Annotated in this window: 50 protein-coding genes and 4 tRNA genes; 43 read left to right on the top strand and 11 right to left on the bottom strand. The window is 71.9% G+C overall.

Features of this window, described 5'->3' with window-relative positions; genetic code table 11:
- Nucleotides 1-58 precede the first annotated feature (58 nt).
- From ACFWIC_RS12300 to ACFWIC_RS12275, 6 genes are all read left to right on the top strand, one after another.
- Nucleotides 59-131, top strand: a tRNA-Thr gene (locus ACFWIC_RS12300).
- Between the two features lie 43 nt (nt 132-174).
- Nucleotides 175-247, top strand: a tRNA-Met gene (locus tag ACFWIC_RS12295).
- Nucleotides 248-334: 87 nt separating this feature from the next.
- The gene (rpmG, locus tag ACFWIC_RS12290) at nt 335-499 is read left to right on the top strand and encodes a 50S ribosomal protein L33 (RefSeq protein WP_006604855.1); all 165 of its coding nucleotides are present in this window, start codon (nt 335-337) and stop codon (nt 497-499) included.
- A 116-nt stretch (nt 500-615) separates the two neighbouring features.
- Nucleotides 616-1,077, top strand: a complete 462-nt coding sequence (locus tag ACFWIC_RS12285; RefSeq protein WP_329885431.1) for a MaoC family dehydratase N-terminal domain-containing protein — start codon at nt 616-618, stop codon at nt 1,075-1,077.
- A gap of 5 nt (nt 1,078-1,082) precedes the next feature.
- Complete coding sequence (locus ACFWIC_RS12280) at nt 1,083-1,505, top strand: MaoC family dehydratase (RefSeq protein ID WP_329885430.1); 423 nt, start codon at nt 1,083-1,085, stop codon at nt 1,503-1,505.
- 73 nt (nt 1,506-1,578) lie between these two features.
- Nucleotides 1,579-2,622 carry a UDP-N-acetylmuramate dehydrogenase gene (locus ACFWIC_RS12275; protein ID WP_380518214.1) on the top strand — a complete coding sequence of 348 codons (1,044 nt, stop codon included), beginning with the start codon at nt 1,579-1,581 and terminating at the stop codon, nt 2,620-2,622.
- Nucleotides 2,623-2,722: 100 nt separating this feature from the next.
- Here ACFWIC_RS12275 and ACFWIC_RS12270 read toward each other — a convergent pair whose 3' ends face one another.
- Entirely contained in the window at nt 2,723-3,751 is a 1,029-nt protein-coding gene (locus ACFWIC_RS12270) for an adenosine deaminase (protein ID WP_329885429.1), read from the bottom strand.
- Between the two features lie 94 nt (nt 3,752-3,845).
- A complete protein-coding gene (locus ACFWIC_RS12265; protein ID WP_380518076.1) occupies nt 3,846-5,093 on the bottom strand; it encodes a pyridoxal phosphate-dependent aminotransferase in 1,248 nt (415 codons plus the stop codon).
- Between the two features lie 226 nt (nt 5,094-5,319).
- On the opposite strand from ACFWIC_RS12265, the gene ACFWIC_RS12260 reads away from it, so the two are divergent.
- The 25 genes from ACFWIC_RS12260 to ACFWIC_RS12140 all read left to right on the top strand — a co-directional run bounded on the left by ACFWIC_RS12260 (nt 5,320) and on the right by ACFWIC_RS12140 (nt 33,891).
- Nucleotides 5,320-5,392 (top strand) — tRNA-Trp (locus ACFWIC_RS12260).
- A gap of 150 nt (nt 5,393-5,542) precedes the next feature.
- Nucleotides 5,543-5,875: a preprotein translocase subunit SecE gene (gene secE, locus ACFWIC_RS12255; protein WP_329885427.1), complete on the top strand. Its 333-nt coding sequence runs from the start codon at nt 5,543-5,545 to the stop codon at nt 5,873-5,875.
- Between the two features lie 211 nt (nt 5,876-6,086).
- A complete protein-coding gene (nusG, locus tag ACFWIC_RS12250) occupies nt 6,087-6,992 on the top strand; it encodes a transcription termination/antitermination protein NusG (protein ID WP_380518073.1) in 906 nt (301 codons plus the stop codon).
- A 166-nt stretch (nt 6,993-7,158) separates the two neighbouring features.
- Nucleotides 7,159-7,593 carry a 50S ribosomal protein L11 gene (gene rplK, locus ACFWIC_RS12245; RefSeq protein ID WP_148644356.1) on the top strand — a complete coding sequence of 145 codons (435 nt, stop codon included), beginning with the start codon at nt 7,159-7,161 and terminating at the stop codon, nt 7,591-7,593.
- 76 nt (nt 7,594-7,669) lie between these two features.
- Complete coding sequence (gene rplA, locus ACFWIC_RS12240) at nt 7,670-8,392, top strand: 50S ribosomal protein L1 (RefSeq protein WP_329885426.1); 723 nt, start codon at nt 7,670-7,672, stop codon at nt 8,390-8,392.
- Nucleotides 8,393-8,570: 178 nt separating this feature from the next.
- Nucleotides 8,571-9,458 carry a hypothetical protein gene (locus ACFWIC_RS12235; protein ID WP_380518070.1) on the top strand — a complete coding sequence of 296 codons (888 nt, stop codon included), beginning with the start codon at nt 8,571-8,573 and terminating at the stop codon, nt 9,456-9,458.
- Nucleotides 9,459-9,575: 117 nt separating this feature from the next.
- Complete coding sequence (locus ACFWIC_RS12230; protein ID WP_380518067.1) at nt 9,576-10,448, top strand: hypothetical protein; 873 nt, start codon at nt 9,576-9,578, stop codon at nt 10,446-10,448.
- A 444-nt stretch (nt 10,449-10,892) separates the two neighbouring features.
- Nucleotides 10,893-11,456, top strand: coding sequence for a 50S ribosomal protein L10 (gene rplJ / locus ACFWIC_RS12225; RefSeq protein WP_329885423.1), 564 nt, complete (start codon nt 10,893-10,895; stop codon nt 11,454-11,456).
- A gap of 87 nt (nt 11,457-11,543) precedes the next feature.
- The gene (gene rplL / locus ACFWIC_RS12220; RefSeq protein WP_329885736.1) at nt 11,544-11,927 is read left to right on the top strand and encodes a 50S ribosomal protein L7/L12; all 384 of its coding nucleotides are present in this window, start codon (nt 11,544-11,546) and stop codon (nt 11,925-11,927) included.
- A gap of 723 nt (nt 11,928-12,650) precedes the next feature.
- Nucleotides 12,651-16,127, top strand: a complete 3,477-nt coding sequence (gene rpoB, locus ACFWIC_RS12215; RefSeq protein ID WP_329885422.1) for a DNA-directed RNA polymerase subunit beta — start codon at nt 12,651-12,653, stop codon at nt 16,125-16,127.
- Nucleotides 16,128-16,225: 98 nt separating this feature from the next.
- Nucleotides 16,226-20,119, top strand: a complete 3,894-nt coding sequence (locus tag ACFWIC_RS12210; protein WP_329885421.1) for a DNA-directed RNA polymerase subunit beta' — start codon at nt 16,226-16,228, stop codon at nt 20,117-20,119.
- 242 nt (nt 20,120-20,361) lie between these two features.
- Nucleotides 20,362-20,435 (top strand) — tRNA-Met (locus tag ACFWIC_RS12205).
- Between the two features lie 177 nt (nt 20,436-20,612).
- On the top strand, nt 20,613-21,284 hold the full coding sequence (locus tag ACFWIC_RS12200; RefSeq protein ID WP_380359715.1) for a hypothetical protein: 672 nt from the start codon (nt 20,613-20,615) through the stop codon (nt 21,282-21,284).
- Complete coding sequence (locus ACFWIC_RS12195) at nt 21,277-22,602, top strand: sensor histidine kinase (protein WP_380359717.1); 1,326 nt, start codon at nt 21,277-21,279, stop codon at nt 22,600-22,602. The genes ACFWIC_RS12200 and ACFWIC_RS12195 overlap by 8 nt, the downstream gene beginning before the upstream one ends.
- On the top strand, nt 22,599-23,279 hold the full coding sequence (locus tag ACFWIC_RS12190; protein WP_329950370.1) for a response regulator transcription factor: 681 nt from the start codon (nt 22,599-22,601) through the stop codon (nt 23,277-23,279). Before ACFWIC_RS12195 ends, ACFWIC_RS12190 begins: the two co-directional genes overlap by 4 nt.
- Before the next feature lie 120 nt (nt 23,280-23,399).
- Nucleotides 23,400-24,014: a hypothetical protein gene (locus tag ACFWIC_RS12185; protein WP_380359719.1), complete on the top strand. Its 615-nt coding sequence runs from the start codon at nt 23,400-23,402 to the stop codon at nt 24,012-24,014.
- A gap of 150 nt (nt 24,015-24,164) precedes the next feature.
- Nucleotides 24,165-24,905 (top strand): Sir2 family NAD-dependent protein deacetylase, encoded by a 741-nt coding sequence (locus tag ACFWIC_RS12180; RefSeq protein ID WP_329950372.1) that lies wholly within the window; start codon nt 24,165-24,167, stop codon nt 24,903-24,905.
- 227 nt (nt 24,906-25,132) lie between these two features.
- Nucleotides 25,133-26,542 carry a methyl-accepting chemotaxis protein gene (locus ACFWIC_RS12175; RefSeq protein ID WP_380518061.1) on the top strand — a complete coding sequence of 470 codons (1,410 nt, stop codon included), beginning with the start codon at nt 25,133-25,135 and terminating at the stop codon, nt 26,540-26,542.
- The gene (locus ACFWIC_RS12170) at nt 26,539-27,069 is read left to right on the top strand and encodes a hypothetical protein (RefSeq protein ID WP_380518058.1); all 531 of its coding nucleotides are present in this window, start codon (nt 26,539-26,541) and stop codon (nt 27,067-27,069) included. Before ACFWIC_RS12175 ends, ACFWIC_RS12170 begins: the two co-directional genes overlap by 4 nt.
- Nucleotides 27,070-27,153: 84 nt before the next feature.
- Nucleotides 27,154-27,813: a VWA domain-containing protein gene (locus ACFWIC_RS12165; RefSeq protein ID WP_329950375.1), complete on the top strand. Its 660-nt coding sequence runs from the start codon at nt 27,154-27,156 to the stop codon at nt 27,811-27,813.
- A 13-nt stretch (nt 27,814-27,826) separates the two neighbouring features.
- Nucleotides 27,827-29,041, top strand: a complete 1,215-nt coding sequence (locus tag ACFWIC_RS12160) for a PP2C family serine/threonine-protein phosphatase (protein WP_380518055.1) — start codon at nt 27,827-27,829, stop codon at nt 29,039-29,041.
- Nucleotides 29,038-30,018 carry a hypothetical protein gene (locus tag ACFWIC_RS12155; protein WP_380359728.1) on the top strand — a complete coding sequence of 327 codons (981 nt, stop codon included), beginning with the start codon at nt 29,038-29,040 and terminating at the stop codon, nt 30,016-30,018. Before ACFWIC_RS12160 ends, ACFWIC_RS12155 begins: the two co-directional genes overlap by 4 nt.
- 198 nt (nt 30,019-30,216) lie before the next feature.
- Complete coding sequence (locus ACFWIC_RS12150) at nt 30,217-31,431, top strand: cytochrome P450 (protein ID WP_380359729.1); 1,215 nt, start codon at nt 30,217-30,219, stop codon at nt 31,429-31,431.
- Between the two features lie 36 nt (nt 31,432-31,467).
- On the top strand, nt 31,468-32,472 hold the full coding sequence (locus ACFWIC_RS12145) for an ADP-ribosylglycohydrolase family protein (protein WP_380518052.1): 1,005 nt from the start codon (nt 31,468-31,470) through the stop codon (nt 32,470-32,472).
- 114 nt (nt 32,473-32,586) lie between these two features.
- Complete coding sequence (locus tag ACFWIC_RS12140; protein WP_380518049.1) at nt 32,587-33,891, top strand: serpin family protein; 1,305 nt, start codon at nt 32,587-32,589, stop codon at nt 33,889-33,891.
- A 43-nt stretch (nt 33,892-33,934) separates the two neighbouring features.
- Here ACFWIC_RS12140 and ACFWIC_RS12135 read toward each other — a convergent pair whose 3' ends face one another.
- From ACFWIC_RS12135 to ACFWIC_RS12120, 4 genes are all read right to left on the bottom strand, one after another.
- Entirely contained in the window at nt 33,935-35,038 is a 1,104-nt protein-coding gene (locus tag ACFWIC_RS12135) for an ADP-ribosylglycohydrolase family protein (protein ID WP_329885407.1), read from the bottom strand.
- 130 nt (nt 35,039-35,168) lie between these two features.
- The gene (locus tag ACFWIC_RS12130; protein ID WP_380359735.1) at nt 35,169-36,476 is read right to left on the bottom strand and encodes a DUF2786 domain-containing protein; all 1,308 of its coding nucleotides are present in this window, start codon (nt 36,474-36,476) and stop codon (nt 35,169-35,171) included.
- A gap of 157 nt (nt 36,477-36,633) precedes the next feature.
- Nucleotides 36,634-38,304 carry a transporter gene (locus tag ACFWIC_RS12125; RefSeq protein ID WP_380518046.1) on the bottom strand — a complete coding sequence of 557 codons (1,671 nt, stop codon included), beginning with the start codon at nt 38,302-38,304 and terminating at the stop codon, nt 36,634-36,636.
- On the bottom strand, nt 38,301-39,122 hold the full coding sequence (locus ACFWIC_RS12120) for an ABC transporter ATP-binding protein (protein ID WP_329885735.1): 822 nt from the start codon (nt 39,120-39,122) through the stop codon (nt 38,301-38,303). Before ACFWIC_RS12120 ends, ACFWIC_RS12125 begins: the two co-directional genes overlap by 4 nt.
- 282 nt (nt 39,123-39,404) lie before the next feature.
- On the opposite strand from ACFWIC_RS12120, the gene ACFWIC_RS12115 reads away from it, so the two are divergent.
- The 8 genes from ACFWIC_RS12115 to ACFWIC_RS12080 all read left to right on the top strand — a co-directional run bounded on the left by ACFWIC_RS12115 (nt 39,405) and on the right by ACFWIC_RS12080 (nt 48,916).
- Entirely contained in the window at nt 39,405-39,953 is a 549-nt protein-coding gene (locus ACFWIC_RS12115) for a DUF1707 and DUF4190 domain-containing protein (protein ID WP_329950384.1), read from the top strand.
- A gap of 422 nt (nt 39,954-40,375) precedes the next feature.
- Nucleotides 40,376-40,747 (top strand): 30S ribosomal protein S12, encoded by a 372-nt coding sequence (gene rpsL / locus ACFWIC_RS12110; protein ID WP_014144289.1) that lies wholly within the window; start codon nt 40,376-40,378, stop codon nt 40,745-40,747.
- A 2-nt stretch (nt 40,748-40,749) separates the two neighbouring features.
- On the top strand, nt 40,750-41,220 hold the full coding sequence (gene rpsG, locus ACFWIC_RS12105; RefSeq protein ID WP_148644378.1) for a 30S ribosomal protein S7: 471 nt from the start codon (nt 40,750-40,752) through the stop codon (nt 41,218-41,220).
- A 39-nt stretch (nt 41,221-41,259) separates the two neighbouring features.
- Complete coding sequence (fusA, locus tag ACFWIC_RS12100; RefSeq protein WP_329885401.1) at nt 41,260-43,365, top strand: elongation factor G; 2,106 nt, start codon at nt 41,260-41,262, stop codon at nt 43,363-43,365.
- Nucleotides 43,366-43,598: 233 nt separating this feature from the next.
- Nucleotides 43,599-44,792 carry an elongation factor Tu gene (gene tuf / locus ACFWIC_RS12095; RefSeq protein WP_329885400.1) on the top strand — a complete coding sequence of 398 codons (1,194 nt, stop codon included), beginning with the start codon at nt 43,599-43,601 and terminating at the stop codon, nt 44,790-44,792.
- Between the two features lie 175 nt (nt 44,793-44,967).
- Nucleotides 44,968-45,927, top strand: a complete 960-nt coding sequence (locus ACFWIC_RS12090) for a glycosyltransferase family 2 protein (RefSeq protein ID WP_329885399.1) — start codon at nt 44,968-44,970, stop codon at nt 45,925-45,927.
- A 91-nt stretch (nt 45,928-46,018) separates the two neighbouring features.
- Nucleotides 46,019-48,427, top strand: coding sequence for a hypothetical protein (locus ACFWIC_RS12085; protein WP_380518041.1), 2,409 nt, complete (start codon nt 46,019-46,021; stop codon nt 48,425-48,427).
- Between the two features lie 15 nt (nt 48,428-48,442).
- Complete coding sequence (locus ACFWIC_RS12080; protein WP_329950386.1) at nt 48,443-48,916, top strand: GtrA family protein; 474 nt, start codon at nt 48,443-48,445, stop codon at nt 48,914-48,916.
- 51 nt (nt 48,917-48,967) lie between these two features.
- Here ACFWIC_RS12080 and ACFWIC_RS12075 read toward each other — a convergent pair whose 3' ends face one another.
- From ACFWIC_RS12075 to rfbA, 5 genes are all read right to left on the bottom strand, one after another.
- Nucleotides 48,968-50,077: an acyltransferase family protein gene (locus ACFWIC_RS12075; RefSeq protein ID WP_329885395.1), complete on the bottom strand. Its 1,110-nt coding sequence runs from the start codon at nt 50,075-50,077 to the stop codon at nt 48,968-48,970.
- A gap of 206 nt (nt 50,078-50,283) precedes the next feature.
- Complete coding sequence (locus tag ACFWIC_RS12070; protein ID WP_329885393.1) at nt 50,284-51,237, bottom strand: NAD(P)-dependent oxidoreductase; 954 nt, start codon at nt 51,235-51,237, stop codon at nt 50,284-50,286.
- Nucleotides 51,238-51,273: 36 nt separating this feature from the next.
- Nucleotides 51,274-52,176 carry a glycosyltransferase gene (locus tag ACFWIC_RS12065; RefSeq protein ID WP_329885392.1) on the bottom strand — a complete coding sequence of 301 codons (903 nt, stop codon included), beginning with the start codon at nt 52,174-52,176 and terminating at the stop codon, nt 51,274-51,276.
- 200 nt (nt 52,177-52,376) lie between these two features.
- Nucleotides 52,377-52,976, bottom strand: a complete 600-nt coding sequence (gene rfbC, locus ACFWIC_RS12060) for a dTDP-4-dehydrorhamnose 3,5-epimerase (protein WP_329950388.1) — start codon at nt 52,974-52,976, stop codon at nt 52,377-52,379.
- The gene (rfbA, locus tag ACFWIC_RS12055; protein WP_329885390.1) at nt 52,973-53,848 is read right to left on the bottom strand and encodes a glucose-1-phosphate thymidylyltransferase RfbA; all 876 of its coding nucleotides are present in this window, start codon (nt 53,846-53,848) and stop codon (nt 52,973-52,975) included. Before rfbA ends, rfbC begins: the two co-directional genes overlap by 4 nt.
- Nucleotides 53,849-53,929: 81 nt before the next feature.
- Here rfbA and rfbB point away from each other — a divergent pair, with 81 nt between their 5' ends.
- From rfbB to ACFWIC_RS12035, 4 genes are all read left to right on the top strand, one after another.
- Nucleotides 53,930-54,904: a dTDP-glucose 4,6-dehydratase gene (rfbB, locus tag ACFWIC_RS12050; RefSeq protein ID WP_329950389.1), complete on the top strand. Its 975-nt coding sequence runs from the start codon at nt 53,930-53,932 to the stop codon at nt 54,902-54,904.
- A complete protein-coding gene (locus tag ACFWIC_RS12045; protein ID WP_329885388.1) occupies nt 54,901-56,217 on the top strand; it encodes a hypothetical protein in 1,317 nt (438 codons plus the stop codon). The genes rfbB and ACFWIC_RS12045 overlap by 4 nt, the downstream gene beginning before the upstream one ends.
- 109 nt (nt 56,218-56,326) lie before the next feature.
- On the top strand, nt 56,327-56,728 hold the full coding sequence (locus tag ACFWIC_RS12040; protein WP_329885387.1) for a DUF2304 domain-containing protein: 402 nt from the start codon (nt 56,327-56,329) through the stop codon (nt 56,726-56,728).
- On the top strand, nt 56,725-57,501 hold the full coding sequence (locus ACFWIC_RS12035; protein ID WP_329885386.1) for a glycosyltransferase family 2 protein: 777 nt from the start codon (nt 56,725-56,727) through the stop codon (nt 57,499-57,501). The genes ACFWIC_RS12040 and ACFWIC_RS12035 overlap by 4 nt, the downstream gene beginning before the upstream one ends.
- The last annotated feature ends 170 nt before the right edge of the window (nt 57,502-57,671 follow it).

Raw genomic sequence — 57,671 nt, 5'->3', positions numbered from 1 at the left:
TCGCGGCGGGATACGGATTTCACCTCTGGGCGCGGAACGTGTAATCTCTTCCTCGTTCGCCCCTATAGCTCAGTCGGTAGAGCGTCTCCATGGTAAGGAGAAGGTCTGCGGTTCGATTCCGCATGGGGGCTCTGGTGAGAGAGGACCGGCTTCGGCCGTGTTCAGGATCACCGTGGCGGTGTAGCTCAGTTGGTAGAGCAAGCGGCTCATAATCGCTGTGTCACCGGTTCAAGTCCGGTCACCGCTACTCCGCGTAGTCGGTCGGGAGATCGCACTCCCGGTCGGCTACTCTTGTCTTTGTTCTCATTCATTGTTGTACAAGGAAGGCACTCCCGTGGCTGCCACCGATGTCCGCCCGAAGATCACGCTGGCCTGCGTGGAGTGCAAGGAGCGGAACTACATCACCAAGAAGAACCGGCGTAACGACCCGGACCGTCTTGAGATGAAGAAGCACTGCCCCCGCTGCAACTCGCACACCGCGCACCGCGAGACCCGTTGACCCTGTTGCAGGGCACCGGGCCTGTGTGAACCAGGTCTACGACTCCGGGCCGCAATCCTCATTGGGTTGCGGTCCGGAGTTTTTTTGTCATCCAACGCGCTTCCGAGGAGTTGCCCGTGGCACTCGACCCCTCCTTCATCGGGCGGACGTACCCGCCCACCGAGCCGTACGAGGTCGGCCGGGAGAAGATCCGCGAGTTCGCCGCCGCCGTGGGCGACGCCAACCCGGCGTACACCGACCAGGAGGCGGCCAAGGCGTTCGGTCACCCGGACGTGATCGCCCCGCCGACCTTCCCGTTCATGCTCACCTTCCGGGCCGCCGCCCAGGTGGTCCAGGACCCCGAGCTGGGCCTGGACTACAGCCGGGTCGTGCACGGGGACCAGAAGTTCGTCTACACCCGCCCGGTCCGGGCCGGTGACCGGCTGACCGTCGAGGTCGCCATCGACAACATCAAGTCACTGGCGGGCAACGACGTCCTCACCGTGCGTGGCGAGGTGTCGGACGAGACCGGCGAGCACGTGGTGACGTCGGTCATGACGCTGGTGGCCCGGGCCGCCGACGAGAAGACGGGGGAGTGAGCCCGATGGCGATCAGCTACGACGAGGTCGAGGCCGGCACCGAGCTGCCCGCGCAGTCCTTCCCGGTGACCCGCGCCACACTGGTGCAGTACGCCGGAGCCTCGGGCGACTTCAACCCGATCCACTGGAACGAGAAGTTCGCCCTGGAGGTCGGCCTGCCCGACGTCATCGCGCACGGCATGTTCACCATGGCCGAGGCGATCCGGGTGGTCACCGACTGGGTCGGCGACCCGGCCGCGGTGGTCGAGTACGGCGTCCGCTTCACCCGTCCGGTGCCGGTGCCCAACGACGGGGTCGGCTCCGTGATCGAGGTCACCGGCAAGGTGGCCAAGCTGCTGGACGACCGCAGGGTCCAGGTCGACCTGGTGGCGACCTACGGCGGCCAGAAGGTGCTGGGCATGTCCCGGGCCGTCGTCCGGCTGGCCTGATCCTCCGGCCGGCCCGACCCTCCGGCCCGAACGGGCGGGGTGCGTACGGGGGCCCCGTACGCTGGGGGGCGTGCTGGAAGAACTCGACGCCCCCCTCGCCCCGCTGACCACCCTCCGGCTCGGCGGCCCGGCCCGCCGCCTGGTGACCGCGCACACCGACGACGAGGTGGTCTCGGCCGTCCGCGCGGCCGACGCGGAGGGCGAGCCGCTGCTGGTCCTCGGCGGCGGCTCCAACCTGGTGATCGGCGACGCCGGCTTCGCCGGCACGGTGCTGCGGATCGCCACCACCGGCTTCGCGCTGGACGGCACCGCACTGGAGCTGGCCGCCGGTGAGGTCTGGGCCGACGCGGTGGCCCGGACGGTCGACCACGGGCTGGCCGGCGTCGAGTTCCTGGCCGGCATCCCCGGCTCGGCCGGGGCCACCCCGGTGCAGAACGTCGGGGCCTACGGCCAGGAGGTGGCCCAGACGATCACCGAGGTGGTCGCGTACGACCGCCGGTCCGGCGAGGTGCTCGCCCTCACCGGCGCCGAGTGCGGCTTCTCCTACCGGCACAGCCGCTTCAAGGCCGAGCCCGACCGCTACGTGGTGCTGCGGGTCCGCTTCGCGCTGGAGGACGCCGGCGGGCGGTCCACCCCCGTCCGCTACGCCGAGGTCGCCAAGCACTTCGGGGTGGCCCAGGACGAGCGGGTCGGACTGCGCGAGGCGTACGAGGCGGTGCTGGGCCTGCGCTCCGGCAAGGGCATGGTGCTGGACCCGGCGGACCACGACACCTGGTCGGCGGGCTCCTTCTTCACCAACCCGGTGCTGGACCCCGAGCAGTACGCCGTGTTCCTGGCACTGGCCGCCGAGCGCGAGCTGACCGCCCCCGCCTACCCGGCGCCGGACGGCCGCACCAAGACCTCGGCGGCCTGGCTGATCGACAGGGCCGGGTTCGGCAAGGGCTACGGCAGCGGCCCGGCGACCCTCTCCACCAAACACACCCTGGCGCTCACCAACCGGGGGGCCGCCACCACCGAGGACCTGCTGGTGCTGGCCCGGGAGATCCGGGACGGCGTGCGCGCCGCCTTCGGGGTGGAGCTGGTGAACGAGCCGGTGATGGTCGGCGTCACCCTCTGAGGCCCCTCCCCGGGGGATCGCGGGGTGAATCCCGGAGAGGCTCCGGGGCGACTCCCGAGGAGCTCCGGGATGACTCCCCGGGACGACTCCCCGGGCTGACTCAGCCCGCCAGCCAGGCGTCGACGTCCGCGAGCAGTTCCTTCCGCACGCTCTCCGGCGCGCACGAACCGCGCACCGACTGGCGCGCCAGTTCGGCCAGTTCGGCGTCGGAGAAGCCCAGGACGTCGCGGGCCAGGCCGTACTGGTCGGCCAGCCGGCTGCCGAACAGCAGCGGGTCGTCGGCGCCGAGCGCCAGCGGCACCCCGGCGTCGAACAGCCGTCGCAGCGGGACGTCCTCGGGCCGCTCGTAGACGCCGAGCGAGACGTTGGAGGACGGGCAGACCTCGCAGGTGACCTGGCGGTCCGCCAGCCGTTGCATCAGCCGGTCGTCCTCGGCGGCCCGGACCCCGTGGCCGATCCGGCCGGCGCCCAGGTCGTCCAGGCAGTCGCGGACCGACTCCGGTCCGGCGAGTTCGCCGCCGTGCGGGGCCGCGAGCAGCCCGCCCTTGCGGGCGATGTCGAAGGCCCGGTCGAAGTCGCGGGCCAGGCCGCGCCGCTCGTCGTTGGAGAGGCCGAAGCCGACCACGCCCCGGTCGGCGTACCGGACGGCGAGCCGGGCCAGGGTCCGGGCGTCCATCGGGGACTTCATCCGGTTGGCCGCGACCAGGACCCGGATACCGACCCCGGTGGCCGCGGCGGCCTGCTCGACGGCGTCCAGGATCAGCTCCAGGGCGGGGATCAGCCCGCCGAGCCGGGGCGCGTACGAGGTCGGGTCGACCTGGATCTCCAGCCAGCGCGAGCCGTCCCGCCGCTCGTCCTCGGCGGTCTCCCGGACCAGGCGGCGGATGTCGTCCTCGTCACGGAGCACCGAGCGGGCGGTGTCGTAGAGGCGCTGGAAGCGGAACCAGCCGCGTTCGTCGGTGGCCCGCAGGCTCGGCGGCTGGTCGGAGCTGAGCGCCTCCGGCAGCCGGACGCCGTGCCTGTCGGCCAGTTCCAGCAGGGTGGCCGGGCGCATCGAGCCGGTGAAGTGCAGGTGCAGGTGGGCCTTGGGCAGGTCCCTGACGTCTCGCGGGTTCAGCAGGCGTTCCATTCACGAATCCTGCCGTACGGAGGGCCCGGACGGGAACCGCCCCCTTCACATCCCCCGAAGGGGTGAAAAGGGGGCGGGCCGGGAGCCGGTGCCGTCAGTCGTGGGCCTCGGCGAGCAGCTTCTGGATCCGGCCGACGCCCTCGGCCAGGTCGGCGTCGCCCAGCGCGTAGGAGAGGCGCAGGTAGCCCGGGGTGCCGAAGGCCTCGCCGGGGACGACCGCGACCTCGGCCTCGTCGAGGATCAGGGCGGCCAGCTCGCCGGAGGTCTGCGGGCGCTTGCCGCGGATCTCCTTGCCCAGCAGGCCCTTGACGGACGGGTAGACGTAGAAGGCGCCCTCGGGCTCGGGGCAGACCACGCCGTCGATCTCGTTGAGCAGCCGCACGATGGTCCGGCGGCGGCGGTCGAAGGCGGTGCGCATCTCGTGCACGGCCGAGAGGTCGCCGGAGACGGCGGCGAGCGCGGCCCGCTGGGCGACGTTGGAGACGTTCGAGGTGGCGTGCGACTGCAGGTTGGTCGCGGCCTTGACGACGTCCTTGGGGCCGATCACCCAGCCCACCCGCCAGCCGGTCATGGCGTAGGTCTTGGCGACACCGTTGACCACGACGGTCTTGTCGGCGAGCTCCGGCAGCAGGGCCGGCAGCGAGGTGAACTCCGCGTCGCCGTAGACCAGGTGCTCGTAGATCTCGTCGGTGAGCACCCAGAGGCCGTGCTCCAGCGCCCAGCGGCCGATCGCCTCGGCCTCGGCCCGGGTGTACACCGCGCCGGTCGGGTTGGACGGGGAGACGAAGAGCACCACCTTGGTGTTCTCGGTGCGCGCGGCCTCCAGCTGCTCGACCGAGACCTTGTAGCCGGTGGTCTCGTCGGTCACGACCTCCACCGGCACGCCGCCGGCCAGCTGGATCGACTCCGGGTAGGTGGTCCAGTACGGGGCCGGGACGATGACCTCGTCGCCCGGGTCGAGGATCGCCGCGAACGCCTCGTAGATCGCCTGCTTGCCGCCGTTGGTGACCAGCACCTGGGAGGCGTCCACCTGGTAGCCCGAGTCACGGAGCGTCTTGGCGGCGATCGCCTCCTTCAGCTCCGGCAGTCCGCCGGCCGGGGTGTAGCGGTGGTTCTTCGGGTCACGGCAGGCCTCGACGGCCGTCTCGACGATGTAGTCCGGGGTCGGGAAGTCCGGCTCGCCGGCGCCGAAGCCGATGACCGGACGGCCGGCCGCCTTCAGGGCCTTGGCCTTGGCGTCGACGGCGAGCGTGGCGGACTCGGCGATCGCGCCGATCCGGGCGGAGACGCGCCGGTCGGCGGGGCGGACGGAACTGTCGGGCTGCGGGGTGGAAGCGCTCATGCCTGCATGGTCGCAGACGGCACACGGCCCGGGCATGGCGGTTTCACGATATGTACGGGGCCGTCCACATGGCGGCCCGGAAAGAAGAGGTTCGACCAAACACCCCCCGACCACGTACACTCACTGCTCGACGGACACCGAGCCGACCGGAACGCTCGCCACCTGTACCTGGGGCGGCGGGAGATGCGGTAGGTTGGTGGTCGCTACTGGAGCCGAAAAGCTCCGTAGGGCAATAGCTCAATTGGTAGAGCACCGGTCTCCAAAACCGGCGGTTGGGGGTTCAAGTCCCTCTTGCCCTGCTGCTTGATCCGTACTCAGCCCGTTCGCTCCAAAGAGCGAGCGGGCTTGATGCGGAGAGGGCACCGAACAGCACCGCTTTAGCCGGCCGCTCGTGCCCTACCCGGGTACGCAGGTGATGCTCGGCAGGACCCGGATTCAGGTGAGGACGAGTGACGGAGACCACGGGCTCCACCGCAACGCCTGAGAGCGGCAACCCCGAGGGGGCCGACGGCGCTGCCGAGACCACGCCTGCGGAGGGCGAGTCCCGCCGCAAGCGCTCTGGCGAGAAGAAGTCGGGCAAGCGCGGCAAGAAGGGCCCCTTCGCCCGGCTCGCGCTGTTCTACCGGCAGATCATCGCCGAGCTGCGCAAGGTCGTCTGGCCGACCCGCAGCCAGCTGGTGAACTACACCACGGTCGTGGTCGTGTTCGTCGTGATCGTGATGGCGTTCGTCTCCGGTCTCGACTACGGCTTCTCCAAGCTGGCCCTCTGGATCTTCGGCTGACGGAACCGCCACACCTTTGAAACAGCTTCCCGACCCGGGCCGGTCCTCGGCCCGGGTCGAGCTGTCTGCGTCGGAGGTACGGGGCCGCTACCGTTGACTCGGTACTGTTGAAGTCTCCGAGGCGAACTTCCGGCGCCCGCGAGAGCGGACCGGCACCGGGAACGCCACGGAGCGCGCCACCTTCACCATCTCCAGGAAAGAAGCAGCCACCGTGTCTGACTCCCCCCTGTACGACGCCGACGAGACCGTCCGCGAGGCGGATGTCGCCGCCGAGCTGGACGCGGCCGAGCTGGCTGACGACGTCGAGGCCGCCGAGCAGATCGTGGACGCCGCGGACGGCGACGAGGACGAGGCCGAGGCGCACGACGAGGTCGAGGCCGGCGAGCCGGCCGAGGAGGCCGCGCTGCACGAGGAGTCCGACGAGGAGCTCGCCGAGGAGACCGAGGCCGCAGCCGAGGCCGGGACCGAGGACGAGACCGAGGCCGAGGACGAGGCCGAGGAGGCCGTCGAGGTCGACCCGGTCGCCAAGTTCCGCGAGGACCTGCGGTTCATGCCGGGCGAGTGGTACGTGATCCACACCTACGCCGGCTACGAGAACCGGGTGAAGCAGAACCTGGAGCAGCGCGCCGTCTCGCTCAACGTCGAGGAGTACATCTTCCAGGCCGAGGTGCCGCAGGAGGAGGTCGTCCAGATCAAGAACGGCGACCGCAAGACCATCCGCCAGAACAAGCTCCCCGGCTACGTCCTGGTGCGCATGGACCTCACCCCGGAGTCCTGGGGCGTCGTGCGCAACACCCCCGGCGTCACCGGCTTCGTCGGCAACGCCTACGACCCGTACCCGCTGACGCTGGACGAGGTCGTCAAGATGCTCGCCCCGGACGTCGAGCGCCAGGCGGCCAAGGAGGCCGGCAAGCCCTCCCCGGTCAAGCCCAGCGAGATCCAGGTCCTCGACTTCGAGGTCGGCGACTCGGTCACCGTCACCGACGGTCCGTTCGCCACCCTGCAGGCGACCATCAACGAGATCAACCCCGACTCGAAGAAGGTCAAGGGTCTGGTGGAGATCTTCGGCCGGGAGACCCCGGTCGAGCTCTCCTTCGACCAGATCCAGAAGAACTAGTCCCAACCGTCCGCGGATTCGGGGCAGGGCCGACGGCCCTGCCCCGAATCCGTTTTGGTCCAGCGACGCCGAGGCGTTAGCCTGGTCCGATGTGTGTGCTGGCGACTGGGTGTCGCCCCGGTTCCGCACACACCAGCAATCACCTCTCGGAAGGACCCGGAGAGACATGCCTCCCAAGAAGAAGAAGGTCACGGGGCTTATCAAGCTCCAGATCAACGCCGGTGCGGCCAACCCGGCGCCGCCGGTCGGCCCCGCGCTGGGCCAGCACGGCGTCAACATCATGGAGTTCTGCAAGGCCTACAACGCTGCGACCGAGTCGCAGCGCGGCATGATCGTGCCGGTGGAGATCACGGTCTACGACGACCGTTCCTTCACCTTCATCACGAAGACGCCGCCGGCCGCGCGCCTCATCCTGAAGGCTGCGGGTGTCGACAAGGGCTCTGCCGAGCCGCACAAGACCAAGGTCGCCAAGCTCACGGCCGCCCAGGTCCGCGAGATCGCCACGGTCAAGCTCCCCGACCTGAACGCCAACGACCTGGACGCCGCGTCGAAGATCATCGCCGGCACCGCCCGGTCGATGGGCATCACGGTCGAGGGCTGATCACCCTTCTCGTCCATGTGGTAGGGCCTGCGCGGCCCGCACATACCACGACTCCATTCCCCATTCAGGAGCAGCAGTGAAGCGCAGCAAGGCTCTGAAGGCCGCGGACGCTCAGGTCGACCGCGACCGCCTTTACGCCCCCCTCGAGGCCATCCGCCTCGCCAAGGCGACCAGCACCACCAAGTTCGACGGCACCGTCGAGGTCGCCATGCGTCTGGGCGTCGACCCGCGCAAGGCGGACCAGATGGTCCGCAGCACCGTGATCCTCCCGCACGGCACCGGTAAGACCGCTCGGGTCCTGGTCTTCGCGACCGGCGAGCGTGCCGAGGCCGCGCGTGCTGCGGGCGCCGACATCGTCGGTTCCGACGAGCTCATCGACGAGGTCGCCAAGGGCCGCCTCGACTTCGACGCCGTCGTCGCCACCCCGGACCTCATGGGCAAGGTCGGCCGCCTCGGCCGCGTGCTCGGTCCCCGTGGCCTGATGCCGAACCCGAAGACCGGCACCGTGACCCCGGACGTGGCCAAGGCCGTGAACGAGATCAAGGGCGGCAAGATCGAGTTCCGCGTCGACAAGCACTCGAACCTGCACTTCATCATCGGTAAGGTCTCCTTCACCGACGAGCAGCTGGTCGAGAACTACGCCGCCGCGCTGGACGAGGTGCTCCGCGCCAAGCCGTCCGCCGCCAAGGGCCGGTACATCAAGAAGACCGCGCTCTCCACCACGATCGGCCCCGGCATCCTCGTGGACCCGAACCGCACCCGGAACCTCCTCGTCGAGGAGGACCCGGCCGCGCTCTGATCGCAGCCGTAGTCCGTACGGCGGGCCCGCACCCCTTCGCCGGGGGTGCGGGCCCGCCGTCGTTTCCCGATCGAGATCCCGCCAGTGGGGAACTGTTGCGCGGTCCGTCGTACGCTCGGCCGGACCGATCACGCGCCCCGACCGGGGCCGCATCCCAGCCCGACCGCCGGAGTGTGCCGTGCCGTCCGCCCCCCGCCCCGCCGTCAAGGGCGCGGCCCTCCTCCTGCTCGCCGCCGGTCTCACCGCGTGCAGTGTGCTGGCCGTCTCCGGGGAACGCACTCCGGACAGCGGCCGACCCACCGTCCGGCCGCCCCGGGAGGTGCTGCTGTCGGCCGCCCAGCGGCTGGACGACGTCGGCGGCGCGCGGGTCCAGCTGGTCGAGGAGGGACCGGCCGGGCGGCGGAGCGCGAGCGGGACGGTCTCCTGGGGCGCCCACGACGCGGCCGACCTGACCGTGACCGACGAGCTGGGCACCGGCCGGCTGAGCGGCCGGGACGGCGTCCTGGACCTCGGGTACCCGGGCGCGGCGCCGAAGCGCGCCGAGCGGGCCGACGCCGAGTCGCTGGACTCCCGCGCGAGCGCCGCCGGCCGGGGCGGCTGGGCCGGCGGGTGGATGACCGGCCTGGTCTCCAACCCCGGCGGGCAGATGCACTCGATGGCGCTGGCGGGCAAGCTCAGCTCCCTCGGCGGCGAACAGCTGAACGGCGGGACCGTCGCCCACTACCGGGGCACCGCGTCGGTCGAGGACTTCTTCGCCGCCGACGAGGGGCTGGGCCCCGAGCGGCTGGCCGCGGTGGTCGGGTACCACCGGCAGCGCGGGGTCACCGGCGTCGGCTACGACTTCTGGGTGGCTCCGGGGGACCGGCTGCTCCGGGTGCGGTCCACCTTCCAGGGCACCGCCGGGGCGGTGGTGACCACGACGGAGGTCGCCGAGCCGGTCGAGCCGGGCGCGGAGTCGGGCTCCGCCGAGCCGGGGGCGGGGCCGTCGGCCGTGCAGCCGTCGGGTCCGGAACCGGTTCCGGGGCCTGCTCCGGGCTCCGCTCCGGCGGCCGTCCCGGTCGGCTGACGCCGCGTCGCAGGGGGGCGCCGCCGGGCGCGCGGGCGCCGGGTGGCAAGGTGGCGGGGAGAGGGCGGCCAGGGAGCGCGGCCGCCGGGGCGGGAACGGTACGAAGGGGAGACGGGGATGGCGGTGCGGCAGCGGCTGGCGGCGGCGGTGGCCGTCGCGGTGCTGGCGGGCGGCCTGACCGGTTGCAGCGGGTCCGGCGGCCCGGCGCCGGGTCCGTCCGCTTCCGGCGCCGCGACCCCGACCCCGAGCAGTGCCTCGCCGACCTGGCCGGCCAAGCCGACCGACCGCTCGCCGCACGGCGTGCTGCTCTCCGCCCAGCTGGCCATGCAGACCGCCCGCCGGGCCAAGGTGAGCTACCGCCTGGGGGCGGACGCCGGCTCGGGCCCGCTGTTCTGGCAGCCGAAGACCGCGCTCCAGGTCAAGCGGTCCACCCCGGCCGAGGCCGAGCAGCTGATCGTCGTGGACACCGTCGCCTACCAGGGCGGGGACGCGGCCACCGCGGCCCGGCAGGGCGGGCGGCACTGGGAGCGGTTCGCCGTGGCGCCCGGCCCGGACGGGCACCGGGAGGTCCCGTACGCGGGGCTGATCGACCTGCTCAACCCGGTGGTGGCGCTGGCCGCCGCGACCGCCGACGGCGTCACCGTGCAGTACGTCGGCGAGGAGAAGTTCGAGGACTCCACGGTCGAGCACTACCGGGCCGTCACCGACGCCGCGCGCTACGCGGCGGCCCAGACCCAGCTCGGCCAGGCCCGCCGGGACGGCCTCCGGGCCGCGCTGGCGCCCGGTGGCTCGGCCTCGCTCACCCTGGACCTCTGGCTGAACGACAAGGACCAGCTGGTCCGGCTGCAGCGGACCGGCGCCGGGGAGAGCGGCCGGGTGGACGACTCGGTGCTCTACACCGATCCGGGCGGGGCGCTCTCGGTGCAGGCGCCGGCGGAGGCGGACACGGTGGACGTGGGCATCCGGAGCATCTCGCCGTTGAGCCGTTGAGCCGTTGAGCCGTTGAGCCGTTGAGCCGTTGAGCCGTTGAGCCGAAGGGCCTTGGGCCGAGGGCTTTCGCGCCGCGGGACCGCCGGCCCCGGGCCGGCCTGCGGCTTCGGGCAGATGGGCGATTTGCCCCGGGCGGCGGCGTCCCGCTACTGTGGCGGAAGCCAAAGACCGCTGGTTGTCGCCGTGGGCCCGCGAGGGACCGCGCGACCGAAGGATCTGCGCTTCACGCGCAGGCAGCCCGCGCAGGATTGTTTGGAGCTTGGACTTCCGGCCCGTGCGCCTCGTGCACACGTCCGTCGAGGTCGTACTGAGCCCCGTGCGCCTGCGCACCGGGGCTCTTCTGCATTTTCCGCAGGGGGATCCCTTCCGTCCAGTGGTCCACGGCTGAATGGTCGACTTTCGCGGTCGGCCGGACTTCGACATCACGGAAGGAGGCGTAAGCCTATGGCTAGGCCCGACAAGGCTGCTGCCGTCGCCGAGATCACGGAGCTTTTCCGTGGCTCGAACGCGGCGGTGCTGACCGAGTACCGCGGTCTCACGGTGAAGCAGGTTAAGACCCTGCGTCGCTCGCTGGGCGAGAACGCCCAGTACGCCGTGGTGAAGAACACGCTGACCAAGATCGCGGCCAACGAGGTCGGGATCACGGAGCTCGACGACCTGTTCGCCGGTCCGACGGCTGTCGCCTTCGTCACCGGTGACCCGGTGGAGTCGGCGAAGGCTCTGCGTGACTTCGCCAAGGACAACCCCGCTCTCGTCATCAAGGGCGGTGTCCTTGACGGTAAGGCGCTGACCGCCGACGAGATCAAGAAGCTCGCGGACCTCGAGTCCCGCGAGGTGCTGCTCGCCAAGCTGGCGGGTGCCCTGAAGGCCAAGCAGTCCCAGGCTGCCGCGCTCTTCCAGGCCCTGCCGTCGAAGCTCGTCCGCACGGTGGACGCGCTGCGCGACAAGGTCGAGCAGGGCGGTGCCGGTACGCCGGCTCCCGCCGCCGAGGACGAGGCCGCCGAGTAGTTCGGCAGGCTCACGCCTCGCTGCGGGCCCGTACGCCCGCCAACCCGTACATCCGGCACCACCTGCCGATTTAGTGGAAGGACGCCAATCATGGCGAAGCTGTCCCAGGACGAGCTGCTCGCGCAGTTCGAGAACCTGACCCTCATCGAGCTGGCCGAGTTCGTCAAGGCGTTCGAGGCGAAGTTCGACGTCACCGCCGCCGCCCCGGTCGCCGTCGGCATCGCCGGCCCGGCCGTCCCGGCCGAGGTCGTCGAGGAGCAGGACGAGTTCGACGTCATCCTCGAGGGTGCCGGCGACAAGAAGATCCAGGTCATCAAGGAGGTGCGCACCCTGACCTCCCTCGGCCTGAAGGAGGCCAAGGACCTCGTTGACACCGCTGGTGCCAAGGTCCTGGAGAAGGTTGCCAAGGACGTTGCCGAGAAGGCCAAGGCCGCCCTTGAGGGTGCCGGCGCCAAGGTCACCGTCAAGTGATCTCGCGCCCCCTCCTCTGAGGGGGCCTGAGGCCGGGCCGATCACCCTTACGGGTGGTCGGCCCGGCCTTTTCGCGTTCCCGGCCCAGGACGGGCCCACAGGCCCGCGGAGGGCCGGCCGGACGGGTCGTACACCGGAGTGGCCGAACGTCCACTCGGCACTGTCGGTGCGGGCGGGTATGGTGATCGCTGTCATCGCCTGACGCTCCCACCACGGCTTCTGTAACGCCGGGGGGCCCACGGCCGATGGACGGGTCGAGGTCCGCAGCCGGAGGCGGGCCCTTGACGAACCGGACGGGTCGCGCGATTCTCAAGGCGCGAGTCCGACCCGGTTGGTCCGCCGCTGGATGCATAACCAGTGGCTCCGGCGGGAAGTGACTCCACGTGAGTCCTGGGCCCGGCAAGTCCGGGCCGATGCAGTACCCGTCGGGCGTTCGCGTCCGACGGCAACCGGGAGGAGTCTCCGATTCGGTCTCCGAATCAGAGCTGGACAGCAGTGTCGCCATTGGCTACACTGTCCCTTTGCGCTGCCTGTTAGCTGCTCCGTGACTCGTCGCCCGGAGTATGCGTTGCCCTGAAGGGGTCTGGCATCGCCTCCGCAAAGCGGCTCTGACCTGGGATTCACTCCCGGGCGGAGGCCGGCGGCGAGGAGGCGGGACCAAGCCCAGCCAGGCCCGGCTGGTACGCGCGTAGTGAGCTCCGAGCCCTCGGAAGGACCCCCCTCTTGGCCGCGCCGCGCAACGCCTCGAACAATTCCGCCGCATCCACCGCCCCGCTCCGCGTCTCGTTCGCGAAGATCAAGGAGCCCCTCGAGGTACCTAACCTCCTCGCCCTGCAGACCGAGAGCTTTGACTGGCTGCTCGGCAATGCGGCCTGGAAGTCCCGGGTCGAGGCGGCGTTGGAGAGTGGTCAGGACGTCCCCACGAAGTCCGGTCTGGAGGAGATCTTCGAGGAGATCTCCCCGATCGAGGACTTCAGCGGGTCGATGTCGCTGACCTTCCGCGACCACCGTTTCGAGCCGCCCAAGAACTCGATTGACGAGTGCAAGGACCGCGACTTCACGTTCGCGGCCCCGCTCTTCGTCACGGCCGAGTTCACCAACAACGAGACCGGTGAGATCAAGTCTCAGACGGTCTTCATGGGCGACTTCCCGCTCATGACCCACAAGGGCACGTTCGTGATCAACGGCACCGAGCGTGTCGTCGTGTCGCAGCTGGTCCGCTCCCCGGGCGTGTACTTCGACTCCACCCTGGACAAGGTGTCCGACAAGGACATCTACTCCTGCAAGGTCATCCCCTCGCGTGGTGCCTGGCTGGAGATGGAGATCGACAAGCGCGACATGGTCGGTGTCCGCATCGACCGCAAGCGCAAGCAGTCCGTCACCGTGCTGCTCAAGGCGCTCGGCTGGACCAACGAGATGATTCTCGAGGAGTTCGGCGAGTACGAGTCGATGCGCGCCACCCTGGAGAAGGACCACACCCAGGGCCAGGACGACGCGCTGCTGGACATCTACCGCAAGCTGCGTCCGGGCGAGCCGCCGACCCGCGAGGCCGCGCAGACGCTTCTGGAGAACCTCTACTTCAACCCGAAGCGCTACGACCTCGCCAAGGTCGGCCGGTACAAGGTCAACCGGAAGCTGGGCAACGCCGAGTCGCTGGACTCCGGCGTGCTCACCGAGCCCGACATCATCGGTGCGATCAAGTACCTGGTGAAGCTGCACGCCGGCGAGGTCGAGTGGAGTGACGAGACCGGCCGCGACATCGTGGTCGAGGTCGACGACATCGACCACTTCGGCAACCGCCGCCTGCGCAACGTGGGCGAGCTCATCCAGAACCAGGTCCGTACGGGTCTCGCCCGTATGGAGCGCGTCGTGCGTGAGCGCATGACCACCCAGGACGTCGAGGCGATCACGCCGCAGACCCTGATCAACATCCGGCCGGTCGTCGCCTCCATCAAGGAGTTCTTCGGCACCAGCCAGCTGTCGCAGTTCATGGACCAGACGAACCCGCTGTCGGGCCTGACCCACAAGCGCCGTCTGTCCGCCCTCGGCCCCGGTGGTCTCTCCCGTGAGCGCGCCGGCTTCGAGGTCCGTGACGTGCACCCCTCGCACTACGGCCGCATGTGTCCGATCGAGACCCCGGAAGGCCCGAACATCGGTCTGATCGGGTCGCTGGCCTCGTACGGCCGGGTCAACGCGTTCGGTTTCATCGAGACCCCGTACCGCAAGGTCATCGAGGGTGTCGTCACCGAGCAGGTCGACTACCTCACGGCCGACGAGGAGGACCGCTACGTCATCGCGCAGGCCAACGCCCCGCTGACGGCGGAGCTGACCTTCGCCGAGCCGCGTGTCCTGGTCCGCCGCCGTGGCGGCGAGATCGACTACATCCCGGGCACCGAGATCGACTACATGGACGTCTCGCCGCGCCAGATGGTGTCGGTCGCGACCGCCATGATCCCGTTCCTCGAGCACGACGACGCCAACCGCGCGCTCATGGGCTCGAACATGATGCGCCAGGCGGTGCCGCTGCTGAAGAGCGAGGCCCCGCTGGTCGGCACCGGCATGGAGTACCGCTGCGCCGTCGACGCCGCGGACGTCATCACGGCCGAGAAGCCGGGTGTCGTCCAGGAGGTCTCGGCCGACTACGTCACCGTGGCCAACGACGACGGCACGTACACCACGTACCGCGCCGCCAAGTTCACCCGCTCCAACCAGGGCACCGCCTTCAACCAGAAGGTGCTCGTGGACGAGGGCGCCCGGGTCGAGGCCAACCAGGTGCTGGCCGACGGCCCGTGCACCGACGAGGGCGAGATGGCCCTCGGCAAGAACCTGCTCGTGGCGTTCATGTCGTGGGAGGGTCACAACTACGAGGACGCGATCATCCTGTCGCAGCGCCTCGTGCAGGACGACGTCCTCTCCTCGATCCACATCGAGGAGCACGAGGTCGACGCCCGTGACACCAAGCTCGGCCCCGAGGAGATCACCCGGGACATCCCGAACGTCTCCGAGGAGGTCCTCGCCGACCTCGACGAGCGCGGCATCATCCGCATCGGCGCCGACGTCGTCACCGGCGACATCCTGGTCGGCAAGGTCACCCCGAAGGGTGAGACCGAGCTGACCCCGGAGGAGCGCCTGCTCCGCGCGATCTTCGGTGAGAAGGCCCGTGAGGTCCGCGACACCTCGCTGAAGGTGCCGCACGGTGAGTCCGGCAAGGTCATCGGCGTCCGCGTCTTCGACCGCGAAGAGGGCGACGAGCTGCCCCCGGGCGTCAACCAGCTGGTCCGCGTCTACGTGGCCCAGAAGCGCAAGATCACCAACGGTGACAAGCTCGCCGGCCGTCACGGCAACAAGGGCGTCATCTCGAAGATCCTGCCGGTCGAGGACATGCCGTTCCTGGAGGACGGCACCCCGGTCGACATCATCCTCAACCCGCTGGGTGTCCCGTCCCGAATGAACCCGGGACAGGTCCTGGAGATCCACCTCGGGTGGCTCGCCAAGCAGGGCTGGGACGTCTCCGGCCTCGCCGACGAGTGGGCCCAGCGCCTGCAGGCGATCGGCGCCGACACCGTCGAGGGCGGCACCAACCTCGCCACCCCGGTCTTCGACGGCGCCCGCGAGGACGAGATCACCGGCCTGCTGGACAACACCACCCTCACCCGTGACGGTGAGCGCCTGGTGAACTCCACCGGCAAGGCCCGGCTGTTCGACGGCCGCTCCGGCGAGCCGTTCCCGATGCCGGTCTCGGTCGGCTACATGTACATCCTCAAGCTGCACCACCTGGTCGACGACAAGCTCCACGCCCGCTCGACCGGCCCGTACTCGATGATCACCCAGCAGCCGCTCGGTGGTAAGGCGCAGTTCGGTGGTCAGCGCTTCGGTGAGATGGAGGTGTGGGCCCTTGAGGCATACGGCGCGGCCTACGCGCTGCAGGAGCTCCTCACCATCAAGTCCGACGACGTTCTCGGCCGTGTGAAGGTCTACGAGGCCATCGTCAAGGGCGAGAACATCCCCGAGCCCGGCATTCCCGAGTCCTTCAAGGTGCTCATCAAGGAAATGCAGTCGCTCTGCCTCAACGTGGAGGTGCTGTCCTCGGACGGCCAGTCCATCGAGATGCGGGACTCCGACGAGGACGTGTTCCGCGCCGCCGAGGAGCTCGGCATCGACCTGTCCCGGCGCGAGCCGAGCAGCGTCGAAGAGGTCTGACGGAGGCTGGGCCGGCCCGGTGACGGGCCGGCCCGCCCCCAGGCCCCCCTCAGACCACATGAACGACTCTCGACTTACGAAAGAGGGCTTGACGACCAGTGCTTGACGTCAACTTCTTCGACGAGCTCCGCATCGGCCTGGCCACCGCCGACGACATCCGCCAGTGGTCCCACGGCGAGGTCAAGAAGCCGGAGACCATCAACTACCGCACCCTGAAGCCCGAAAAGGACGGACTCTTCTGCGAGAAGATCTTCGGCCCCACCCGGGACTGGGAGTGCTACTGCGGCAAGTACAAGCGCGTCCGCTTCAAGGGCATCATCTGTGAGCGCTGCGGCGTCGAGGTGACCCGCGCCAAGGTGCGCCGTGAGCGGATGGGCCACATCGAGCTGGCCGCCCCGGTCACGCACATCTGGTACTTCAAGGGTGTGCCGTCCCGCCTCGGCTACCTGCTCGACCTGGCGCCGAAGGACCTCGAGAAGGTCATCTACTTCGCCGCCTACATGATCACCTGGGTCGACGACGAGCGCCGCCAGCGCGACCTGCCGTCCCTGGAGGCGCACGTCTCGGTCGAGCGTCAGCAGATCGAGAACCGTCGCGACTCCGACCTCGAAGCCCGCGCCAAGAAGGCCGAGACCGACCTGGCCGAGCTGGAGGCCGAGGGCGCCAAGGCCGACGTGCGCCGCAAGGTGCGCGAGGGCGCCGAGCGCGAGATGAAGCAGCTGCGCGACCGCGCGCAGCGCGAGCTCGACCGTCTCGACGAGGTGTGGGCGCGCTTCAAGAACCTCAAGGTCCAGGACCTGGAGGGCGACGAGCTGCTCTACCGCGAGCTGCGCGACCGCTTCGGCACCTACTTCTCCGGCTCGATGGGCGCGGCGGCCCTCAAGGACCGCCTGGAGACCTTCGACCTGGCGGAGGAGTCCGAGCGCCTGCGCGAGATCATCCGCACCGGCAAGGGCCAGAAGAAGACCCGTGCGCTCAAGCGCCTCAAGGTCGTCTCCGCGTTCCTGCAGACCACCAACAAGCCCAACGGCATGGTGCTGGACTGCGTCCCGGTCATCCCGCCGGACCTGCGTCCGATGGTGCAGCTGGACGGTGGCCGCTTCGCGACCTCCGACCTGAACGACCTGTACCGCCGCGTGATCAACCGCAACAACCGCCTGAAGCGGCTTCTCGACCTCGGCGCGCCCGAGATCATCGTGAACAACGAGAAGCGCATGCTCCAGGAGGCCGTCGACGCGCTGTTCGACAACGGCCGTCGTGGTCGCCCGGTCACGGGCCCCGGCAACCGCCCGCTGAAGTCCCTCAGCGACATGCTGAAGGGCAAGCAGGGTCGTTTCCGTCAGAACCTGCTCGGCAAGCGAGTCGACTACTCGGCCCGTTCGGTCATCGTCGTCGGCCCGCAGCTCAAGCTGCACCAGTGCGGTCTGCCCAAGGCCATGGCGCTGGAGCTCTTCAAGCCGTTCGTGATGAAGCGCCTGGTCGACCTGAACCACGCGCAGAACATCAAGTCGGCCAAGCGCATGGTCGAGCGCGCCCGCCCGGTCGTGTGGGACGTCCTCGAAGAGGTCATCGCCGAGCACCCGGTGCTGCTGAACCGTGCACCCACCCTGCACCGCCTCGGCATCCAGGCCTTCGAGCCCCAGCTGGTCGAGGGCAAGGCCATCCAGATCCACCCGCTCGTCTGCACCGCGTTCAACGCGGACTTCGACGGTGACCAGATGGCCGTCCACCTGCCGCTCTCCGCGGAGGCGCAGGCCGAGGCCCGCATCCTGATGCTGTCCTCGAACAACATCCTGAAGCCGGCCGACGGTCGCCCCGTCACCATGCCGACCCAGGACATGGTGCTCGGTCTGTTCTTCCTCACCTCGGACCGGCCGAAGGTCAAGGGCGACGGTCGTTCCTTCTCCTCGACCGCCGAGGCGGTCATGGCGTTCGACGCCAAGGAGCTGGACGTCCAGGCCGTCATCGACGTCCGCCTGCCGATCGGCACCGTCCCGCCCCGCAGCTGGACCCCGCCGGTCGACGAGGACGGTCAGCCGGCCTGGTTCGAGGGCGAGTCCTTCCGCCTGCGCACCACCCTGGGCCGCGCGCTCTTCAACGAGCTGCTGCCCGAGGACTACCCGTTCGTCGACTACGAGGTGGGCAAGAAGCAGCTCTCCGCGATCGTCAACGACCTGGCGGAGCGCTACCCCAAGGTCGTCGTCGCGGCGACCCTGGACAACCTGAAGGCGGCCGGTTTCCACTGGGCCACCCGCTCGGGTGTCACCGTCTCGATCTCGGACGTCGTCGTCCCGCCGCAGAAGGCCCAGATCCTCGAGGGCTACGAAGCGCAGGCCGAGAAGATCCAGAAGCAGTACGAGCGCGGTCTGATCACCAACGACGAGCGCAAGCAGGAGCTCATCGGCATCTGGACCCGGGCGACCAACGAGGTCGCCGAGGCGATGAACGCCAACTTCGAGAAGACCAACCCCATCTTCATGATGGTGGACTCGGGCGCTCGAGGAAACATGATGCAGATGCGCCAGATCGCCGGTATGCGTGGTCTGGTGTCGAACGCGAAGAACGAGACGATCGCCCGTCCCATCAAGGCGTCGTTCCGTGAGGGCCTCACCGTTCTCGAGTACTTCATCTCGACCCACGGTGCCCGTAAGGGTCTGGCCGACACCGCTCTGCGTACCGCCGACTCCGGCTACCTCACCCGTCGTCTGGTCGACGTCTCCCAGGACGTCATCATTCGCGAGGAGGACTGCGGCACCGAGCGCGGCCTGAAGCTGGCGATCGGCACCGTCGGTGCCGACGGCGTCCTGCGCAAGACGGACGACGTCGAGACCAGCGTCTACGCCCGCATGCTCGCCGAGGACATCACGGTGGACGGCAAGCTCCTTGCCACCGCCAACACCGACCTCGGCGACGTGCTGATCGACGAGCTGATCCGCCACGGCATCAGCGAGGTCAAGACCCGCTCGATCCTGACCTGTGAGTCGGCCGTCGGCACCTGTGCCTTCTGCTACGGCCGCTCGCTGGCCACCGGCAAGCTGGTCGACATCGGTGAGGCGGTCGGCATCATCGCCGCCCAGTCCATCGGTGAGCCCGGTACCCAGCTGACCATGCGTACCTTCCACACCGGTGGTGTGGCCGGTGACGACATCACGCAGGGTCTGCCGCGTGTCGTCGAGCTCTTCGAGGCCCGTACCCCCAAGGGTGTGGCCCCGATCTCGGAGGCGCAGGGCCGGGTCCGCATCGAGGACACCGAGAAGACCCGCAAGCTGGTCGTCACCCCGGACGACGGCACCGACGAGATCGCCTACCCGGTCTCGAAGCGTGTGAAGCTGCTGGTCGGCGAGGGCGAGGCGGTCGAGGTCGGCCAGAAGCTGACCATGGGTGCCACCAACCCGCACGACGTCCTGCGCATCATGGGCCAGCGTGCCGTCCAGATCCACCTGGTCGCCGAGGTCCAGAAGGTCTACAACTCGCAGGGCGTGTCGATCCACGACAAGCACATCGAGATCATCATCCGGCAGATGCTCCGCCGCGTGACGATCATCGAGTCGGGCGACGCCGAGCTGCTCCCGGGCGAGCTCGTCGAGCGCGGCCGCTTCGAGCAGGAGAACCGTCGCGTGGTGTCCGAGGGCGGTCACCCCGCCTCCGGCCGTCCGCAGCTGATGGGTATCACCAAGGCCTCGCTGGCCACCGAGTCCTGGCTGTCGGCCGCCTCCTTCCAGGAGACGACCCGGGTCCTGACCGACGCGGCGATCCACGCCAAGTCGGACCCGCTGCTGGGCCTCAAGGAGAACGTCATCCTCGGCAAGCTCATCCCGGCCGGTACGGGTCTGCCCCGCTACCGCAACATCCGGGTCGAGCCGACCGAGGAGGCCAAGGCCGCGATGTACTCGGCCGTCGGCTACGACGACTACGACCTGTCGCCCTTCGGTGCCGGCTCCGGCCAGGCGGTCCCGCTGGACGACTACGACTACGGCCCGTACACCGGCTGAGTCCACGGTTGAACCGCAGGGCGGTCACCCCTCACGGGGTGGCCGCCCTGCGGCGTTCCCGGGGCTTCCTGGGGGCTTCCCGGGGCTCCTGGTGCCTGGTCTCCCGCCCGGTGCGGGCCCGTGCTGCGGGGCGGTCGGTCCCCGGTCGGTCCCCGGTGGGTGGCCGGCGGGTGGTGTTTTCGGGGGCCGGGGGAGTCCGGTTAGGTTTCCCGGCCGTGGTCGCGTAAGGTCGTGTTTACCGACGCGGGGTGGAGCAGCTCGGTAGCTCGCTGGGCTCATAACCCAGAGGTCGCAGGTTCAAATCCTGTCCCCGCTACTGAATCGAAGGGCCCGGAGGCACATCGCCTCCGGGCCCTTCGGCGTTTCCCCGTTTCCTCCGCCCTCCCTCCTGCGGGGGAGGGCGGGAAACGGGTCGGGCGGGGGAAGCGGGGGCGGGGGCCGGCGCGGCAGGCTCGGGGCGTCGGCAACGGACGTGGACGAGAGGGTGTCGGGGATGGGTGCGAAGCGGGCGTTGGGGGCCGTGGCGATCACGGGGGCGGTGCTGCTCGGGTCGGTGGGGTGCTTCTGGGACGAGGACGAGCGCCGGACGGTCTCCTACGGGGTGGCCGAGCCGGTGCGGGAGCTGGTGGTCGAGGGGCGGACCGGGGGGATCGAGGTCCGCGCGGGGGACACGGTGCGGGTGGTCGAGAAGCAGAGCTACCGCGGCCCCGCGCCGGAGACCCGGCACGAGGTGCGGGACGGCACGCTCAGGCTGGCGTACGACTGCTCGGACTGCGGGGTGGGTTACGAGGTGACCGTGCCGGCCGGAACGGTGGTGCGGCTGAGCAGCGAGACCGGCGGGATCCGGCTGCACGGGCTGGCCGGCGAGGTGGAGGCCAAGGTGGGCACCGGTGGCGTCCAGGGGACGGCGCTGACCTCGCCGACGGTACGGGTGAGCGCCGAGACCGGTGGTGTCGAGGTGGCGTTCGCGGCGAGCCCGACCACGGTGGAGGCGCGGTCGGTGACCGGCGAGGTCAGGGTGCGGGTGCCGGGCGGGGAACCGTACGCGGTGGACGCGGAGGCGGTGACGGGCGGGGTCGAGGTGGCGGTGCCCCGGCAGGCCGGCGCGCCGCGCACCATCTCGGCGCGGACCGACACCGGGGGTGTGGTGGTCACCGATGCCTGACGGCGTGGTACGGGACGCCGGCCGGGGCGTGCTCACGCTGCTGCCGGTCGGGCATGATCTTCTCCGCGGGGTGGGCCTCCCCGCGGACGGGGGAGGTGTCACGGTGGGGCGAGCGGTGCGCTGGCGGGCGGGGCTGGCCGGGGTCAACCCGTACGTGGTGGACGGGCTGTTGACGGTCGGCTCGGCGGGGGTCTCGCTCTGGTCGGTGTACCACGACGACACGGCGTGGTCCTGGTGGGCCTATCTGCTGGCCCTGGGGACGGCCCTGCCGTTGCCGTGGCGGCGGATCGCCCCGGTCACGGTGCTGGCGGTCAGCGGCGGGGTGTCGGCGGTGCTCTCGGTGCTCGCCCACTCGGCGATGCCGCAGCTGCCGTTGTACGCCGTGGTCACCCTCTACACGGTGGCCGACCGGGCCAGGGACGGGCAGCGCTGGGCCGTGCTGGCCGTGGTGGTGGTCGCCAACGTGGTGGGGACGCGGTCGCCGAACGGCATGCTGTTCTCGCTGCTGACCTCGGTCGGGGCGTTCGTCTTCGGCTCGCTGGTGCGTGAACTGCGGAGGCTGGCGCAGGTGGAGTCGGAGCGGGCGCGGGAGGCCGGGCGCCGGGCGGCCAGCGACGCGGCGCGCGCGGTGGCCGAGGAGCGGGCCCGGATCGCCCGGGAGATGCACGACATCCTGGCGCACGCCGTCTCGCTGATGGTGATCCAGGCGGAGGCGGGGCCGGTGGTGGTGCGTTCGGACCCGGAGCGGGCGATCAGGACCTTCGACACCATCGCCGACTCCGGGCGGGACGCCATGGTGCAACTGCGTCGGGTGCTCGGCGTGTTGAAGGAGGAGGGGGCGGCGCCCGAACTGGCGCCGCAGCCGCGGCTGGCGGAGCTCGCGGCGCTCGCGGAGCGGGTGCGTACGGCCGGGCTCTCGGTCGATCTCGACCTCGGACGCGTCGGCGGTCCGCTGCCGGCGGACGTGGAGGCGGCCGCGTACCGGATCGTGCAGGAGGCGCTGACCAACACGGTCAAGCACGCGGGCGCCTCGCACACGCTGGTGCGGGTGGTCCGGGAGGGGGAGGAGCTGGCGGTCGTGGTCTCCGACGACGGGCGCGGTGTGCCGTTGCCGGCCGGCCGGGCCGCGAGCGGCTGGTCCGGGGGGCGCGGGCTGGTCGGCATCCGGGAGCGGGCGGCGGCCTGCGGCGGCCGGGCCGAGGCCGGTCCCGGGCCCGGCGGCAGGGGTTTCCTGGTGAGCGCCCGGCTGCCGCTGGGGGCGTCCGGGCTGGTGGGCGGAGTGGGCGGAGTGGGCGGAGTGGGCGGAGTGGGTGGATGAAGCCGATCCGGGTGGTCGTCGCGGACGACCAGGAGCTGGTGCGGGCCGGGTTCGGGATGATCCTGGACGCGCAGCCGGACATCGAGGTGGTCGCCGAGGCGGGCGACGGCGCGGAGGCGATCGAGGCGGTCCGGGTGCACGGGCCGGACGTGCTGCTGCTGGACGTCCGGATGCCGGTGATGGACGGGCTGGAGGCGGCCCGCCGGGTCTGCGCGGAGTACCCGGAGACGAAGGTGATCATGCTGACCACCTTCGACGCCGACGACTACGTCTTCGACGCGCTGTACGCGGGAGCCAGCGGGTTCCTGCTGAAGGACGTCCGCCGGGACGACCTGGCACACGGTGTGCGGATGGTGGCGTCCGGAGAGGCGCTGCTGGCGCCGTCGGTGACCCGCCGGCTGATCGGGGAGTTCGCCGCCCGGCGGCCGGGCGGCGCGGAGCGGGCGGTACGGCCGCCGTCCGGGCTGCTGGAGCAGCTGACCGGGCGCGAGCGGGAGACGCTGCGGCTGCTGGCCCGGGGGCTCTCCAACGCCGAGATCGCCGCCGAGCTGGTGGTGAGCGAGCACACGGTGAAGACCCATGTCAGCAATGTGCTGGGCAAGCTGGGTCTGCGTGACCGGGTGCACGCGGTGGTGTTCGCGTACGAGGCGGGCGCGGTGGTGGCGGGCGAGGGCTGACGGCTCCCCCGCGCGGGGGAGGGGCCGGATTCGCCGGTGCGGGCGATCCGCGACGAGGGCGGCGGCGGACAGGATCCGGGGTGTCGGAACAACGACGGCCCCAACCTCGGGAGAGCACCCATGGACACCTCGACGCTCGGTCGCGCCACCCCGTTCGCGGTCATCGGCGGACCCGTTCTGATGGCGCTGTACGGCGGCATCCGGCTGCTGGACGGATCGCGTGACCCCGGTGCGGGCTGGCTGGTCGGTCACGGCCTGATGCTGGCGGGGCTGGTGTTGTTCGCGCCGGTGCTCGTCGCGCTGGAGCGGTGGCCGGCGCCGCACCGCACGGCGGCGGGCAGGGTCGCGGCGCGCGCCGCCCTGGGGGTGGCGTCCGCAGGGCTGGCGGCGTCGGTCGTGCAGATCGTCATCGACCTGTACGTGGGGGCGGTGGCCGTCGACAAGGCGGACCAGCACCGGCTGTTCGACAGCGTCCAGAGTCATCCGGGGGTGGTGCCGGTGGTCTACTCGGTCGGTCCAGTGCTGTTCTACGTCGGTCTGCTGGCGCTGCTGGTGGCCGGCACGGTGGGCCGGGCGCGCACGCTGCGCTGGTGGAGCCCGGTGCTGGTGCTGGCCGGGACGGTGCTGACGGCGGCGGACCTGGCGCTGATCCCGGTCGCTGCGGGGTGCTATCTGGTGGCCCTGGCTCCGTTGGCGGGCTTCGGCGCCGGCGCCGGGCGGCCGGTCGTGGCCTGAGCGGGCCTGGGCGGGGCCTGGGCGGGCCCTGAGCGGGCCTGGGCGGGGCCTGAGCGGGCCTGAGCGGGGCAGGCCGGGGCGCGGGCCTGCGCGCGACCTGGGGCGGATATCGGTGGCGGGCCGGCGAGGAGCGGCCGTACCGTCCGGGGCATGAACGCGAAGCGCCCGCTGATCGCCGTGCTCACCGGCGCCGGCATCTCGACCGACTCCGGCATCCCCGACTACCGCGGCCCGAACGGACTCTGGCAGCGCGATCCGGAGGCCCCGCGGCTGGTCACCATCGGCCCGTACACATCGGACCCGGACGTTCGCCGCCGGTCCTGGCTGATGCGCGCCGAGGTCGGTGCGCTGGCCGCCGAGCCGAACGCCGGGCACCGGGCGCTGGTCGACCTCGAACAGTCCGGGCTGCCCGTCCGGGTGCTCACCCAGAACGTCGACGGGCTGCACCAGCGGGCCGGCCAGTCCCCCCGCAAGGTGCTCGAACTGCACGGCACCGCACAGGAGGTGCAGTGCATGCGGTGCAAGGTGGTGGGCCCGGTGGCGGAGGCGCTGGACCGGGTGGCGGCGGGCGAGCCGGACCCGGACTGCCGGGCCTGCGGCGGGGTGCTGCGGCCGCGGACCGTCATGTTCGGCGAGCAGCTGGACCCGCAGGTGATCCAGCAGGCCGACGCCGTCAGCAAGGCCTGCGACCTGTTCCTCGCCGTCGGCACCAGCCTGCAGGTCTTCCCGGTGGCCGAACTGCCGTACAGCGCGCTCGGGAACGGGGCCCGGCTGATCGTGATGAACGGCGAGCCGACCCCGTTCGACGAGGTCGCCGACGAGGTGATCCGCGAGCCCATCTCCACCGCGCTGCCGGACCTGGTCCGCCGGCTGGTGGCCCGGTACGTCTGAGACCTCCGGCGCCGCCCGGGCCCCCGGGGCCCGGGCGAGTCGGTGACGAACAGGTATCCACTGGACGAACTGCCCAGTCCCGCAGGGTGGTTCTGCGCTACGCTGCGGCACGGAGCGGCGTGGCCGGATTCCGGCCACCGGGGGGAGGCTGCGCGGGCGGCTCCGCCCGCGCACCGCACCGGCCACGGGCGTTCACCCCCGCGGCGGCGCGCACCGAAGGAGCCCTCATGACGTCAGGTCGACTGCTGGACCGTCGCGCGATCGGGGGTGAGCTGCGCGCTCTGGCGGCCAGGCCCGGCCTGGTGGGTCGTCAGGAGGAGCTCAAGGAGCTCGGGTTGGCGATCTCGGGCGCCGGCGACCTGGACCAGTGGGCCGACCTCGACCTGATGCAGAGCTTCGTCCGGCCGGAGAGCGTCCGGGCGGCGGTCCGGCCGCGGCCCGAACCGAGGTTCTGGTCCTGGCTCGAAGTCGCCCTGGGTGGACTGGTGTTCGTCCCGCTGCTGGTCACCTGGGCCGGCCTGATGCAGGCGACCAGCGCCTACCAGGCCCTGATCGGTGCGGATGCGGCGCAGGCCGCCCGGCCGTTCCTCCAGCTCTGGCAGACCGGCTTCGAGGGCCGGCTGGCCGGCTGGGCCACCTTCGGCGACATCGCGCTGTCCGCCACGCTGTTCATCGCCCTGCTGCTGGTCTTCTCCGTCGCGCACGGCGTCCGCAGGGCCGGGACCGAGCGCCGCGAGACCGGGGCGGTGCAGGAGGCGGAGGAGCTGCTGGCCGAGCTGGCCCCGGTGCTCACCCGGGCGCAGCTGGTGCTGAACGAGCGCCGCCGGTCCTCGCCGCAGCGGTTCGTGGCCGAGCTCACCGGCGCGGCGGAGACCCTGGAGCGGCTCGGTCGGCAGGCCGCCGACACCCAGCGGGACCTCAGCGACGCGGCGCTGGTGGTCGAGCGGTCGGTGACCGGGGCCAGGGAGCGGCTGGCCGAGGTGGGCGCGGCGGTGGACCCGCTGCGGCGGGCGGTCGACGGGATCGAGAAGGCGGTCGACGGCGTGGGGAAGGCCGTGCGGGACAGCGGCGAGAAGCTCGCCGGGACCGTCCGGGACGGCGCCGCCGCCACGGACGACCTGGTCCGGCGCGGCGGGCAGCAGGCGGCCGACGCCGCCGATGCCGTACGGCGGGCCACCGAGCGGGTCGGCGCCGAACTGTCCGACGCGGGCGAGCGGGTGGAGGACGCGGTGCGGGACCTCGCGGTCGCCCAGCGGGGGTTCACCACCGGCGCGGAGACCGTCGCCGACGTCGGCGGGCGGCTGCTGGAGCAGCTCGACGGGCTGGCCCGGGAGGTCGCGTCGATGGCCGACCGGGTCACCGCGGCGGCCTCGGCGGCCGCGGCCGCGGCGGCACGGGTGGACGCCCGGGACGAGCGGCGGGCCCCGGGCCCGGGAGCACTGCTGGTCAAGACCGTGTCGGAGCCCGGACCGGGCGCGGGCGGCACCCGCTCGCGCCCCTCGGACCCGTTGGACGCCCCGGGGACGCCGGGCGTCTCGGACACGGTCGCGGACGCGGTCGCGGTCGCGGTCGCGGTCGCGGACGAGCAGACGCTGCTGGAGCTGGACGAGGTGCCGGTGCGGCAGGCGGGCCGATGAGGGACCGGTTCCGAACCGGGCGGCCGCGCGTCCGGAGCGCACACCTCGCGGGCTGGCTCTTCGCGGACCTGCTGCTGGTCCTGGCCCTGGTCGCGATGGGCGACCAGGGTGACCCGGTGGCGGCCGCGCGCGCCACCGCGACGCCCGCGGCCACGGCCACGGCCACGGCCGACGCGAGTGCCACCGCCTCCGAGACACCCCGGCCGACGCCCACCCCCGCCGGCCCGCGCGGGGTGGAGCACGACGCGGTCACCGTCGACGTCACCGGGGACTCCTCCGACACGGCCGGCCTGGTGGCGCAGATCCGCGCGGCCACCGAGCGGTACGCCGGGCGCCAGGCCGCGGTGGTGCTCACGTTCGGCAGCAACCGCGACCCGGGCGCCGGACAGGCGTACGCGCACACCGTCAACGGGCTGCTCGCGCAGGCCCGTCCGGAGATGTTCCGGGGCACCACCACCCGGGACTTCATCTCGCTGACGGACAACCCCCGGCACGCCTCGCTGGAGATCTACTTCTACACCGGCTGACCGGGGCCCCGGCCGTCCGGTCCGGGCCCCGTTCCGAACCGTGCCCCACACCCGCTGTGAACTGCGAGACCAAGGAGAAGTGCCGTGCAGATCCTCCCGTTCTACGCCGTGTGCGACGAGTCGGGGTCGATGAGCGCCGACATCGACACCCTCAACAAGGCCCTGTTCAACCTCCACCAGGAGATCAGCACCAACCCGACCATCTCCGACAAGACGCGGTTCGGGCTGATCGGCTTCTCCACCGACGCCAACGAGCTGCAGCCGCTGGTCGATCTGAGCGACCTGGACGAGCTGCCCGCCCTGGAGGCCTCCGGCCTGACCTCCTTCGGCAACGCCTTCACCCTGCTCCGGCAGTCCATCGAGCGGGACGTGCAGCAGCTGAAGGCGGAGGGCCACGACGTCTACCGTCCGGTGGTCTTCTTCCTCTCCGACGGCGTGCCGACCGACTCCGACTGGGAGCAGCCGTACCAGGACCTGCTCGCCGCCGCGTTCCGGCCGCACATCATCGCCTTCGGCATCGGCCAGGCGGACCGCACGGTGATCGCGCACGTCGCCACGTTCAAGGCCTTCATGCAGGAGGAGGGGTCGGCGGACCCGGCGGTCGCGCTGCGGGAGTTCGCGGCCAGCCTGACCCGGTCGATCGTCCGCTCGGTGAGCGGGGCGACCGCGGCCGGGCAGGGCATGAGCCTCCAGGTCGACGACCACGTGCCCGGGTTCACCGCCGTCTCGCTCGACAAGCTCTGAGCGGGGTCGCCAGGTGAACCCGTACGACAATCCGCAGGGCAGTCCGTACGACAACCCGCACGGCAACCCGCGGGGCGGTCAGGGGCCGGAGCCCGTGCCCGAGCGGGCCTTCGACCCGATCGACGTCGCCTCGTCCGTCTACGAGCACGGCTGGGGGCCGGGCCCGGTCGCCCCGGCCCCGGCCAGGCCCGTGCCGTCCACCCCGGTGCCGTTCCTGCCGCATCCGGCCACCACCGGGCCGGACGCGGCGGGGCAGCCTGGCCGCGACCGGCCCGCGGCGGCGCCCGGCGTGCCGCCGGCACCGGCGGCGGGAGCGTCCGGCCTGGTGCCGGTGTCGGGCGAGGAACCCGGCGCCGTCCACCACGTCGGCCGCAAGCCCCCGGCCTACACGCCCGAGCCGACCGGCATCGCCGACGTCGGCGCCGACCTCTACGCGGGGACGCTGCCCGACACCGTGGTGGACGGCGGCACCTTCGGCCCGGTCACCGTCCGGGCCGCCTCCGTCCGCGGCGACTCGCACCGCTACCGGGGCGAGTGCCGCCAGGACGCCGTCCTGGTCACCCGGGCCGGTGACCTGCTGCTGCTCGCGGTGGCCGACGGCGTCGGCTCCCAGCAGCACTCCCAGCGCGGTTCCAACGGCGTCCTGCGGCTGCTGGCCCGGCAGGTCGCCCACAAGGCGGAGACGCTGCTGGCCTGCCTGCGGATCGGGGCCGAGGCCGACTTCGCGGTGCTCATGGGGCAGATGGTCGCGGCGGTGGCGGGCGAGCTGGCGAAGGACGCGGGGCAGTGGGGCCTGGACCCCAAGTCGTACTCGACGACGCTGCGCGCCCTGCTGGTGCCGGCCGACGCGGACGTCACCGCCCGCGGCTTCGTCTCGGTCGGCGACGGCGGCCTGCTGCGCCTGCGGGAGGGCGGCTGGACCAACTGCGAGCAGGACGAGGACGACGGCGCGCTGATCAGCACCCGGACCCACTGCCTGCCCGAGGCCTACGAGCAGACCCGGGTCCGGTTGATCACCGACACGCGCCCCGGCGACCTGCTGGTGCTGTGCACCGACGGTCTGGCGCTGCCGTTGCTGAAGGAGCCCGACCTGCAGGACTTCCTCGCCGACCGGTGGGGCGGTCCGGACGTCCCCGGCCTGGCCGAGTTCCTCTGGCAGGCCCAGGTGAGGGTGCGCAGCTACGACGACGACCGCACGGCCGTCTGCCTCTGGGAGGCCGCCCGGTGAGCGCCCCGGACATCGCCACGGCGCTGGCCGGCGGGGCGGACGTGGAACTCGCGCTGCTGGCGGTGGGGGCCGAGGCCGGGCGGGGTGGCCAGGGCCTGGTGCAGCGCCTGGCCGGCTACCCGGGCCTGCTGTTCAAGCGTTACCTCGACCCCGGGAAGGTGCACGGCCCGGCCCTGGCCGAGCTGGTCGCCCTGCGCCTCGCGCTCCCCGGGGAGGAGCGGGACCGGCTGGACGCGCAGGCCGCCTGGCCGCTCTGCCGGGTGGTCGACGGCCCGGGCTGCGTCGGGTTCCTGATGCAGGAGGCGCCGGCCGCGATGTCCTGGCAGACGGGTGCCGGCGGGCGCAGGCTCACCGAGGCGCAGTACCTCTTCTACCCGGAGAAGCCCGCGACCCAGGGCGTGGTCCGCCCGGACCCGGAGCAGCGGCTCGCCCTGGTGCTGGAGCTGGCCGGGCTGATCGAGCGCCTGCACCGCTGGGGGCTGGTGATCGGTGACCTCTCGCACGCCAACGTGCTCTGGTCGGTGGTCCCCGAGCCCGCCGTCCATCTGCTCGACTGCGACGGTGTCCGCCGGGTCGGGGCGGCGCCGGTCCTGGAGCAGACCGACACGCCCGACTGGGCGGACCCGCTCTCCCCGCACGGCAGCAGCGCCACCGTGGACAGCGACCGCTACAAGGCGGCCCTGCTGTTCGGGCGGACCCTGGCCCAGGACCCCTACCTCACGCCGGGGCAGCCGTTCGAACCGCTGCCGGACGTGCTGACGGACCGGCAGCTGGCGACGGTCCGCCGGATCTGGGAGCAGGCCGGCGGGCCGTACGGGACCAGACCGGACCTGACCGCCTGGCTGCTGGCGCTCGGCGGCCGGGGCAGCATCCCGCTCGGGGCCGGCGGTCCGGCCAGGGCCGCCCGCCCGGTCGACGAGCGGCTGTTCGACGGTCGGGCCCCGCGGGGCAGCATCCCGCTGCGCCGCCCGACCTGACGCGGGCAGGCCGGAGGCCGGCCGGCCGTACGGGGGGGCGTAGGAGGGGGGCCCGTACGAGGAGGGCCGCGCGGGGGCGCGGTGCACGGGGGAGGGGACGCGGGAGGGGAGGGGACGCGGGAGGGGCCGGAGGCCGGACGGACTGCATGCGTACGATGATCCTTCCGGCTTCCCCTCACGGCCTGGAGTGATCGACCGATGACGACGACACCGAAGTTCGACCCCTGGTCGACGGAGTTCGTGGCCCACCCGTACGACGCCTACGCCGACCTGCGCGAGCAGGCCCCGGTCACGTACTACGAGCCGACCGGGCAGTGGCTGGTCTCGCGGTACGAGGACGTCAGCGCCCTGCTGCGGGACCGCCGGCTCGGCCGGACGTACACCCACCGCTTCAGCCACGAGGAGTTCGGGCGGCCCCTGCCCGACCCGGCCCACGAGCCGTTCCACACCCTCAACGACAACGGCCTGCTCGACCTGGAGGCGCCCGACCACACCCGGATCCGCCGGCTGGTCTCCAAGGCCTTCACCCCGCGCATGGTCGAGGGGCTCCGCCCGACCGTCCGGCGGCTCGCCGGCGAACTGGTGGACGGCCTGCTCGCGGCCGGCGGCGGCGACCTGATCGGAGCCGTCGCCGAACCGCTGCCGGTCGCGGTGATCGCCGAGATGCTCGGTGTCCCCGAGGCCGACCGGCACCTGCTGCGCCCGTGGTCCGCCGACATCACCGGCATGTTCGAACTCAACCCCACCGAGGAGGCCGCCCGCCGGGCCGTCACCGCGAGCGTCGAGTTCTCCGACTACCTGCGCGCCCTGATCCGCGAACGCCGCGCCGCCCCCGGCACCGACCTGATCAGCGCGCTGATCCACGCCCAGGAGGGCTCGGACGCGCTCAGCGAGCAGGAGATGATCTCCACCTGCGTGCTGCTGCTCAACGCCGGCCACGAGGCCACCGTCAACACCACCGGCAACGGCTGGTGGGCGCTGTTCCGCAACCCCGGGGAACTGGCCCGGCTGCGCGCCGACGTCGACGGGCTGCTGCCCACCGCCGTCGAGGAGCTGATGCGCTGGGACACCCCGCTGCAGATGTTCGAGCGCTGGGTGCTGGAGGACGTCGAGGTGCGCGGGGTCACCGTCCCGCGCGGCTCGGAGGTCGCCCTGCTCTTCGGCTCGGCCAACCGCGACCCGGAGCGGTTCGCCGACCCGGACCGGCTCGACCTCGGCCGCGCCGACAACCCGCACATCACGTTCGGCGCCGGAATCCACTTCTGCCTGGGCGCCCCGCTTGCCAGACTGGAGCTCACCGAGTCGTACGGCGAGCTGCTGCGCCGGGCGCCGGGCCTGCGGCTGGTCCGCGAGCCCGAGTGGCGCCCGGGCTACGTGATCCGCGGGCTCAAGGAACTGCTGGTCGAGGTCTGACGGTTCGGCCGGGGGCCGGGCGAGGGGGAGTGCATCGTGGGCAGGGGCAAGGCGACGGGCGCGCTGCTGGGGCTGGCGATCGGCGACGCGATGGGCAGGCCGACCGAGTTCGAGGACGTCGAGCAGATCGCCCGGCAGTGGCCCGACTGGCGGGAACTCCCCCTGCCGGGCCGGGCGCTGATCACCGACGACACCCAGATGACGCTCGCGCTGGCCCGAGGCCTGCGGACCGCCCTGGAGACCGGTCCGCTCACCGCGGCCCGGCTGGAGCCGCCGGTGCGCGAGGAGTTCCTCGACTGGTGGCGTTCGCCGGACAACAACCGTGCCCCCGGCAACACCTGCCTGGCCTCCTGCGCGCGGCTCAGCACGCCCGGCCGCCGGTGGCAGAGCGCGAGCGACACCGGTTCCAAGGGCTGTGGCGCCAACATGCGGGTCGCTCCGCTCGGCCTGATCCGCGAGCTGGCGCCGGCCCAACTGGCCGGCGCCGCCCAGCTCCAGTCCGGGCTCACCCACGGCCACCCCACCGCGCTGGCCGCCAGCGACCTCACCGCCTTCGCCGTCCGCAAGCTCGCCGAGGGCCTGCCGCCGGCCGGCCTGCCCGCCGTGCTGCGCGCGTACGCGCTGGCCAACCGCACCCGGTACGACCGGTCCTGGCTCGGCGACCTCGCCGACCACGCCCAGGACAGCACCCCGGAGGCGTTCATCGCCCGCGGCTGGGACGACTGCCTGGCCGTCCTCGACCGGCTCACCGCCGCGCTCGCCGCACCCGACGTCGAGGCCGACCCGTGCCTGGCCACCGGCGAGGGCTGGATCGCCGAGGAGGCGCTCGCCACCGGACTGCTCTGCTTCCTGCTGCTGCCGGACGACCCGGTGGCCGCCGTCCGCCGGGGCGCCTACTCCTCGGGGGACTCCGACTCGATCGCCTGCCTGGCCGGCGCCTTCGCCGGGGCGCACCTGGGCGCGGACGCGTGGCCCGCCGAGTGGGTGGAGCGGATCGAGCACCGGGACGAACTGCTGGAGTTCGGCGCGCTCTGGGACTGATCCCGGCCCCGCGGCCGGCGGGGCCCGTGGAACCGCCTCGGGCCCCGCCGCGTCGAACCGACACCGAGGCGCGGGCACCGGCCCGCGCCGCCGACCCAGGGGACGAGGCCAGTCATGTCCGTCCGTACCCGCCGCCCGGCGGTGTTCCTGCTCTGCTGCACGGCACTGCTCGCCGGCTGCGGCTCCACCGGAGGCGGCGGCCAGGTCGTGATCCGCGCCTCCTCCCCCGAGTCGCTGCCACCGGCCGATCCCGCCCAGGTCGCCGCGACCGCCGCCGCCACCGGCGCCTTCGGGCTGGACCTGCTGCACGCCCTCACCGCCGACCCCGCCGAGACCGGCCGCAACCTGGTGCTCTCGCCGTCCGGCCTGGCCACCGCGCTCGCCATGCTGCTGCCCGGCACCCGCGGCACCACCGCCGACGAGCTCGCCAAGGCGCTGCACACCGAACTCACCCCGCAGCAGTACGCGCTCGCCACCGGCGCCCTGAACCGTCCCGTCCCGGCCAAGGACGGGCTGGTGCTCAAGCAGGCGGACGACGTCTGGGCCCAGCGGGACTTCCCGCTCGACCAGCGGTACCTGGGCGTGCTGGCCGCGGCCTTCGGCGCCGGGGTGCACACCGCCGACTTCCGCAAGGACCCGGAGGGCGCCCGGAAGACCGTCAACTCCGCCGTGGAGAAGGCCACCGAGGGCCGCGTCAAGGACCTCTTCGGCCAGGGGTCGATCAACCCCGACACCCGGCTCGCGCTCACCGACGCGCTCTACCTCAAGGCCGAGTGGGCCACCCCGTTCAAGGCCGGGCGCACCACGGACCGGCCGTTCCACCGCCTCGACGGGTCCGCGCCGGCCGTCCCCACCATGGGGCAGAGCGGCTCGCTCCGCTACGCCGAGGGCTCCGGCGGCATCCTCGGGGAGCCCTGGCAGGCCGTCGAACTCCCCTACGCGGGCGGCACGCTGGCGATGGACCTGGTGGTGCCCGCGCAGGGCGGCTTCGCGGCCTTCCGCAAGGGCCTGGACCAGGCCCGGTTGGAGATGATCCTGGGCTCGCTCGACGAGCGGACCGTCGACCTGACCCTCCCGAAGTTCCACTTCGACACGGCCAACGAGCTGAAGCCCACCCTCCAGGCGCTCGGCGTCAAGGCCGCGTTCGAGCCGGGTGCCGACCTCTCCGGCATCCCCGGCGCGGGCGCGACCGAGCCGCTCAGGGTCGGCACGGTGGTGCAGAAGGCCACCGTCCAGGTCGACGAGGAGGGCACCGTCGCGGCGGCCGGCAGCGGGGTCGGCGTCGAGGCGATGGCCGCGCCGATGCCGAAGGACCCGGTGCAGCTGCACATCGACCGGCCGTTCCTCTTCCTGATCCGGGACACCGCCACCGGCCGGCCGCTCTTCCTCGGCCAGGTCACCGACCCGCAGGCCAAGTGAGCACGGCCCCCCGGGCCCCCGGCGCCGCCCGCGCGGCCCCGGCTCACCAGGCCGGGTAGCGGTCCCCGAGGGCCGGGTGGCCCGGTTCGCGGCTGCCGAACAGCACCAGCAGGTCGTCCGCCACCCGCAGCAGCGTCTCCCGGCCCTCCACCGCCTCCGTCCAGTCCGTCGACAGCGCCGAGGCGCCGTACGCCGCACCGACCAGGTTGCCGCAGACCGCACCCGTGGAGTCGCTGTCCCCCGAGTGGTTGACCGACAGCAGCAGCGCCGTCCGGGCCGGCTCCGGACCGGAGGTCCCCGCCAGCAGGCAGTACACCGCGATCGCCAGGCACTCCTCGGCGATCCAGCCCAGCCCGACCCGCTCCACCGCCTCCGCCGACGGTTCGGCCTCCTCGGCCACCCGCACCGCCCGGGCCAGCGCCTGGACCGTCTCCTTGGACGCCGGCCACTCCCGGGTCTGCTCCACGACCTCGCCGACCGCCGCCCACGGCTCCACCCCGGCCGCCAGCCGCTCCACCAGCGACGCGAACGCGCCGGCCGCCAGGTAGCCGGTCGGATGCCCGTGGGTCAGCTGCGCGCACTGCGCGGCCAGCCCGAACGACTGCTCGGCACCCAGCCGGGCCAGCCCGAACGGCGCCGACCGCATCACCGTGCCGCACCCCTTGGAGTGCGCGTTGATCGGCCCCGGCTGCCCCAGCGCGGCCGGCGCCTCGAAGGACGGGTGGTACTTCATCCCGGTCAGACAGGCGTCACCCGGGGCCCGCCGCGCGTACAGGAACGGCTCGCGCAGCAGCCAGCCGTCGTACGGGCGGGCGAGCGGGCTCCGGTCCGGCGCGCCCTGCTGCTGGGTCAGCAGCCACCGCCGGTACGCGCCGTGCACGGCCTCCGGCACCGAACCGCCACCGCCCGACCAGCCCCGGACGAAACCGCGGATCAGGCCCTCGGCGGTGAACAGCGTCATCTGGGTGTCGTCGGTCACCTCGGCGACCAGGCCGCCGCCCGGCAGGCCGGTCACCCCGGCCGGGCCGTACCGCTCACGGATCTGGTACAGCCGCAGGAACTCCACCGGCCAGCCCAGCGCGTCCCCGATCGCCCCGCCGACCAGCGCTCCGCGCACCCGGTCCCGGAACCCCGGCTGTTCGCCCACCGTCACCGTCGTCCCCCTCGCTCGTCGCCGTCCACCGCGTGCGGCGCCCACCGCGTGCGCCGCCCACCGCGGGTGGTGCCCGCGCCGGGCCGTGCCCGGGCCGGTGTCCGTTCTATCAGGGCCCGTCCGGTCAGCCCCGGATCTCCCCGGCCCGGCCGTGCAGCGCCGCCCGGTCCGCGGCGGCCCGGCCCGCCGCCCAGCCCTCGCCGTCGCTCACCCGGACCCGCTGCGAGACCAGCTTCGGGAACATCCGGCCCACCTCCTGGTCCACCGCCGCCGAACGGGCCGCCAGCGCGGGCAGCAGCCGCTCGTCCGGCACGAGCTGCTCCTCGGTGCCGTCCGCCCGCAGGTGCCGGCCGGCCGCCGCGTCGCTGGTCGCCCGCTCGGTCGCCTCGGTCAGCCGCTCGCGGATCCGCGCCGCGTACGCCACCAGGAAGGACTGCCGGAACGCCTTGGTGCGCGAGGCGCCGTCCAGGTGCTGCCGGGAGCCCGCCTTCTGCATCGCGTGGGTGGCCTGCACCAGCAGCGAGGTGTACAGCAGCTCCACGCCGTCGAGGTCCGCGTCGAAGCCGATCAGGGTGCAGAAGCCGAACTCCTTCGCCCACACCACCCGGCACCGGTTGGCCGCCGCCACGGCGTCCAGCAGCATCGTCTTCGGGACCTCGTAGGGGTTGTCCACCCCGATCCGCAGGGCCCCCGGGGCGTTGCGGTCCGCACCGTCGACGGCCAGCAGCGCTTCGTCGATGCTGTGCTGCGCCATCAGCTGCTGGGCCTTGGCGGTCAGCGCCTCGGCCTCCTCCGGGTACTCGGTGGACTCGGCCTTCGCCAGCAGCGCCCGGATCCGCGACAGCATCCGCGGCTCGCCGGTCACCGGTCCGGGCCGCTCCCGCCGGACGGCGTACCCGACCTGCCCCGGCACCGGCCCGACCGGGGCGATCGGCGGCAGCCGGCCCCAGATCCGCAGCAGCTCCAGTACGGCGGTGGCGAGCGCGAACCGGTCCAGCCGGTGACGCTGCGCGAAGGCCTCCAGGTACCGCTCGTCGTCCGGCCACCAGGCCGCCGTCTCCAGCTCGCGCAGCTGCTCCTGCCAGCGCCGGTCCGGTGCGGCCGCGGCGTGGCGGCGCCCCTCGGCGGAGATCAGGTCCACCGCCAGCGCCAGGTGCACCGGCTTCAGCTCCCGCCGGACCACGCGGGCCAGGTCGGCCGGGCGCCAGCCCGCCGACCAGCACCGGCCGACGGACGTGTCCGCGTACCCGAGCACCGCCCGGCTCACCGCCGGCCACTGGCCGGCGGAGGCCGCCAGCAGGGAGGCCCCGGTGTCCAGCGCGAGGTCGAGGCCGTCCTCGGGTGCCGTGACCACGGTCGCCACCGCCCGCTCCAACAGTGCCCCGGCACCGCCGTCCGCCGCGGTTCCGCCCGGTTGCCTGCGCTTGCCCACGGTGCTCCCGCTCTCGTCCCACGTCTGATGCGGTCCGCACCCTTGCCCATGATGCCGGAGCGGCGCCGACAACGACGGGCCCGCCCGGCCGGCCACCGTCGGCGGGGAACGACCCCGGCGGCCCCTGCGCGGAGCAGGGGCCGCCGGGGGACGGGCGTCAGCGCTCGACGGTCTTGGCGAGGATCTCCGGGAGGCGTTCCAGCAGGCGGCCGGCGGCGAGGCGCAGGCCGAGGGCGGCGACGAGGGCGCCGTAGGCGGGTCCGACCAGGAGGACGGGCCAGGTCGGGCCGTCGGCGGCCAGCGCCCAGCCGAGGTAGCCCGCGACCGGGGAGGCGAGGAGGGCGCTGCCGAAGATCGAACCGAAGCTGTTGACCATCACCAGCCCGCCCTGGCCGGGCGCCGCGTTGCGCATCGGGTTGTTGTCGGCGGGCATGGTGTACGGCGCGAGCACGCTGAGTACGGCGCCGATCGCGATGCCGCTTCCGAGCAGGGCGAAGGCCACGCCGGTGGCCGCCGGCAGGCCGGCCCAGTCGCCGCTGACCGCCGCCAGGGCCGGCGCGAGCACGAGGGTGATCGGGACGGCGTAGGAGAGGACGGCGAAGGCCCGGCCGCGCAGCTCGTCCCGGGCGTCGTCCGGGGTGAGCAGGGTGGCGGCGACCATCCAGAACGCCGACCCGTCCATGCCGAACAGGTTGAGCATCTGCAGACCGAGGAACATCCCGGCCATCGCCACCAGGTAGACCGTCGCCCAGCCCTGGACCACCGACAGCACGCAGATCACCAGGGTCATGCCGATGCTGGTGAAGACGGCGGCCTTCGCCCGCGGCTCCCGCCAGGCGTACCGCAGGTGACGCTGCATCACCGCGCCGACCCGGCCGCCCGGGAGGAAGCGCGCGCCGCGCGCACCCTGGACGCCGCGCACCACCTCCAGGGTGGAGGCGTCGGCGGTGACCATCAGCTGCTGGAGGCTGGAGCGCCACCAGCGCAGCAGCAGCACCAGCAGGCCGGCGGTCGCCGCCAGCTGGAGCAGCGCCAGGCCGTACCGGCCCTCGCCTGCCGTGCGGGCCGCGTCGACGGCGCCGACCGGCGGCACCCAGCGCAGCACCGAGGCGACCGGGGCCAGCGGGCTGAGGTCGAGGCCGTGCTCGCCGGCCTTGCCGAAGACGCTCTGCGAACCGACGTTGGCGATCTGCACCAGCAGGGCGAAGAGCAGCCCGCCGAAGATGGCGAAGTCCTTGCCGCGCCGGCTGGAGAGCAGCCGGGCGTTCCCGGCCGCGACCGAGCGGGACAGCACGACCACGGTGAGTACGGCCAGCGGGACGCCGACCGCACCGGCCACCGCCGACGCCATGCCGTCGGCGCCGGAGAGCGCGGCCCCGGTGAGCAGGATCAGGCTGACCAGCGGGCCGGGCCCGATCAGTGAGGCCAGCACCGAGCCGCGCAGCAGCGGGGCGGGCCGCAGCGGGAGCATGGTGAGCCGGGTCGGGTCGGCGCTCTCGTCGCTGGAGAACAGGAACAGCGGGATCGCGGCCCAGCCGAGGGCGAGCGCGCCGGCGAGGACGACACCCGCGTCGCCGGCCGAGCCGGCCTCGGTGGGGCGGTCGAGCAGGGCGAAGGCGACCGCGATCCCGGCGGCGAAGAGCACGCCGAGGACGGCGCCGACGACGTACAGGGCGGCCCGGCCGCGGCTGCGGCGCAGGCCGTTGCGGAGCAGTCGGAGCTTGAGCGAGACGAGGGTCCGGACCACCGTCCGGTCGTCGGGCACGCCGCCCCGGACGGACGGGGCGGCGGGGACGGCGGCGGGGACGGCTGCGGGGGAGGAGCTCACCGCTCGCCCCCGCCGAGCCAGTCGAGGGACCGGCCGTCGTCCTCGCGGACGCCGATGAGGTCGAGGAACGCCTCGTGCAGGCTGCGCCCGCCGCGGACGGCGTCGAGCGGGCCGTGGGCGATGACCTGGCCGGCGCTGATCACGGCGACCCAGTCGCAGAGCTGCTCGACCAGCTCCATCACGTGGCTGGAGAAGACGACCGTGGAGCCGGCCGCCGCGTACCGCTTGAGCACGCCGCGGATGGTCTGGGCGGAGACCGGGTCGACGCCCTCGAAGGGCTCGTCGAGGAAGAGCACGTCCGGGTTGTGCAGCAGTGCGGAGGCGAGGCCGATCTTCTTGCGCATGCCGGTGGAGTAGTCGGCGACCAGCTTGTCGGCGTGGCCGGTCAGGTCGAGCACGGCGAGCAGTTCCTCGGCCCGGCGGTCGACCTCGGCGCCGGGCAGGCCGCGCAGCCGGCCGTTGTACTGCAGCAGTTCGCGGCCGCTGAGGCGCTCGAACATCCGCAGGCCCTCGGGGAGGATGCCGATCCGGGACTTGGCCGCGACCGGGTCGGCCCAGACGTCGGCGCCGTGGATCAGGACGGTGCCCTGGTCGGGGCGGAGCAGACCGGTGGCCATCGACAGGGTGGTGGTCTTGCCGGCGCCGTTCGGGCCGACCAGCCCGATGAACGCCCCGGTCGGCAGCTCCAGGCTGAGCCCGGCCACCGCGGCCTGGCTGCCGAAGTGCTTCCACAGCCCCCGGACGGAGACGGCGGAGGGAGCGGCCGGGGGAACGGGGGAGTCGGGGGCGGGGGACGGCGGCGGCGCTGACGCCTGCATGGTGGCCCTCTCTGCTGGTGGGCGGGCGGTCGGGTCCATGATCGTTCCATGATCGACATCGGTCCGACGACAGCCTGCCACCGTCCGGGCGGCCCTGTCCCGTGTACGGACGTTCCGGGCGTGTCTGGGCCGAACGGGTGAGACGGGGCCGGGTCCGGCCGGGCCCGTGCAGGGGCGGAGTCGAATAACCGGAAGGTGGCAACTACTCAGGGCCCCCGTTCGTCCTGCACTATGAGGACCAGTGGGCGTGCCGATGCACGCAGGGGCGCCGGGAGGTGGCGGATGGCCGTTCAGCCGTGGGGCGAACCGGGGTACGGGGCCGGGGGGCGCCAGCCTGCCGTCTCGGCGCAGGCGGCGATGCGTGCCGCGCACGCCGACCGCGAGCGGACGGTGGACGTGTTGAAGGCGGCCTTCGCCGAGGGGCGGCTCACGGCGGACGAGTACGGCGACCGGTTCACGGCGGCCAGCACCGCGCAGACCTACGGGCAGCTCGCCCAGCTGGTGGCCGACCTGCCGTCCGGGCCGATGGTGGCCCCGGCGCACGTCGCCGGGCCGGTCGTGCCGCCGACGTTCCTGATCCCGCAGCCGCTCCCGCCGCAGCGCCGAACCAACGCGGTGGCGGTGACCTCGCTGGTGCTCGGCCTGCTGTGCGTCCCGACCGGGGGCATGCTCGGGCTGCCGGCCGTGATCACCGGCCACATCGGCCGCCGGCAGGTGCAGGAGCGGAACGAGGAGGGCGACGGCATGGCCGTCACCGGCCTGGTCTTCGGCTGGCTGTCGATCGCGTTCTGGATGCTGCTCGGCGTGATGGTGGTGCTCTTCGGCGGCTGACCGCCCGCGGGGCGGCCGGAGGCCGCTCCGGTGGCGACGGTTCCCGCGATGTGGTAGAGCGGCAGGAGGAGGGTCCGACACCGGGCGGCCGCGTGCGGGACATCCCGGCGACACCCGGCCGACGGCCACGACCTGCGGCGTTGCATTTGTTTTGACCGAGCCCGATGCGCTAGGTACGCTCTGACCTTGTGCCTGGGGTGTCCCCGGGTCCTTGTGCGTGCATGCACACCGGCCGCCGCGCCGAGCCGGAGCGCTTTCCAGTGCCCCGAGCGTAGAGCGCCGCCGCTGTACATCAGCTCATGGGATTCCGTGTCGGAATAGCCCAACACACCCGACCGCGTGGGTCGACCACGCGGCTGTGTGTGCAGGGAACACCGCAGGTTAGTTTCACCAAGCCTTGGCACACAGAAAACGGAGAAACGGTGCCTACGATCCAGCAGCTGGTCCGAAAGGGCCGGCAGGACAAGGTCGAGAAGAACAAGACTCCCGCGCTGAAGGGTTCCCCGCAGCGCCGTGGGGTCTGCACGCGTGTGTACACGACCACCCCGAAGAAGCCGAACTCGGCGCTTCGTAAGGTCGCCCGTGTGCGCCTCACCAGCGGGATCGAGGTCACCGCTTACATTCCGGGCGAGGGCCACAACCTGCAGGAGCACTCCATCGTGCTGGTGCGCGGTGGTCGTGTGAAGGACCTTCCTGGTGTCCGCTACAAGATCATCCGCGGTTCGCTCGACACCCAGGGTGTCAAGAACCGCAAGCAGGCTCGCAGCCGCTACGGCGCCAAGAAGGAGAAGTAAGAATGCCTCGTAAGGGCCCCGCCCCGAAGCGCCCGGTCATCATCGACCCGGTCTACGGCTCCCCTGTCGTCACCCAGCTGGTCAACAAGATCCTGCTGCACGGCAAGCGCTCCACCGCCGAGCGGATCGTCTACGGCGCCCTTGAGGGCGTCCGTGAGAAGACCGGCTCGGACCCGGTCGTCGCGCTGAAGCGTGCGCTGGAGAACGTCAAGCCGGCCCTCGAGGTCAAGTCCCGCCGTGTCGGTGGCGCGACCTACCAGGTTCCGGTCGAGGTCCGTCCGGGCCGCGCCAGCACCCTGGCGCTGCGCTGGATGGTCGGCTACTCGCGCGCCCGTCGCGAGAAGACCATGACCGAGCGCCTGATGAACGAGATCCTCGACGCCAGCAACGGCCTGGGCGCTTCCGTGAAGCGTCGCGAGGACACCCACAAGATGGCCGAGTCCAACAAGGCCTTCGCGCACTACCGCTGGTAGTCCGTACCCCGTCACTAGACAGAGAGAGAACGAGCCACCATGGCTGCAACCTCCCTTGACCTCGCCAGGGTCCGCAACATCGGGATCATGGCGCACATCGACGCGGGCAAGACCACCACCACCGAGCGGATCCTGTTCTACACCGGTGTCTCGTACAAGATCGGTGAGGTCCACGATGGCGCTGCCACCATGGACTGGATGGAGCAGGAGCAGGAGCGCGGCATCACGATCACGTCGGCCGCGACCACCTGTCACTGGACGGTCGACGACGTCGCCAACACCATCAACATCATCGACACCCCGGGCCACGTCGACTTCACCGTCGAGGTGGAGCGTTCGCTGCGCGTGCTCGACGGTGCCGTGACGGTGTTCGACGGTGTCGCCGGTGTCGAGCCCCAGTCCGAGACCGTGTGGCGGCAGGCTGACCGCTACGGCGTCCCGCGCATCTGCTTCATCAACAAGCTGGACCGCACGGGCGCCAACTTCTTCTTCTGCGTGCAGACCATCGTGGACCGCCTCGGCGCCACCCCGCTGGTCATGCAGCTCCCGATCGGTGCCGAGGCGGACTTCCAGGGCGTTGTCGACCTGGTCCGCATGAAGGCGCTGGTCTGGTCCGCCGAGGCGGCCAAGGGTGAGATGTACGACATCGTCGACATCCCGGCCGAGCTGCAGGAGCAGGCGGACGAGTACCGCACCCAGCTGATCGACACCGTCTCCAACGTGAGCGACGAGATCATGGAGCTCGCCCTCGAAGAGGCCGAGATCCCGGTCGAGCTGCTCCAGGACGCGATCCGCAAGGGCACGCTGAACTCGGACTTCACCCCGATCTTCTGCGGTACCGCGTTCAAGAACAAGGGCGTTCAGCCCCTGCTCGACGCGGTCGTCAAGTACCTGCCGTCGCCGCTGGACATCGAGTCCATCGAGGGCACCAAGCCCGGCGACGACACGGTCAAGATCTCCCGCAAGGCCTCGGACGACGAGCCGCTCGCCGCGCTCGCGTTCAAGATCATGTCGGACCCGCACCTCGGCAAGCTCACCTTCGTCCGGGTCTACTCGGGCCGCCTGGAGTCCGGCACCTCGGTGCTGAACGCCGTGAAGGGCAAGAAGGAGCGCATCGGCAAGATCTACCGCATGCACGCGAACAAGCGTGAGGAGATCGACTCGGTGGGCGCCGGCGACATCATCGCCGTCATGGGCCTGAAGCAGACCACCACCGGTGAGACGCTGTCCGACGAGAAGAACCCGGTCATCCTGGAGTCCATGGACTTCCCGGCCCCGGTCATCCGCGTCGCGATCGAGCCCAAGTCCAAGGGTGACCAGGAGAAGCTGGGCGTTGCCATCCAGCGTCTCGCCGAGGAGGACCCGTCCTTCCAGGTCAACACGGACGAGGAGACCGGCCAGACCATCATCGCGGGTATGGGCGAGCTGCACCTCGAGGTGCTCGTCGACCGTATGCGCCGTGAGTTCAAGGTCGAGGCCAACGTCGGCAAGCCGCAGGTCGCGTACCGCGAGACGATCCGCAAGGCCGTCGAGCGCATCGACTACACCCACAAGAAGCAGACCGGTGGTTCCGGTCAGTTCGCCAAGGTGCAGATCGCGATCGAGCCGCTCGAGCAGGCCGAGGGCTACGAGTTCGTCAACCAGGTCACCGGTGGCCGCGTGCCGCGGGAGTACATCCCGTCGGTCGACGCCGGCTGCCAGGAGGCCATGGAGTTCGGCATCCTCGCCGGCTACCCGCTCCAGGGTGTCCGCGTGAAGCTGCTCGACGGTGCGGCGCACGACGTCGACTCGTCCGAGCTCGCGTTCAAGATCGCCGGCTCGATGGCGTTCAAGGAAGGCGCCCGGAAGGCCTCCCCGGTCCTCCTGGAGCCGATGATGGCCGTCGAGGTCACCACGCCCGAGGACTACATGGGCGACGTGATCGGCGACATCAACTCTCGTCGTGGCCAGATCCGGTCCATGGACGAGCGTCACGGTGCCCGCGTCGTCACGGCGCTGGTGCCCCTCTCCGAGATGTTCGGCTACGTCGGTGACCTGCGCAGCAAGACCTCTGGTCGCGCGAGCTACTCGATGCAGTTCGACTCGTACGCCGAGGTTCCGCGGAACGTGGCGGACGACATCATCGCCAAGGCCAAGGGCGAGTAGGGACCGGCACCCGCCGGCTCCCTGTTCGAGGCCGCCGTACGTCCCGACGATCGGGACGACAGCGAACCCTTAGGCTATTAGGAGGCAATCCGGGAGAATCCGGTCGGATTCTCCCGGGGCCTCCGGCCCCCACCCGCGGGACGGCATGGAGTGCCTCGGCGCTCCGTACCCAACCCGATCAAAGACCAACTGACGTCAGCACGGCGTACAGAACTGTCCTCAGGAGGACTGCAGTGGCGAAGGCGAAGTTCGAGCGGACGAAGCCCCACGTCAACATCGGCACCATCGGTCACATCGACCACGGTAAGACCACTCTTACCGCGGCGATCACCAAGGTGCTGCACGACGCTCACCCGGACATCAACCCCTTCACGCCGTTCGACCAGATCGACAAGGCGCCGGAGGAGCGGCAGCGCGGTATCACCATCTCGATCGCGCACGTCGAGTACCAGACCGAGGCGCGTCACTACGCCCACGTCGACTGCCCGGGTCACGCGGACTACATCAAGAACATGATCACCGGTGCGGCCCAGATGGACGGTGCGATCCTCGTCGTCGCCGCCACCGACGGCCCGATGCCGCAGACCAAGGAGCACGTCCTCCTGGCCCGCCAGGTCGGCGTCCCCTACATCGTCGTCGCCCTGAACAAGGCCGACATGGTGGACGACGAGGAGATCCTGGAGCTCGTCGAGCTCGAGGTCCGTGAGCTCCTCTCCGAGTACGAGTTCCCGGGCGACGACCTGCCGGTCGTCCGCGTCTCCGCGCTGAAGGCGCTGGAGGGCGACAAGGAGTGGGGCGAGAAGCTCCTCGGCCTGATGGCGGCGGTCGACGAGGCCATCCCGACCCCGGCCCGCGCCGTGGACCAGCCGTTCCTGATGCCGATCGAGGACGTCTTCACGATCACTGGTCGTGGCACCGTCGTCACCGGTCGTATCGAGCGTGGCATCCTCAAGGTCAACGAGACTGTCGACATCATCGGCATCAAGGAGACCAAGACCACCACCACGGTCACCGGCATCGAGATGTTCCGCAAGCTGCTCGACGAGGGCCAGGCGGGCGAGAACGTCGGTCTGCTCCTCCGTGGCATCAAGCGCGAGGACGTCGAGCGCGGCCAGGTCATCATCAAGCCCGGCTCGGTCACCCCGCACACCGACTTCGAGGCCCAGTCCTACATCCTGTCGAAGGACGAGGGTGGTCGTCACACCCCGTTCTTCAACAACTACCGCCCGCAGTTCTACTTCCGTACCACGGACGTGACCGGCGTCGTGACCCTCCCCGAGGGCACCGAGATGGTCATGCCGGGCGACAACACCGCCATGACGGTCGTGCTGATCCAGCCGATCGCCATGGAGGAGGGCCTCAAGTTCGCCATCCGTGAGGGTGGCCGCACCGTCGGCGCCGGCCAGGTCACCAAGATCCTCAAGTAATTGACGATCTGACCTGCCTGTGACCCACAGGCGATCCGAAGGGCCCCGCACACCTCAGGGTGTGCGGGGCCCTTCGGTCTTAACCCTGCGCTCATCTTCTCTCACGGAGCGCTCACAGGCTGCTGCTATTCTCGGGCCACGAACCAGCCCCAGCAGCGGAAAGCGGGAGCACCTCATGCCAACGGCGCCCCAGTTGTCGGTCGTGATGCCGATCTACAACGAGCAGGAAGCGCTCCCGCTGACGGTCGAGCGCCTCCGCCCGATACTCGACGCCCTCGACGTCACCTACGAGGTGGTCGGTGTCGACGACGGCAGCACGGACGTCACCCCGGTGCTGATGCAGAAGATCCGCCAGGACTGGCCCGAGTTCCGCATCGTCCGCTTCGCGCGCAACTCCGGTCACCAGGCCGCGCTCACCGCCGGGATCCACCGGGCGCTGGGGGACTACGTGGTCAGCATCGACGCGGACCTCCAGGACCCGCCGGAGAAGATCCCCGAGATGCTCGCGCTCGCCCGCGAGCAGAACCTGGACATCGTCTACGGGGTCCGCGGCGACCGCGCCACCGACACCCGTTTCAAACGGCGCACCGCCGGCGCCTACTACTGGCTCATGCGCAAGCTCGTCGGCAAGCGGATGCCCAGCCAGGCCGGCGACTACCGGCTGCTCAGCCGGGCCGCCGTCGACGCCCTCAAGTCCCTCCCCGAGCACCAGCCGGTCTACCGGCTGCTCGTCCCCTGGCTCGGCTTCCCCAGCGGCGAGGTCGTCTACGTCCGCGAGGAGCGGGTCGCCGGGGCGACGCACTACCCGTTGTCCAAGATGGTGCGGCTGGCGATCGACAGCATCACCAACTTCTCCGCAAGTCCCCTGCGGCTCGCCACCTGGATGGGCCTGCTGAGCTTCCTGGTCTGCATAGGGCTCGCCGTCTACACGGCGTTCGCGTACGCGCTCGGCGCCACCGTGCCGGGCTGGTCGTCGCTCTTCATCGGGATGCTCTTCATCGGTGCCGTGCAGCTGATCTGCGTCGGTCTGCTCGGCGAGTACATCGGGCGGATCTACTCGGCCGTGCAGGCCCGCCCCGCGTACTTCGTCGGCTACGACTCGGCCGAGGACGAGTGGCAGGAGCGGTCGCGATGACCTCCACAGGGGAACGGATCCGGTCGCAGCGAACCGTGTCGAGCCGCCCGGGGCGGCTCCGGTGCGCGGCACGGAGGACGGAACGGACAGCATGGGCACCACCAACAGCACGGCGTCCTCGGCCAGGTCCCGGGACGGTCGCCCGCCGGGCGGGGCGAGTGCTTCCGCGTCGCTGACGGCGGGCCGCCGCGACTCCCCTGCCCCGGGCGGGCTGCGGCGGTGGGCGCCGGCGGTGGCCTGCTACCTGTTCGCGGTCGCGCTGCTGCTGGCCGCGGACACCCCGCCGGGCGACGTCGCCCGCTACACGGGCTACGCGGCCTGGGGCGTGCTGCTTCCCGGCACGCTGGTGTTCCGGGCGCTCCGCCGCCGCCCCCACACCCTGGTCGAGGACCTCGTCCTCGGCGCGGTCACCGGCCTCGTGCTGGAGCTCGGCGCGTGGGCCCTGCTGGTGTCGCTCGGCCTGCAGAGGTTCGCGGTGGCCTGGCCGCTGCTGGTGGTGGTGCCCTTCCTGGCGGTGCCCGGCCTGCGGCGGCACTGGCGGCCGGCCGGGTACCGCCGGCCGGCGGAGCGCTGGTCCTGGGCGACGGCCGGCGTGGTGGCCCTCTCCTCGGCGTACTACTACGAGGTCTTCCTCGCCCGGTTCCCGATCCTGCCGGACAGCGAGACCAGCCGGCAGTACGGCGACCTGCCCTACCTGCTGTCGCTCGCGGGGAACGCCAAGTACAACGTCCCGCCGACCCTGCCGCAGGTGTCGGGGGAGCCGCTGAACTACCACTGGTTCACCTTCGTCCACATGGCGATGGGCGATCTGGTCGGGCACGTCGACCTGTCGGTGGTCGAGATGCGGCTGATGGTCCCGGCGCTGGGCGCGCTGGGGATCCTCGCCGTCGCGGTGGTCGCCCACCGGCTCGTGGGCCGGCCCTGGGCCGGCCCGGTGGCGGCCCTGCTGGTGTTCGCGGTGGGCGAGTTCACCGCGGCGTACCCCAACAACGTGGGCAGCTGGACCTTCGGGGCTCCCGCGGTCCGGCTGATGTCGTTCGCCAGCCTCTCCCTGACGTACAGCCAGCCGCTGCTGATCGCCCTGATCGGTGCGGCCGGCGACCTCCTGAGGCGGACCCGGGAGGGCGACGGGGGGATCCCGTCGTTCGGCCGCGGCGCCTACGTGCTCGCCGCGCTGTTCGCGCTGGCCTCCAGCGCGGCGAAGGCCAGCACGCTTCCGGTGGTCCTGGGCGGTCTCGGCTTCGCCGGGCTGATGATCCTGATCGGGACGCGGCGCGTCCCGTGGACGATCGTCCGCCTGGGGGCGATCGTCGGCGCGGCGCAGCTCTTCGCGACGGCCGCCGTCTTCGACTTCCAGAGCTACGCGCTGGAGGTCGTCCCGTTCGGCAACGTCCGGGGGTACTGGGCGGATCCGGACGGTTCCCGGCCGGCGGCGGTGCAGGCCGGGCTGGTCGCCGCGATCCTGGTCGCGTTCGTGCTGAACCACCACCTCAAGGCGGCCGGGATGCTGCCCCTGCTGTGGCGCAGCCGGCTGGACCTCGCTCCGGTGCAGTGGTTCCTGCTCGGCGGCGCGCTGGCCGGGCCGGCCGCCTACCTCGCGGTGAACGGCTTCAACGCCAGCTACTTCACCCTGGCGGGGTTGCCCTTCGCCGCCCTGCTCTCGGCGTGGGGGTACTGCGAGACCTTCGAGCGGGCGGCGCTCCCGCGCCGTGCCGTGCTCCTGCTGGCCGCCGCGGCGGCGGTCCTGGCCGGAGCGCTCACCCTCGCCCTCTACCGGTACTCGGACGACTGGAAGGCGTTCGCGGCCCGGCCGTTCGACGGTCCGGCGGGGGAGCCGCCGTACGTCAAGCTGCTGCCCGCGCTGGTCGCGGCGGCGGCGCTGGCCGGGCTCGCGCTGGCCGGCGGCCTGCTCTGGCGGCTCGCCGGCCGGGCGGTGCCGGCGCTGCGGCGCCGCGGCGGCGTCGTGCTGCTGACGGCGGTGCTGGCGGTGGGCGTCCCGGCGACGGCCCTGGACGTCCTCCAGGCGCGGAAGGTGCACTGGGAGGGTTCGTGGATCCTGCCGGAGACGCAGGTCCAGGCGGCCCGCTGGGTCCGTGAGCACAGCGGGCCGCGGGACGTGCTCGCCACCAACAGCCACTGCTGGCAGTTCGAGGACTACGCGGACAGCGCCTCCTGCGACAACTACCGTTCGTACTGGTTGAGCGCCTACTCCGAACGCTCGGTGCTGATCGAGGGCTGGGCCTACGCGCCCCGGTTGATGGCCACCGCGGCCGGAGCCGTGTCGGCCACGACGGGCTTCTGGGACGAGGCCCTGTTCAGGCGCAACGAGGAGGCGTTCTACCATCCGACGGCGGACACCCTGCGACGGCTGCGCGACGACGACCCCCGGCTCCGGTACCTGGTGGTCCACCGCAAGGCCGGGGCCGAGTCGCCGCGGCTGAAGGACCTCACCAAGCAGGTGTTCGACAACGGCCGGGTGGCCGTGTACGAGCTCTCCTGATCCGACGAAGAAATCATGGGCATCCAGATGGTCTCCACCGACAAGCCGACCGTGCCGGCGCAGGACGGTCCCGCGGCGGCGCGGCCGGCCGGGACGGTCCGGCGCCAGATCCCGTCCTTCCTGGTGATCGGGGTCCTGAGCACCCTCTTCTACCTGGGGCTGTACGTCGTCGCGCGGCAGTTCGTCGCCCCGCAGGCGGCGAACCTGATCGCGCTCGCGGTGAGCGCGGTGGCCAACACCGCGGCCAACCGGCGGTTCACCTTCGGGATCACGGGTGCCGAGGGCGCCCTGCGCCACCAGCTCCAGGGGGCGGTCGCCTTCCTGATCGGCCTGGGTCTCAGCGCCGGGGTGCTCGCCCTGCTGGACCTCGCGGCGCCGGACGCCTCGCGCACGGTCGAGGTGGCGGGCCTGGTGGTCGCCAACGGCCTGGCCACCGTCCTGCGCTTCGTGCTGATGCGGATCTGGGTCTTCAAGGAGCGGAAGGGCTGACCCGGGCGGCGGGCGGCGGTCGGCGGTAGGCGGGCGCTCCGGCGCGACGGTTCAGCTGCCGGCCTTCGCGGGCCGGGCTCCCTCCGCGGAGCCCCGCGGCCCCGGGGCCCAGTTCCGCAGCCGCATCGCGGGCTCCTCGACGACGTGCCAGGAGAAGGCCGCCAGGGCCAGTGTCGCGGTCATGGCGGCCGCGAAGAAGCCCAGGACGCCGAAGCGCGCGAAGCCGAGCAGCGCGGCCGCCTGCTCGACCGGGAACCCGTAGATGTACACGCCGTACGAGTAGTCGTGGCGGCGTCCGACGGCCTGGAACCGGCGGGGCAGCCGGGCCGCCGCCCAGAAGAGCAGGTACACCAGGGCGGGGTGGCCGAGCACGGGATAGCCGCGCCAGTACAGCGTCCCGGCCAGGACGATCCCGGCGGCCAGCGCCAGCCGGTCGTCCACCGGAATCCGGTCGGCCCACAGCCGGAGGCCGGCGCCCAGCAGGAAGACGAACCCGAGGTGCACCAGCAGGTACCCGCTGAGCTGCCCGAGGACCGGGACGGCCACACCGGGGCCGACGAGCGGGGAGCCCGGGGACGGGAGGTCGGCGAGGCCTCCGGCGATCAGCAGCCAGAGCGCCAGCGCCAGCGCGGGGACGACCAGCCGGCCGCGCAGCAGGCCGAGCGCGGCCAGCAGGCCGGCGAGGGCGTAGCAGAGGATCTCGTACTTCAGGGACCACAGGGCGCCGTTGAGGCTCCGGTCGAAGTTGGTCGACCGGCGGATGCCCTCGGCCAGCACGCCGGAGATGTCCCAGCCGGCCGCGGGCGAGGTGCTGCCGAGGCTGCTCAGGTAGCTCAGCGGACCGTCCGGGCGGTTCCAGAAGCCCGTCAGTGACCCGTGCTGGAAGAGGTAGAGCAGCGGTACGAGGGCCAGGGCGCAGACCAGCAGCGAGCCCCAGAGCCCGGGCAGGATGCGCAGGGCCCGGTGCCAGGCGAAGCGGAGGGGCGACAGGGCCGCGGCACTGCCGGTGATCATGAAGCCGGAGAGGGCGAAGAAGCCGAGGACGGCCGACTTGCCGAAGTCGGTCTGGTGACCGCTCCAGTTCCAGAGGGGGTCCAGCCGGCCCCAGCCGAGCGGGTAGACGTGCGAGACCACCACCGCGACCGCGAGCAGCAGGCGCACGGCGCCGAAGCTGTTGGCCCGACCCGTGCAGAGGTCGGCGAGGGTGCCGTGCGGGCGGAGCAGGGCGCGCAGTGTCGTGCCTTCCCGTTCACTGGGTGGCGCGGGCGCGGTGCCCGGACCCGGTGGGGTCCGGGCACCGCGCCCGTCGGGGCCGGTGGCCCGCTGAGTCTCGTACCGCCGTACTGCCGTGCTGCTTGCCGCGGGGGTCAGGCCGAGGAGGCGACCTGGGCCTGCCAGAGGTCCCGGACGGCCTCGCGCAGCGTGCGCCGGGGCTCCCACCCGAGCTGCTCGCGGGCGACGGTGACATCGAGCTGCTGCCACTCGGTCTCCGGGCCGGTGCCGTCCGGCGCGGGGACCTCGGTGATCTCGGTGGGCACCCCGCTCTCCTCGATCAGCAGCTCGACGAGCAGCCGGGCGGAGGAGGCGGTGCCGGTGCCGACGTTGACCACCGGCGGGAGGACGTCGGCGCGGGCGGCGATCAGGACGGCGTCGAGGGTGTCGGTGAGGTCGACGAAGTCGCGCTGGGCGGTGAGCGGCTGGAGGGAGAGCTGCGCGGTCTCGCCGGCCAGCCGGGCGGCGTCCAGCTTGGCGGCCATCACGCCGAGCAGGCTGTGGCCGGGCTGGCCGGCGCCGACGACGTTGCCGAGCCGCAGCGAGACCGCGTCCAGCCGGCCGGCCTCGACGGCCCGGACCAGGGCCTCGGTGGCGGCGAGCTTGAGCTTGCCGTACTCCATCACCGGGGCGGCGGGGTCGCTCTCGCGCTGGCCGGTGCCGACCGGCGCCATGCCGTACTCGTGCACGGTGCCGAGGTGGACCAGGCGGGCGGGGGAGGCCATCGCGGAGACCGCCTCGATCAGCCGGTCCACCAGGACCACGTTGGCCTGGTACATCTGCTCGTCGTTCAGGCCCCACATGCCGCCGGCCGCGTTGACGACCGTGTCGATCCGCTCACGGTCGAGCAGCGCGGTGAGGTCGGCGGCGGCGTCGGAGGAGATGTCGAAGGCGACGAACCGGCCGGGGGCCGGCACCGCCGGCGCCTTGCGGGCCAGGCTGACGACCTCGACGCCCTGCTCCAGCAGGCGGGCGCCGAGCACCCGGCCGATGAAGCCGGTGCCGCCGAGGACGGCCACCCGGGAGGGGGTCGTGTGCGGTGCGGTCATTGCGGAGATCTCCCAGGGGACGGTGGTGAGCGGGGGTCAGCGGGGGCGGGCGGCCGTGCTGGTGGCGTTGCGCAGCAGGGCCTTCGCCCCGTCCCACTGGCCGGCGCGCATCGCGCCAGGGACCAGGGTGAGGGCGTGGATCCGGGCCGACAGGTGCATCCGGGACGCCTTGGCGGCCCGCGGCCAGCCGTGTGCGTCGAGGCGGTCGGCGGCGTCGAGGAAGTACCGGCGGGCCTCGGTGAAGCGGGTGCCGCTGAAGGCCGACGAGGAGGAGATGCTGACCGCGTGCCGGCGGTACTGGAAGGCCCGGACGTCGTCGACGACCATCTGCTCGCCGGCCTGGAGCAGGTCGATGACGAGCGCGAGGTCCTGGATGATCTCCAGGTTGTCGCGGAAACCCATGGTCCGCACGGCGTCCGTGCGCCAGCAGATCGACGGGAAGTAGAGCCAGTTGCCCTTGAGCAGGCTGACCGCCAGGTCCTCGCCGCCCCGCAGGGTGCGGCCCTGCTGCTTGGGCGCGTAGATCCGGCGCTTGGCCTCGTCGGCGAGCGAGCTGCTGGGCTTGCCGTCGCCGTCGATGACCTGGACGCCCGGCTGGATCATCGCGACGCCGGGGTACTGGGCCAGGATCGAGCGGATGGTGGCGACGTAGTTGGGGAGCATGATGTCGTCCGTGCCCATGAACATCATGTACTCGTGCTCGGCCATGCCCAGGCACTTGCGGTAGTTGCCGGTGACGCCGAGGTTCTTCTCGTTGCGGAAGTACCGGACCCGCGGGTCGTCGAGCTCGGCGAACCACTCCGGCACGCCGGGCTCCCGACCGTCGTCGACGACGGTCAGCCGCCAGTCCGGGTCGGTCTGGGCCAGCACACTGCGCACCGCTGCCTGCATCAGCGCGACGTCGCCGTAGTACGGAAGCAGGATTTCCAGAGTGGTCATGGTGGAGGCACATCCGCTGGTCGGAGTCGGGGCCGGAACAGGGCAGGGACCCTGTGGCTGGCCCATCATACTGAGCCCGTCCGCGCCCCTCCGCCGGGCCGAGCGCGGGGCCGAGCGCCGGGCTGCGGGCCGGGCCGCGGCCCCGCGGACGACGATGCCCGGGCCCGCCGCAGAGCGGTGGACCCGGGCATCGGACGGTCTCAGCGGGTGCGCAGGCCCTCGGTGAAGGCGAGGCACTTCTCGTAGTCCGGCAGCAGGCCGCCGGCGATCGCGTCGGCCAGCGACGGGGCGGCGTCGTCACGGGCGGACAGCTGCGGGGCGTCGGTGGGCCACTCGATGCCGAGGTCCGGGTCGAGCGGGTGCACCGCGTGCTCGCCGGTCGGGTTGTAGGTCTCGGAGCAGACGTACGACAGCGTGGCGTCGTCGGTCAGCGCGCAGAAGCCGTGGCCGAATCCCTCGGGGATGTAGACCGACTTGCGCTCGACGTCGTCCAGGCGGACGAACTCCCAGCGGCCGAAGGCGGGGGAGCCGACCCGCAGGTCCACGACCACGTCGAGGACGGCGCCGCGGACGCAGCTGACGTACTTGGCCTGGCCGGGTGGGACGTCGGCGAAGTGGATGCCGCGGACGACGTCCTTGGCGGACACCGACAGGTTGCCCTGGGCGAGGTTCAGCGGGTGGCCGACGACCTCCTCCAGCCGGTCGAAGCGGTACCACTCCATGAACAGGCCGCGCGGGTCGCCGTGCTGCTGCGGGGTGACCTCGAAGGCGCCGGGGAGGGAGAGCTCGCGGAACTTCACCGGGCGTTCTCCTCGTCGAGCAGGGCGATCAGGTAGTCGCCGTAGCCGCTCTTGCACAGCGGCTCGGCGAGTTCGCGCAGCTGCGCGTCGTCGATCAGGCCGGCCCGCCAGGCGGCCTCCTCGATGCAGCCGATCTTGAAGCCCTGGCGCTCCTCGATGACCCGCACGAACTCGGAGGCCTGGACCATCGAGACGAACGTGCCGGTGTCGAGCCAGGCGGTGCCGCGGTCGAGGATGGTGACGTGCAGCTCGCCGGTCTTGAGGTACTCCTCGTTGACGGCGGTGATCTCCAGCTCGCCGCGCGCGCTCGGGCTGAGGCCCGACGCGATCTTGACCACGCGGTTGTCGTAGAAGTAGAGACCGGGCACCGCGTAGCGCGACTTCGGCTGGGTGGGCTTCTCCTCGATGGAGATGACCTGGCCGTTGTCGTCGAACTCGACCACGCCGTACGCGGTCGGGTCGGCGACCGGGTAGGCGAAGACCATGCCGCCGTGCGGCGAGGTGCGCTCCGCGAGCCGGGTGCCGAGGCCGCTGCCGTGGAAGATGTTGTCGCCGAGGATCAGCGCGACGGGCTCGTCGCCGATGAAGTCGGCGCCGAGCACGAAGGCCTGGGCGATGCCCTCGGGCTTCTCCTGGACGGCGTACTCGAGCTTGAGGCCGAACTGGGAGCCGTCGCCGAGCAGGCGCTGGAACTGCTCCTGGTCCTGCGGGGTGGTAATGATCAGGATCTCGCTGATACCGGCCATGACCAGGGTCGACAGCGGGTAGTAGATCATCGGCTTGTCGAAGACGGGGAGGAGCTGCTTCGAGACTGCTCGGGTCAGCGGCCACAGACGTGACCCGGTACCGCCCGCCAAGAGAATTCCACGCATGCGCGCAGCTTATGTGAGGTTCGGAGCCTGCTGCTGACCCGGGGCGATGGCCCCGGGGTGCACCGGTAGACTGCCCGCACTATGCGCATCCTCGTTACCGGCGGCGCCGGCTTCATCGGTTCAGAGTTCGTCAGGCAGCTGCTGAGCGCCGACGCAACGGATCAGATCACCGTCTTCGACAAGCTCACCTACTCGGGCGTCGAGGCCAACCTGGCGTCCGTCGCCGGTCACAGCGGTTACACCTTCGTGCGTGGCGACATCTGCGACGCGGACGCCGTCGACCAGGTCATGCCCGGCCACGACGTGGTCGTGCACTTCGCCGCCGAGTCCCACGTGGACCGGTCCATCGAGGGCGCGGGCCCGTTCGTGGTCACCAACGTCCTGGGCACCCAGGTGCTGCTGGACTCGGCCAAGAAGCACGGTGTCGGCCGCTTCGTCCACGTCTCCACCGACGAGGTCTACGGCTCGATCTCCGAGGGCTCGTGGACCGAGGAGTGGCCGCTCGCGCCCAACTCCCCGTACTCGGCCTCCAAGGCCGGCTCCGACCTGCTGGCGCTCGCCTACCACCGCACGCACGGCATGGACGTGGTGGTCACCCGCTGCTCCAACAACTACGGGCACTACCAGTTCCCGGAGAAGGTCATCCCGCTGTTCACCACCAACCTGCTGGACGGCAGGAAGGTGCCGCTGTACGGCACGGGCGGCAACATCCGTGACTGGCTGCACGTCTCCGACCACTGCCGCGGCATCGAGCTGGCCATGCGCAAGGGCCGGTCCGGCGAGGTCTACAACATCGGCGGCGGCACCGAGATCACCAACAAGGAGCTCACCGAGCTGCTGCTCCAGGCCGCCGGCGCCGACTGGTCCATGGTCGAGCCGGTCGCCGACCGCAAGGGCCACGACCTGCGCTACTCGCTGGACATCACCAAGATCAGCGAGGAGCTCGGCTACACCCCGCAGGTCCGTTTCGAGGACGGCCTGGCCGCCACCATCACCTGGTACCGCGAGAACCGCGCCTGGTGGGAGCCGCTGAAGGCCAAGGCCTCCCTGCGATGACGAACCCGGTGGCCAAGCTGCTGGGGGCGCTGCCCCCGGGCGTGCGGCTCGTTCTCGGCGGCACCGTCGTGCTCGGTGTCTCGTCGTACATCTTCCTGGCGCTTGCCGGGCACAGCTTGGACACCACCCAGGTCGCGGGCGTCAACATGCTCTGGACCGTGGTCATGTCCGTCGGGTACGGACTCTTCTCCCCGGTCGAGTTGGAGCTCAACCGCCTGGTCGCGGCCCGCGACGTGGCCGGTCGCGGGCCGGGTCCGGCGATCCGGCGCGTCCTGCTGGCCACCGTCGTGGTGCTGGCCGTCGTGCTGCTGGTGGTCGCCGCCGCGGCCCGGCCGATCGCCGACCGCTTCTTCTCCGGTGACCTCTGGCTGGTCGCCGGCCTCGGCGGCGCCCTGGTCGGCCTCGCCGTCAGCTCGGTCGCCCGCGGGGCGCTGGCCGGGCTCGGCCACTTCGGCGCGTACGGCGCCCAGCTCGCGGTCGACGGCGGGCTGCGGATCGGGCTGGCCGCGCTGATCCCGCTGTTCGGCACCCACTCGCCGCTGGCGTTCGCGCTGATCCTGGTGATCTCGCCGCTGGCCGCCTCGGTGATCGGGATGCGCAAGGTGTTCGCCGACCGGCGCGGCGGCCCGGCCCCGGCCTGGCGCGACGTGACCACCGGTCTGGGCCTGCTGACCGGGTCCACCCTGCTCGCCCAGCTGATGGTCAACGCCGCGGTGGTGAGCGTGGGTTCGCTCTCGCCCTCCTCGAAGGCGCTGATCGCCGCGCTCGCCAACGCCGTGGTGCTGGCCCGCGTCCCGCTGTTCGCCTACGCCGCGATCCAGGCCTCGCTGGTCTCCTCGCTGTCCGGCGCTGCCGCCGCGGGCAACCAGGCGGAGTTCCGGAAGGTGCTGCTGCGGACCGGCGGCATCGTCGTGCTGATGTGCACGGCGGCCGGTCTGCCGACGGTCGTCCTCGGGCCGTGGGCCATCCAGGTGCTGTTCAAGGCGCAGGACGTGCTGGGGTCGACCGACTTCCTCTGGCTCGTGCTCGGCACCCTCTGCTACATGCTGGCGACCGTGTTCGGTCAGGCGCTGCTCTCGCTCGGCCGCCACCAGCGGCAGCTGCTGGCCTGGCTGGCGGGTACCGCCGTCCTGGTCGCGGTGACCCTGTCGCCGGGCGAGATCGCGACCCGGGTCGAACTCGGGTACCTGGCTGGTGCGGCGGTGAGTGCGGCTGCCATGCTATGGGCGCTGGCCCGTTCCCTGTCCGCTCCGGTCGTTCCCTCGGCGCGGGAGCGGGCGACCCCGGCAGCACGCCAGTCGTCAGAGGTGTGACACCCCTCGGCCCCGCCCAGCACCCCCGGCGGCGGCCATTCGTTCACGCCATGCCTTTAATATGTCTTTTCCTTGGCCACGCCACTGCCGCTGAAAGGCGCAACCAGTCGTGCAACTCACCGTCATCACTTCGATCACCGGCGTGCTGGTGGTCGTCTACATCCTGGAGCTGCTGCGTCGCCAGCAGCTGCGGGAGAAGTACGCGGCTATCTGGCTCGCGATCGGCGTCATCGTGGCGCCGCTCGGGTTCTTCCCCACGATCCTGGACTCAACCGCGCGCCGGCTCGGTATCGCGTCCGGCGTGAGCCTCGTGCTGTTCGCCGGCTTCGTCCTGGTCCTGCTGGTGTCGCTGCACCTCAGCTGGGAGGCCTCTCGGCTGGAGGCGGAGACCCGCACCCTGGCCGAGGACGTGGCGATGATGCGCGCCCACCTGGCCGAGCACCACGGCTTCCCGATCGCCGGTGCGAACCAGCAGGCGAGCGGCTCGACCAACCCCGAGGTGAGGGCATGATCGACGGCAAGCGGGTACTGATCATCCTTCCCGCCTGGAACGAGTCGGAGGGCCTGCCCAAGATCCTCCGCGAGATCCAGCAGAAGCTCCCCGGCGTGGACACCCTCGTCGTGGACGACGGCTCGGTGGACAACACCGCCGCCGTCGCCGCGGCGTCCGGCTCCCGCGTGGCGCAGCTGCCCTACAACCTCGGTGTCGGCGGCGCGATGCGGTTCGGCTACCGCTACGCGCACCTGCACGACTACGACGTCGCGATCCAGTGCGACGCCGACGGCCAGCACGACCCCGCCTACGTCCCCGCCCTGCTGGCCAAGCTGGACGAGGCGGACCTCGTCATCGGCGCCCGCTTCGACGGCGAGGGCAGCTACAAGGTGCGCGGCCCCCGCAAGTGGGCGATGAAGCTGCTGTCGGTGGTGCTCTCGCGCATCACCCGCACCCGCCTGACCGACACCACGTCGGGCTTCAAGGCGTGCAACAAGCCGCTCATCGAGTTCTTCGCGCAGTGGTACCCGGTCGAGTACCTGGGTGACACCATCGAGAGCATGGTCGGCGCGGCCCGCTGCGGCTTCGTCGTGCGCCAGGTGCCGGTCGCCATGCGCGAGCGCACCACCGGTACGCCCAGTGCCTCGCCGGTCAAGGCCATGATCTACCTGTCCCGCGCCGGTCTGGTGCTGCTGCTCGCGATGATCCGCCGGATGCCCGCGCACCTGAAGGCGATCCAGCCCGCGAGCCGCCAGGCCGCCCGTCGCCCCGAGCTCGTCGGCCGGGCCTAGGGCCTGGAAGCACCGGCACGAGGACGTTGACCGGGTTCCGGCCCCGCCGCACCACGCGGCGGGGCCGGACTCGTTCCCGGGCCCGGTGGGCCGTCCTGCCGGTGCGGCCGGCTCCGCGAGCTCCGCGCGCCGGAACGCCTCGGGCCCGGTACGCGGGTGCGTACCGGGCC

Source organism: Kitasatospora sp. NPDC127035, assembly GCF_042726075.1.
Taxonomy (GTDB): domain Bacteria; phylum Actinomycetota; class Actinomycetes; order Streptomycetales; family Streptomycetaceae; genus Kitasatospora.
The sequence above is the reverse complement of the archived record's forward strand: the minus strand, read 5'-3'. Positions and strand labels throughout refer to the sequence as shown.

What these genes read in the sequence shown, in the direction of transcription:
- ACFWIC_RS12280 (WP_329885430.1), top strand. Translation starts at nt 1,083, where the DNA reads ATGGCGATCAGCTACGACGAGGTCGAGGCCGGCACCGAGCTGCCCGCG.
- ACFWIC_RS12270 (WP_329885429.1), bottom strand. Translation starts at nt 3,751, where the DNA reads ATGGAACGCCTGCTGAACCCGCGAGACGTCAGGGACCTGCCCAAGGCC.
- ACFWIC_RS12265 (WP_380518076.1), bottom strand. Translation starts at nt 5,093, where the DNA reads ATGAGCGCTTCCACCCCGCAGCCCGACAGTTCCGTCCGCCCCGCCGAC.
- rplK (WP_148644356.1), top strand. Translation starts at nt 7,159, where the DNA reads ATGCCTCCCAAGAAGAAGAAGGTCACGGGGCTTATCAAGCTCCAGATC.
- ACFWIC_RS12230 (WP_380518067.1), top strand. Translation starts at nt 9,576, where the DNA reads ATGGCGGTGCGGCAGCGGCTGGCGGCGGCGGTGGCCGTCGCGGTGCTG.
- rplJ (WP_329885423.1), top strand. Translation starts at nt 10,893, where the DNA reads ATGGCTAGGCCCGACAAGGCTGCTGCCGTCGCCGAGATCACGGAGCTT.
- ACFWIC_RS12200 (WP_380359715.1), top strand. Translation starts at nt 20,613, where the DNA reads ATGGGTGCGAAGCGGGCGTTGGGGGCCGTGGCGATCACGGGGGCGGTG.
- ACFWIC_RS12195 (WP_380359717.1), top strand. Translation starts at nt 21,277, where the DNA reads ATGCCTGACGGCGTGGTACGGGACGCCGGCCGGGGCGTGCTCACGCTG.
- ACFWIC_RS12190 (WP_329950370.1), top strand. Translation starts at nt 22,599, where the DNA reads ATGAAGCCGATCCGGGTGGTCGTCGCGGACGACCAGGAGCTGGTGCGG.
- ACFWIC_RS12185 (WP_380359719.1), top strand. Translation starts at nt 23,400, where the DNA reads ATGGACACCTCGACGCTCGGTCGCGCCACCCCGTTCGCGGTCATCGGC.
- ACFWIC_RS12180 (WP_329950372.1), top strand. Translation starts at nt 24,165, where the DNA reads ATGAACGCGAAGCGCCCGCTGATCGCCGTGCTCACCGGCGCCGGCATC.
- ACFWIC_RS12175 (WP_380518061.1), top strand. Translation starts at nt 25,133, where the DNA reads ATGACGTCAGGTCGACTGCTGGACCGTCGCGCGATCGGGGGTGAGCTG.
- ACFWIC_RS12170 (WP_380518058.1), top strand. Translation starts at nt 26,539, where the DNA reads ATGAGGGACCGGTTCCGAACCGGGCGGCCGCGCGTCCGGAGCGCACAC.
- ACFWIC_RS12150 (WP_380359729.1), top strand. Translation starts at nt 30,217, where the DNA reads ATGACGACGACACCGAAGTTCGACCCCTGGTCGACGGAGTTCGTGGCC.
- ACFWIC_RS12140 (WP_380518049.1), top strand. Translation starts at nt 32,587, where the DNA reads ATGTCCGTCCGTACCCGCCGCCCGGCGGTGTTCCTGCTCTGCTGCACG.
- ACFWIC_RS12120 (WP_329885735.1), bottom strand. Translation starts at nt 39,122, where the DNA reads ATGCAGGCGTCAGCGCCGCCGCCGTCCCCCGCCCCCGACTCCCCCGTT.
- ACFWIC_RS12115 (WP_329950384.1), top strand. Translation starts at nt 39,405, where the DNA reads ATGGCCGTTCAGCCGTGGGGCGAACCGGGGTACGGGGCCGGGGGGCGC.
- rpsG (WP_148644378.1), top strand. Translation starts at nt 40,750, where the DNA reads ATGCCTCGTAAGGGCCCCGCCCCGAAGCGCCCGGTCATCATCGACCCG.
- fusA (WP_329885401.1), top strand. Translation starts at nt 41,260, where the DNA reads ATGGCTGCAACCTCCCTTGACCTCGCCAGGGTCCGCAACATCGGGATC.
- ACFWIC_RS12090 (WP_329885399.1), top strand. Translation starts at nt 44,968, where the DNA reads ATGCCAACGGCGCCCCAGTTGTCGGTCGTGATGCCGATCTACAACGAG.
- ACFWIC_RS12085 (WP_380518041.1), top strand. Translation starts at nt 46,019, where the DNA reads ATGGGCACCACCAACAGCACGGCGTCCTCGGCCAGGTCCCGGGACGGT.
- ACFWIC_RS12080 (WP_329950386.1), top strand. Translation starts at nt 48,443, where the DNA reads ATGGGCATCCAGATGGTCTCCACCGACAAGCCGACCGTGCCGGCGCAG.
- ACFWIC_RS12070 (WP_329885393.1), bottom strand. Translation starts at nt 51,237, where the DNA reads ATGACCGCACCGCACACGACCCCCTCCCGGGTGGCCGTCCTCGGCGGC.
- ACFWIC_RS12065 (WP_329885392.1), bottom strand. Translation starts at nt 52,176, where the DNA reads ATGACCACTCTGGAAATCCTGCTTCCGTACTACGGCGACGTCGCGCTG.
- rfbA (WP_329885390.1), bottom strand. Translation starts at nt 53,848, where the DNA reads ATGCGTGGAATTCTCTTGGCGGGCGGTACCGGGTCACGTCTGTGGCCG.
- rfbB (WP_329950389.1), top strand. Translation starts at nt 53,930, where the DNA reads ATGCGCATCCTCGTTACCGGCGGCGCCGGCTTCATCGGTTCAGAGTTC.
- ACFWIC_RS12045 (WP_329885388.1), top strand. Translation starts at nt 54,901, where the DNA reads ATGACGAACCCGGTGGCCAAGCTGCTGGGGGCGCTGCCCCCGGGCGTG.
- ACFWIC_RS12035 (WP_329885386.1), top strand. Translation starts at nt 56,725, where the DNA reads ATGATCGACGGCAAGCGGGTACTGATCATCCTTCCCGCCTGGAACGAG.